General features: G+C 59.5%; 55 protein-coding genes and 1 pseudogene (1 of these 56 running past the window's edge). 17 read left to right on the plus strand and 39 right to left on the minus strand.

Translation table 11 applies throughout. From position 1 onward, the window contains the following. The 21 genes and pseudogenes from HYP802_RS0100005 to motA form a co-directional block, all read right to left on the minus strand. A pseudogene (locus HYP802_RS0100005) lies at positions 1-718 on the minus strand (hypothetical protein); the annotation flags it as partial. Beyond that, the gene (locus HYP802_RS0100010; protein WP_013949931.1) at positions 715-2,013 is read right to left on the minus strand and encodes a MotB family protein; all 1,299 of its coding nucleotides are present in this window, start codon (positions 2,011-2,013) and stop codon (positions 715-717) included. The pseudogene HYP802_RS0100005 and the gene HYP802_RS0100010, both read right to left, overlap by 4 nt. Further along, complete coding sequence (locus HYP802_RS0100015) at positions 2,010-2,600, minus strand: hypothetical protein (protein WP_013949932.1); 591 nt, start codon at positions 2,598-2,600, stop codon at positions 2,010-2,012. Before HYP802_RS0100015 ends, HYP802_RS0100010 begins: the two co-directional genes overlap by 4 nt. Continuing rightward, entirely contained in the window at positions 2,597-4,282 is a 1,686-nt protein-coding gene (gene fliF, locus HYP802_RS0100020) for a flagellar basal-body MS-ring/collar protein FliF (protein ID WP_024274900.1), read from the minus strand. The genes HYP802_RS0100015 and fliF overlap by 4 nt, the downstream gene beginning before the upstream one ends. A 174-nt stretch (positions 4,283-4,456) precedes the next feature. Continuing rightward, positions 4,457-5,410: a flagellin gene (locus HYP802_RS0100025; protein WP_013949934.1), complete on the minus strand. Its 954-nt coding sequence runs from the start codon at positions 5,408-5,410 to the stop codon at positions 4,457-4,459. 213 nt (positions 5,411-5,623) lie between these two features. Continuing rightward, on the minus strand, positions 5,624-6,364 hold the full coding sequence (gene fliP / locus HYP802_RS0100030; RefSeq protein ID WP_013949935.1) for a flagellar type III secretion system pore protein FliP: 741 nt from the start codon (positions 6,362-6,364) through the stop codon (positions 5,624-5,626). After that, positions 6,361-6,858, minus strand: a complete 498-nt coding sequence (locus tag HYP802_RS0100035; RefSeq protein WP_013949936.1) for a flagellar basal body-associated FliL family protein — start codon at positions 6,856-6,858, stop codon at positions 6,361-6,363. Before HYP802_RS0100035 ends, fliP begins: the two co-directional genes overlap by 4 nt. A gap of 25 nt (positions 6,859-6,883) precedes the next feature. Continuing rightward, complete coding sequence (gene flgH, locus HYP802_RS0100040) at positions 6,884-7,621, minus strand: flagellar basal body L-ring protein FlgH (protein WP_013949937.1); 738 nt, start codon at positions 7,619-7,621, stop codon at positions 6,884-6,886. Further along, positions 7,608-8,327: a hypothetical protein gene (locus tag HYP802_RS22705; protein WP_013949938.1), complete on the minus strand. Its 720-nt coding sequence runs from the start codon at positions 8,325-8,327 to the stop codon at positions 7,608-7,610. The genes flgH and HYP802_RS22705 overlap by 14 nt, the downstream gene beginning before the upstream one ends. After that, positions 8,324-9,430 carry a flagellar basal body P-ring protein FlgI gene (locus HYP802_RS0100050; RefSeq protein WP_013949939.1) on the minus strand — a complete coding sequence of 369 codons (1,107 nt, stop codon included), beginning with the start codon at positions 9,428-9,430 and terminating at the stop codon, positions 8,324-8,326. Before HYP802_RS0100050 ends, HYP802_RS22705 begins: the two co-directional genes overlap by 4 nt. Beyond that, positions 9,427-9,912, minus strand: a complete 486-nt coding sequence (flgA, locus tag HYP802_RS0100055; protein WP_013949940.1) for a flagellar basal body P-ring formation chaperone FlgA — start codon at positions 9,910-9,912, stop codon at positions 9,427-9,429. The genes HYP802_RS0100050 and flgA overlap by 4 nt, the downstream gene beginning before the upstream one ends. Beyond that, positions 9,912-10,694, minus strand: a complete 783-nt coding sequence (gene flgG, locus HYP802_RS0100060; protein ID WP_013949941.1) for a flagellar basal-body rod protein FlgG — start codon at positions 10,692-10,694, stop codon at positions 9,912-9,914. The genes flgA and flgG overlap by 1 nt, the downstream gene beginning before the upstream one ends. Positions 10,695-10,706: 12 nt before the next feature. Then, positions 10,707-11,027: a flagellar hook-basal body complex protein FliE gene (locus HYP802_RS0100065; protein ID WP_013949942.1), complete on the minus strand. Its 321-nt coding sequence runs from the start codon at positions 11,025-11,027 to the stop codon at positions 10,707-10,709. Continuing rightward, on the minus strand, positions 11,027-11,443 hold the full coding sequence (gene flgC / locus HYP802_RS0100070) for a flagellar basal body rod protein FlgC (protein WP_013949943.1): 417 nt from the start codon (positions 11,441-11,443) through the stop codon (positions 11,027-11,029). Before flgC ends, HYP802_RS0100065 begins: the two co-directional genes overlap by 1 nt. Positions 11,444-11,446: 3 nt before the next feature. Next, positions 11,447-11,824, minus strand: a complete 378-nt coding sequence (locus HYP802_RS0100075) for a flagellar basal body protein (RefSeq protein ID WP_013949944.1) — start codon at positions 11,822-11,824, stop codon at positions 11,447-11,449. A gap of 100 nt (positions 11,825-11,924) precedes the next feature. Next, complete coding sequence (locus HYP802_RS0100080; protein WP_013949945.1) at positions 11,925-12,344, minus strand: hypothetical protein; 420 nt, start codon at positions 12,342-12,344, stop codon at positions 11,925-11,927. 14 nt (positions 12,345-12,358) lie between these two features. Then, positions 12,359-13,444: a flagellar type III secretion system protein FlhB gene (locus tag HYP802_RS0100085; RefSeq protein WP_024274902.1), complete on the minus strand. Its 1,086-nt coding sequence runs from the start codon at positions 13,442-13,444 to the stop codon at positions 12,359-12,361. Positions 13,445-13,456: 12 nt separating this feature from the next. Continuing rightward, positions 13,457-14,455 carry a FliG C-terminal domain-containing protein gene (locus tag HYP802_RS0100090; protein WP_245261430.1) on the minus strand — a complete coding sequence of 333 codons (999 nt, stop codon included), beginning with the start codon at positions 14,453-14,455 and terminating at the stop codon, positions 13,457-13,459. 34 nt (positions 14,456-14,489) lie between these two features. Then, positions 14,490-14,912: a flagellar motor switch protein FliN gene (gene fliN, locus HYP802_RS0100095; RefSeq protein ID WP_013949948.1), complete on the minus strand. Its 423-nt coding sequence runs from the start codon at positions 14,910-14,912 to the stop codon at positions 14,490-14,492. Positions 14,913-14,993: 81 nt separating this feature from the next. Further along, positions 14,994-15,974 carry a FliM/FliN family flagellar motor switch protein gene (locus tag HYP802_RS0100100; RefSeq protein ID WP_024274904.1) on the minus strand — a complete coding sequence of 327 codons (981 nt, stop codon included), beginning with the start codon at positions 15,972-15,974 and terminating at the stop codon, positions 14,994-14,996. 75 nt (positions 15,975-16,049) lie between these two features. Next, positions 16,050-16,934: a flagellar motor stator protein MotA gene (gene motA / locus HYP802_RS0100105; RefSeq protein WP_013949950.1), complete on the minus strand. Its 885-nt coding sequence runs from the start codon at positions 16,932-16,934 to the stop codon at positions 16,050-16,052. Positions 16,935-17,101: 167 nt separating this feature from the next. On the opposite strand from motA, the gene flgF reads away from it, so the two are divergent. The 3 genes from flgF to HYP802_RS0100120 are packed head-to-tail and all read left to right on the plus strand — an operon-like array spanning position 17,102 to position 19,872. Continuing rightward, positions 17,102-17,824, plus strand: a complete 723-nt coding sequence (gene flgF, locus HYP802_RS0100110) for a flagellar basal-body rod protein FlgF (RefSeq protein ID WP_013949951.1) — start codon at positions 17,102-17,104, stop codon at positions 17,822-17,824. Positions 17,825-17,846: 22 nt separating this feature from the next. Further along, positions 17,847-19,214, plus strand: a complete 1,368-nt coding sequence (locus tag HYP802_RS0100115) for a FliI/YscN family ATPase (RefSeq protein ID WP_024274905.1) — start codon at positions 17,847-17,849, stop codon at positions 19,212-19,214. A 52-nt stretch (positions 19,215-19,266) separates the two neighbouring features. Continuing rightward, a complete protein-coding gene (locus tag HYP802_RS0100120; protein ID WP_013949953.1) occupies positions 19,267-19,872 on the plus strand; it encodes a hypothetical protein in 606 nt (201 codons plus the stop codon). Positions 19,873-19,892: 20 nt separating this feature from the next. Here the strand turns inward: HYP802_RS0100120 and HYP802_RS0100125 are convergent, their stop codons facing one another. From HYP802_RS0100125 to HYP802_RS0100135, 3 genes are all read right to left on the minus strand, one after another. Then, positions 19,893-20,627, minus strand: coding sequence for a glycoside hydrolase family protein (locus tag HYP802_RS0100125; RefSeq protein WP_013949954.1), 735 nt, complete (start codon positions 20,625-20,627; stop codon positions 19,893-19,895). Positions 20,628-20,698: 71 nt separating this feature from the next. Then, entirely contained in the window at positions 20,699-21,931 is a 1,233-nt protein-coding gene (locus HYP802_RS22710; protein ID WP_013949955.1) for a CBS domain-containing protein, read from the minus strand. Between the two features lie 156 nt (positions 21,932-22,087). Next, positions 22,088-23,056 carry a LysR family transcriptional regulator gene (locus HYP802_RS0100135; RefSeq protein WP_013949956.1) on the minus strand — a complete coding sequence of 323 codons (969 nt, stop codon included), beginning with the start codon at positions 23,054-23,056 and terminating at the stop codon, positions 22,088-22,090. Positions 23,057-23,177: 121 nt separating this feature from the next. Between HYP802_RS0100135 and HYP802_RS0100140 the strand changes: the two genes are divergently transcribed. The 11 genes from HYP802_RS0100140 to HYP802_RS0100190 all read left to right on the plus strand — a co-directional run bounded on the left by HYP802_RS0100140 (position 23,178) and on the right by HYP802_RS0100190 (position 36,256). Beyond that, the gene (locus HYP802_RS0100140; RefSeq protein ID WP_013949957.1) at positions 23,178-24,440 is read left to right on the plus strand and encodes a sarcosine oxidase subunit beta family protein; all 1,263 of its coding nucleotides are present in this window, start codon (positions 23,178-23,180) and stop codon (positions 24,438-24,440) included. Between the two features lie 12 nt (positions 24,441-24,452). Continuing rightward, positions 24,453-24,749 carry a sarcosine oxidase subunit delta gene (locus tag HYP802_RS0100145; RefSeq protein ID WP_013949958.1) on the plus strand — a complete coding sequence of 99 codons (297 nt, stop codon included), beginning with the start codon at positions 24,453-24,455 and terminating at the stop codon, positions 24,747-24,749. Next, complete coding sequence (locus HYP802_RS0100150; protein ID WP_024274907.1) at positions 24,746-27,730, plus strand: sarcosine oxidase subunit alpha family protein; 2,985 nt, start codon at positions 24,746-24,748, stop codon at positions 27,728-27,730. The genes HYP802_RS0100145 and HYP802_RS0100150 overlap by 4 nt, the downstream gene beginning before the upstream one ends. Beyond that, positions 27,723-28,253, plus strand: coding sequence for a sarcosine oxidase subunit gamma family protein (locus HYP802_RS0100155; protein ID WP_024274908.1), 531 nt, complete (start codon positions 27,723-27,725; stop codon positions 28,251-28,253). Before HYP802_RS0100150 ends, HYP802_RS0100155 begins: the two co-directional genes overlap by 8 nt. Positions 28,254-28,400: 147 nt before the next feature. Then, the gene (locus HYP802_RS0100160; protein ID WP_013949961.1) at positions 28,401-29,054 is read left to right on the plus strand and encodes an XRE family transcriptional regulator; all 654 of its coding nucleotides are present in this window, start codon (positions 28,401-28,403) and stop codon (positions 29,052-29,054) included. Between the two features lie 131 nt (positions 29,055-29,185). Then, positions 29,186-30,082 carry a glutamine amidotransferase family protein gene (locus HYP802_RS0100165; protein WP_013949962.1) on the plus strand — a complete coding sequence of 299 codons (897 nt, stop codon included), beginning with the start codon at positions 29,186-29,188 and terminating at the stop codon, positions 30,080-30,082. Positions 30,083-30,105: 23 nt separating this feature from the next. After that, positions 30,106-30,792, plus strand: coding sequence for a GXGXG domain-containing protein (locus tag HYP802_RS0100170; protein ID WP_013949963.1), 687 nt, complete (start codon positions 30,106-30,108; stop codon positions 30,790-30,792). After that, positions 30,792-32,129, plus strand: coding sequence for an FMN-binding glutamate synthase family protein (locus tag HYP802_RS0100175; protein ID WP_013949964.1), 1,338 nt, complete (start codon positions 30,792-30,794; stop codon positions 32,127-32,129). The genes HYP802_RS0100170 and HYP802_RS0100175 overlap by 1 nt, the downstream gene beginning before the upstream one ends. 68 nt (positions 32,130-32,197) lie before the next feature. Next, positions 32,198-33,505 (plus strand): type III glutamate--ammonia ligase, encoded by a 1,308-nt coding sequence (gene glnT / locus HYP802_RS0100180; RefSeq protein ID WP_013949965.1) that lies wholly within the window; start codon positions 32,198-32,200, stop codon positions 33,503-33,505. A gap of 214 nt (positions 33,506-33,719) precedes the next feature. Further along, positions 33,720-34,892 (plus strand): FIST N-terminal domain-containing protein, encoded by a 1,173-nt coding sequence (locus HYP802_RS0100185; RefSeq protein WP_013949966.1) that lies wholly within the window; start codon positions 33,720-33,722, stop codon positions 34,890-34,892. Continuing rightward, entirely contained in the window at positions 34,889-36,256 is a 1,368-nt protein-coding gene (locus HYP802_RS0100190; protein ID WP_013949967.1) for a hybrid sensor histidine kinase/response regulator, read from the plus strand. Before HYP802_RS0100185 ends, HYP802_RS0100190 begins: the two co-directional genes overlap by 4 nt. Before the next feature lie 23 nt (positions 36,257-36,279). On the opposite strand, the gene HYP802_RS0100195 is transcribed toward HYP802_RS0100190, so the two are convergent. The 11 genes from HYP802_RS0100195 to HYP802_RS0100245 all read right to left on the minus strand — a co-directional run bounded on the left by HYP802_RS0100195 (position 36,280) and on the right by HYP802_RS0100245 (position 49,716). Next, positions 36,280-36,951, minus strand: a complete 672-nt coding sequence (locus HYP802_RS0100195; protein WP_013949968.1) for a response regulator transcription factor — start codon at positions 36,949-36,951, stop codon at positions 36,280-36,282. Between the two features lie 242 nt (positions 36,952-37,193). Next, positions 37,194-39,662, minus strand: a complete 2,469-nt coding sequence (gene hrpB, locus HYP802_RS0100200; protein WP_013949969.1) for an ATP-dependent helicase HrpB — start codon at positions 39,660-39,662, stop codon at positions 37,194-37,196. Positions 39,663-39,713: 51 nt separating this feature from the next. Then, the gene (gene rpe / locus HYP802_RS0100205; protein ID WP_024274910.1) at positions 39,714-40,388 is read right to left on the minus strand and encodes a ribulose-phosphate 3-epimerase; all 675 of its coding nucleotides are present in this window, start codon (positions 40,386-40,388) and stop codon (positions 39,714-39,716) included. 24 nt (positions 40,389-40,412) lie between these two features. Then, positions 40,413-41,288, minus strand: coding sequence for a phosphoribulokinase (locus HYP802_RS0100210; protein WP_013949971.1), 876 nt, complete (start codon positions 41,286-41,288; stop codon positions 40,413-40,415). A gap of 32 nt (positions 41,289-41,320) precedes the next feature. After that, on the minus strand, positions 41,321-42,364 hold the full coding sequence (locus tag HYP802_RS0100215; protein WP_013949972.1) for a class 1 fructose-bisphosphatase: 1,044 nt from the start codon (positions 42,362-42,364) through the stop codon (positions 41,321-41,323). A 212-nt stretch (positions 42,365-42,576) separates the two neighbouring features. Then, positions 42,577-43,311 (minus strand): proteasome-type protease, encoded by a 735-nt coding sequence (locus HYP802_RS0100220; RefSeq protein WP_013949973.1) that lies wholly within the window; start codon positions 43,309-43,311, stop codon positions 42,577-42,579. A gap of 28 nt (positions 43,312-43,339) precedes the next feature. Further along, on the minus strand, positions 43,340-44,152 hold the full coding sequence (locus tag HYP802_RS0100225; protein ID WP_013949974.1) for a transglutaminase family protein: 813 nt from the start codon (positions 44,150-44,152) through the stop codon (positions 43,340-43,342). 10 nt (positions 44,153-44,162) lie between these two features. Next, on the minus strand, positions 44,163-45,110 hold the full coding sequence (locus tag HYP802_RS0100230) for an alpha-E domain-containing protein (RefSeq protein ID WP_013949975.1): 948 nt from the start codon (positions 45,108-45,110) through the stop codon (positions 44,163-44,165). Between the two features lie 7 nt (positions 45,111-45,117). Beyond that, positions 45,118-46,512 (minus strand): circularly permuted type 2 ATP-grasp protein, encoded by a 1,395-nt coding sequence (locus HYP802_RS0100235; protein ID WP_029670667.1) that lies wholly within the window; start codon positions 46,510-46,512, stop codon positions 45,118-45,120. 199 nt (positions 46,513-46,711) lie between these two features. Further along, positions 46,712-47,902 (minus strand): MFS transporter, encoded by a 1,191-nt coding sequence (locus tag HYP802_RS0100240; protein WP_013949977.1) that lies wholly within the window; start codon positions 47,900-47,902, stop codon positions 46,712-46,714. Positions 47,903-48,039: 137 nt separating this feature from the next. After that, complete coding sequence (locus tag HYP802_RS0100245; protein ID WP_013949978.1) at positions 48,040-49,716, minus strand: formate--tetrahydrofolate ligase; 1,677 nt, start codon at positions 49,714-49,716, stop codon at positions 48,040-48,042. 332 nt (positions 49,717-50,048) lie between these two features. Here HYP802_RS0100245 and HYP802_RS0100250 point away from each other — a divergent pair, with 332 nt between their 5' ends. After that, positions 50,049-51,203, plus strand: coding sequence for a cyclic nucleotide-gated ion channel (locus HYP802_RS0100250; RefSeq protein ID WP_035575609.1), 1,155 nt, complete (start codon positions 50,049-50,051; stop codon positions 51,201-51,203). A gap of 86 nt (positions 51,204-51,289) precedes the next feature. Here the strand turns inward: HYP802_RS0100250 and HYP802_RS23760 are convergent, their stop codons facing one another. The 4 genes from HYP802_RS23760 to HYP802_RS0100270 all read right to left on the minus strand — a co-directional run bounded on the left by HYP802_RS23760 (position 51,290) and on the right by HYP802_RS0100270 (position 54,027). Then, the gene (locus HYP802_RS23760) at positions 51,290-51,451 is read right to left on the minus strand and encodes a hypothetical protein (protein ID WP_013949980.1); all 162 of its coding nucleotides are present in this window, start codon (positions 51,449-51,451) and stop codon (positions 51,290-51,292) included. Between the two features lie 220 nt (positions 51,452-51,671). Next, positions 51,672-52,496, minus strand: coding sequence for a protein phosphatase 2C domain-containing protein (locus tag HYP802_RS0100260; protein ID WP_244420935.1), 825 nt, complete (start codon positions 52,494-52,496; stop codon positions 51,672-51,674). Then, on the minus strand, positions 52,468-53,286 hold the full coding sequence (locus HYP802_RS0100265) for an FHA domain-containing protein (protein ID WP_013949982.1): 819 nt from the start codon (positions 53,284-53,286) through the stop codon (positions 52,468-52,470). Before HYP802_RS0100265 ends, HYP802_RS0100260 begins: the two co-directional genes overlap by 29 nt. Before the next feature lie 111 nt (positions 53,287-53,397). Next, complete coding sequence (locus tag HYP802_RS0100270) at positions 53,398-54,027, minus strand: FHA domain-containing protein (protein ID WP_244420936.1); 630 nt, start codon at positions 54,025-54,027, stop codon at positions 53,398-53,400. A 297-nt stretch (positions 54,028-54,324) separates the two neighbouring features. Here HYP802_RS0100270 and HYP802_RS0100275 point away from each other — a divergent pair, with 297 nt between their 5' ends. Both HYP802_RS0100275 and HYP802_RS0100280 read left to right on the plus strand, forming a co-directional pair. Beyond that, positions 54,325-56,676 carry a serine/threonine-protein kinase gene (locus HYP802_RS0100275; RefSeq protein WP_013949984.1) on the plus strand — a complete coding sequence of 784 codons (2,352 nt, stop codon included), beginning with the start codon at positions 54,325-54,327 and terminating at the stop codon, positions 56,674-56,676. Positions 56,677-56,815: 139 nt separating this feature from the next. Further along, positions 56,816-57,671: the 5' portion of a thermonuclease family protein gene (locus tag HYP802_RS0100280; protein WP_013949985.1), read on the plus strand. Its footprint extends 308 nt past the window's final position; 856 of the gene's 1,164 nt are visible here — the first part of the coding sequence; its start codon is at positions 56,816-56,818; the stop codon falls past the right edge of the window.

A 57,671-nucleotide genomic window follows, 5' to 3' on the forward strand; every position in this document is an offset into this window, starting at 1 on the left:
CATAGCTTGTCGTCAGCATCAGCGCTCGGCTCGTGTCGCCAGCATCGAGTAATACAGGAATTTCGCGCCGCGCCGACGCCTCGTCGATCGCGGTATGGGGACACGCCAGACGCGCATCATCGAGCAGGCGGATCGCGGTTGCGTGATCATCCTCAAGATAGAGTGACGCCTTGGCCAGCGCGAAAGGCCCAACAAGGCTGACGTCGAGCGAACGGGGATCGATATCTTCGAACAGCTCACGCGCCTTTTTAGGCTGACCCTCGGCAAAGCTCATGATGCCCGCGGCCAAATTCTGATCGGCGACGCTCAAAGAATTCTGCTTGACCAGTGGTTGCAAGACGCGCGCGTCACCGCCACTCAGAACATAGAGCAGGCTCGTACGGACGTTGACGTAATCGTCCCATGCCTCCGGGCTGAAACTTTTCACTTCGCGCGCGATGTCGATCAGCAGACGCTGTTGCTCCGCAAGCGCTGCACGATCGCCGCGAATGATCTTGTCCTGAACCGCGCCCAATTCTTCCAGAAGACGCAGTGTATGGCGGCGCACCTGAGCTTTTTCGCTCGCATCCTCTGAATAGATCGGAACGCCGTGCTCGGCCGCGACAACCTCGTCGTTTTCGCCGAAAATAAATGCGGGCTTGAAATACGCCAACGAGCCCGCGGCGAGGCCCGCGAGCACAACGAACGACGCTGCAGCAATCAGCGCGATCCGCTTCATTTCTTATCCTCTTTAATGAGGATATCGATGCGGCGGTTGGCGGCCGCGAGAGTGTCGTCGGGCACTTTCGGATCGCGGTCCGCACGACCTTCGATGGCGACGACGCGAGATTCGTCGACGCCGCCACGCAGAAGCATGTAATAGGCCATTTGAGCGCGAGCAGCGGAAAGGCGCCAGTTGTCATAGACCCGGCTCTTGTATGGACGCGAATCCGTATGGCCGCGAAGGACGATATCGCCCTTCTTGCTGCTCAAGACACGACCGATTTGCTCCATGACAAGGACGAGTTCTGAGCGCGGCTTCGCCGAACCGACCTCAAACATGCCGAAATTGGCATCGTCCGTCAGACTGATGAGTAATCCTTCGGGCGTCGCTTTCACGTCGATCATCGGCAGTTCGCGTGAAATGTCCGCGACGGCTTTGCCGATCTGGTCCCGCAGGTCTTTTGCGTCCTGATCTTTGTCGTGATCCTTGTCGTGCGTCTTATCTTCTTTCTTTGCCTGATCCAAAGTTGCAGGGGTTTGCTTTGTGATGGTGTCCTGCTGCTTCGGCTTATCGCCGACATCATCCATTGATGCTCGCGCGGAGAGCTGCTGCTTTGGGTCCTGCGTAACCGGTTTTACGTTTTCTGCGGGCAGGGCGCGCGCCACGTTGGAGGGGTGCTCCGGCACGATCGGCGCTGCTTGGGGCGCAGGCTTCAACCTGACATCTGACTTTCCGGCCTTGCGATTGATGCGATCGAACGGATCGTCAATATTGCCGTCTGATGGGCTGGCTGCCGTCGTAGACTGACTTGCGCGTGCCTCGTCAGCGAGTTTTTCAAGCAAGTTACCAGGATTGTCGAAGAGCGCCATCTCGCGAAGCTCTTCTGAGCTCTTGCCCCCCGATCCGACACTCGATTCGTGCGAGGCGTCGTCTTTGGCGTCACCGCTGTTTTCTTTGCTGTCGCGATCGGCCTGCCGTTTCGAGGCGTCATCGACGACCTGCTTTTCGAATCCGCGCTTACTTTTCTCGTCAGAGTGTTTCGACTGCGTCTCGACGAGATCTTCAATGCCTTTCGGCGCCGCGTAACGATCGGTCAAACGCATCGGATTGAAGTAGGCGGCGACCTGCACGATGGTTTTTTTGTCGGCAGCATTGATCAGCCACATGACGAGAAAAAACGCCATCATGGCCGTCATAAAATCGGCATATGCGATCTTCCAGACGCCACCGTGATGCGGTTCTTCCGTATTGCGCCGGCGACGGACAATGACGAGAGGTTGCGATGATACGTCTTCGCGGCCGTCGCTCATGGTACTAGCGCCTCAAGCTCGGCGATCCACGCCGCAATGTTGACTTCGATTTCGGTGTTTTCTATGTGAGCGCGAACATCTGCACTCGGACTTTCCGAATATCCGATCTGAAATCCGGCGGTCGGCAGCCGTTCGTTGAGATGTTGGATAATTTCGGCCGGCGCTTCGATGTGAATCTTTGCGCCTTCCACCAAGCCACGTAAAATCGCCCTTTCGAGATCCTTCAACGCGCGATCCTGTAGACGCCCGATGAGCCAGGGGCGCAGCAGCGTCGCGGCCCGCTCAGCGACGTTTTTCTCAATCAGGCCCGACGCACTTTCCAAACGCGCAATAAGCTGCTCAGCGAAATCGCGCTGCCAGCAGTCTTTTTCCTGGGCGAGCTCGTTCGCGTGATGAATCTGCGCTTCGGCGAGGCGATGCTCTGCATCGGCCTCCGCTTCTGCACGGCCTTCGGCGTAGCCCTGCCGATGACCATCCTCGAACGCAGCTTTCAGCTGCGCTTCATGGTCCGGCTCTTCGACGTCAGGGGTGACGCGATCGAAGTCCCTGAGCAGGGAGAACGCCGAACTGTGAGGCCGAGCCGTCATCCGTTCTTAACCCAATGCTTCATGATCGCAGTCGCCTGCTCTTCATCGCGATCAATAATCGCGCTGAGCTTCTCGACGGGACCGAGTGCCAGCGAGCGTCCGAACGCCAGTCCGCTGCCAAAGTCTCCCGAGCCGCCGCCCATGCCGTCAAATGGGTTGGCGCCCGGTTCGAGCAACGGCGACGCCATTTCGGGCATGTCGATGGGAGCTGCGCCCGTTCCCGTAATCGATGCGAGCGGCGCCTCGATCGCGACGTTATCGGCGCTTTCAATCGCGGGCCTATCGCTTGAGAGCAGGGTCCGCATCACGGGCCGGAAGCCCGCCATCACGACAATTGCAGCAACCAGCAAGATCGTTAGTGAACGGATGCCGGTTCCCGCCAAGCTCATCAACAGCGAAGCCCATGCCGTTCCCGACGATCCGTCTCCTTCAAACGGGGACGGCGCGAAATCGACGGCGGCGACGCTGATACGATCACCGCGCTTGGTGTCTATGCCGGCCGCGGAAAGCGCGATCTTCTCGATTTCGGCGACCTGTTTGTCGACGTCTTCGGGCTTTGCATCTTTACCCATCGCATCCATCAGTCGCTTTTTGTTGACGACGACGGCAACCGAGATGTTCGCGATCTTGTAGCCTTCGCTTGTCGAGGAGGCCGTCGACGAACTGATCTCGTAGTTGGTCGTTTCTTCCTTGCGATCCTGATTGCGTTTGTTCTGGTCTTTGTGGCTCGTCTGTTCGTTCGGAATGTTTTCCTGAACGCTGACATTGTTCTTGCCGGCGCTGTCCTGCGAACTCTGAGCTTCCTTGATGTATCGCGTTGATCGCTCGACCTTGCTGTCGGGATCGAACTTCGTTTCGTTCGTCTGCAGTTTATCGATATTCAAGCGGGCAATAGCGCTGACTTCGAAGTTGTCCAGACCGAGATAGGGCGACAAGGTGCGGCGAACGCTATCCTGAATCTGTTTTGAGACCGTGTGCTCGAGTTCGAGCATCTGCACCGGCGCGTCGCCGCTGGCGAGGCCGTTGCCGGAGCCTCCAAGAATCGAACCATCGGTGCCGATAACCTGGACTTCGTTCGGCGTCATTTCCGGGATCGCCGAGGCAACCAGATGCTTGATGGCCGGCGCTGCAGTGGCATCTCCGGCAACATCCGTGCGAATGACGACAGACGCCGACGGCGCTTCTTTCTTGACCTGAAGCGCATTCTGGTTCGGCATGAAGATGTGAACACGCGCAGCTCTCACACCCTTCAGGTATTGGATTGTTCGCGACAGCTCGCCCTCAAGAGCGCGCACGCGCGTCACTTCTTGCATGAACGAGGTGAGCCCGAGCGCGCCGAGCTTATCGAACAGCTCATAACCCGCTGTTTGGCTGCCGGGCAGTCCCTTTTCCGCGAGCAAAGCGCGAGCTTGTGCCGTCTGCCCGACTGGAACGCTCAACTTCGTCCCGTCCATGCTGCTTTCAAATGGGATGCCGGCCTCGGTCAGCTCCGTGCCCATGCGGCTGATGTCAGGCGGCGTCAGGCCGACATAAAGCGTCTCATAGCTTGAGCGCGACGCGAAGTAACTGCCTATGGTAATCAGTCCGAAGACGAGCGCGCCGGCGATGCCAAGCGCCATAAGGCGCCTGCGGCCGAGACCCAGCAGACTGCGATAAAGGTTCTCTAATTGACGCCGATCCATCTCTCGACCTTGCCGGCAAAGTTTCCGGTCAACGGTAGGGACGGAACCTTGTGCAAAGGTGACGGGCCGCCTCCGTGGCCTGATCCGCGTTGGCGGAAGAGGTCAGGGGTGGCGGCCCGTCTAACAGATCGGATTGTATGGGGCCTGACGCCGAGCGGCGTCAGGCCCTAGTTATTAGCCGCGGAAGAGCGACAGGATGTTCTGGCTCGACTGGTTAGCGATGCTCAGTGCCTGAACACCGAGCTGCTGCTTGACCTGCAATGCCTGCAACTTTGTCGATTCCTGATTCATGTCAGCGTCCACCAACTGAGAGATGCCGGTGGTGATCGAGTCCATCAGCGACGATACGAAGTCGGTCTGCAGATCGATGCGCTTCTGCGCCGAGCCGAGGTTAGTAGCTGCCGTCGTCATGGACTGATAGGCAGCATCGACGCCGGCGATATAGCCGTTCAAGGTCGCCTGATCGGTCGGGCTGTCGGTCAGCGAGCTAATGTCGATGTTCATAATCGACGTGCCACCCGTCGTCACAACGGCGCCCGTAGACGAACGCTGCGAGTCGAGGATGCCGCCCGCGCCAGAAGCGGTGGAGCTATCGAACAGGATTGACGTCGACGTATCGACGCTGATCGTTCCGATAGAAACACTGCCGTCCGAGGCACGAGAGAACGACGAAACGATCGTCTTTGTCGCGCTGTAGCCAGAGGTCGATGAATCGACCGAAACCCAGTTCTCGCCCGAGAAGCTTGCTGAGGAAGCGATGCCCTTCAGCTGATCCTGGAGCTGGGTGATTTCCGATTGAATCTTCGTGCGGTCAACGCCCGGCGATGCGGCCGCAACCAGTTTGTCTTTGATCTGGCCGACGAGATCGATCGACTGGTTGATCGCGTTGTAGGCGACGTCAACGGTGCCCTTGCCAAGACCGAGTGCGTCCTGCACGGTCGAGAGCGCCGAGTTGTCCGACTTCATCGTGGTCGCAATCGACCAGTAAGCTGCGTTATCCGAAGCGCTCGCGACCTTCAGGCCGGTCGAAATCGCGTTCTGCGTCGTCAGCAAATCTTTGGAGGTCTGCCGCAGCGACTGCAATGCGGTCATTGCGGAAATGTTGGTATTGATACTGCTCATGCCCATGTCCCTTGTCCTTTTACTCAGCACAAAACGCTACTGGGACATACCGGATCTACCGGCTTGACAGATCGGCGTCATGCCTATGGCGCGTGTTCGCTGCCACCCTGTCATCGGCAAGATTGATAGACGAGAGTCGTTTCCTAATGGTTAATTTTGACGCTTAGAATGTTAATTATTTTGCTCGGAGGCGGATTCTTAATGCCGCACGTCATCGAGCTAAGTGAATGATTTCACAAGCGCTCCGACGAGCAAGCTCCAACCGTCGACCAGCACGAAGAACAGCACCTTCAGCGGCAACGCGACGACGGTCGGCGGCATCATCATCATACCCATTGCGGTCATGATCGTCGCCACTACCAGATCTATGACGAGAAACGGCAGCGTCACCAAAAAGCCAATCTCGAACCCTCGGCGCAACTCAGAGACCATGAACGCAGGTATGAGCACGCGCAGGTCATCGGGACCCGCCTTGTTCTGCTCCCCGAAGCGTTCCGCAGACATCTGTTCGAACAGCGCGAGATCCTTGTCGCGCACATTCGCCTTCATAAACGTCCGGAAGGGCGCGGTCGTCCGCACGTAGCCATCCTGCTGGCTGATCTTGTTTTCGACCATCGGCTTGACGCCATTATCCCAGGCGTCCTGGAAGGTCGGGGCCATGACGAACAGCGTCATGAAGAGTGCGAGGCTGACGAGGATCATATTGCTCGGCGTCGTTTGCAGTCCAAGACCGGCGCGAAGGAATGAGAAGGCGATCAGGAATCTCGCGAACGACGTCACCATCATCAGCAAGCCGGGCGCGACCGAAAGGACGGTCATCACGACAAGAAGCTGAACGATGCGGCCGGAAACGCTGGCGTCTCCCGCGGGGAAAAGCGTCTGGAGATCGATTGCCTGCGCGGCAGCCGCGCTCGAAGACGCTGCCAAAAGGATCAGCGCCCACAGAACTTTCTTGATCATTCGAGCACCAATCCACCTATCAGAAGGCCCAGAATGGCGCCTCGACCGCGGACACGCGCGCGATCGTCAAGTTGCTCTCGCAAGTTCTGGAAGCCACGCACGCCCTGGATGTCGGCTAGGGAGAGGCCCTTCAGGTAGGCAATCACGTCTTCGCGGACCTCGCCGAGCAACGTCGTCGTTTGGGGCGTGCCGTGGACGACGATAATAGAGACATCGAGCCTGGCGCGGACCGCAGGCTCGGAATTCAAATCCGTAATGACCGAGGGTATGGCCAGCTCTATGGCGTCGCCCGGGAACCGCCCAGCGGTTGGTCCGGCCGGCGGCGCTTTATCTGTTGGCACAGAATTCTGAGGCGCAACGTCGGGCATCAGAAAGTAGCCGTAAGCGCCGCCGCCGCCGGCGCCCAAAACGATCGCGATAAGCGCCGCTATCACGAAGCCGCCAACGCCACCACCCGCGTTCGAGTCGTCCTTTTTTCGCTTATCTTTTGCCACCTAGCTCTCTCCCCCAACCCGAGCCTTAGAAGGGCGAAAGATTATCGAGAATCTGCTGGCCGTAGGCGGGCTGCTGAATTTCCATGACACGGCCGCGGCCGCCATATGAAATTCGCGCTTCAGCAATTTTCTCGTAGGAGATCGTATTGTCGGTCGCGATGTCCCGTGGCCGAATGACGCCCTGTACATTCAGGACGCGTAACTCGTAGTTGACCCGCACTTCCTGCGAACCGCTGACGACGAGATTGCCGTTCGGCAACACCTGACTGACGACGGCGCCGACAAGAAGATTGATGTTTTCAGAGCGGTCGATGGAGCCTTTCGAGTCCGTCGCCGTGGTGCGATCGAGATTGCCATCAAGACTGCCCGATCCAGTCGGACCTGGCGCGCCGAAGCCAAAATTGAAATCTGCCGATGATTTCAGCCCAACGCTCGAATCACGTGAACGATTCAAATTGTTATCCAACGACGCCTTGTCGTTGATCTGGATTTTGACAGTGACGACGTCGCCGACCTTGAGGGCGCGTGCATCGCGAAAGAGGTCGGCGCCGGAATCCTGCCAGGTGGAGTTACCCGAGTGATAGGCGACAGGTGTCACGGGAAGATTGACGTGCGCCGCCTGACCGGGCGCCAAGCCGCTTCCCATCGGGGACATTGCAGGGGCCTGCGAGACTTCGTGCAATTGGTCTATGGCACACGCGCCTAGCAGCAACGACAGCGACGCAGTCGCTGGAGCCACCCATCGAAATCTATTGCTGGGCATTGGCCTTGTGCTCCGGCTGAATTGCGAGTTCGCCGGCACCGGCGATAACGGCGGAGAGACGCGCCGCCTTCGCGACTTCCATCTCAGCCAGAATGGGGCTCGAAACTTTCGGTGCCAGCTTCGAAATGATTGCTGCGGATGTCATCTCGTCCATCGCCGCGAGTTGTGCCGCAGCGGCGTCCGGTTTCATCCGGCTGTAGATTTCAACGAGCGCGTCAGTAGCGTGCGCGGCGAAATCCTCGCGTAGCTTCATCCAGCTTTTCAGCACCTCGGCCTTCGCATTGAGAAGCGCGATCCGGTCGTTAATTTCCTTCTGCGCCTTTTGAAGACCACGCGTCTGCTGTGCGATTTGGGCGGCCGACGTCGCATCGAGAATATTCGAGCAATACTGCTGCGCCGGGCTCAACTGCTGTTTGGTCGTCGGCGGGAGCGGCAGCGCGTCCACATCTGCGGCCTCGGATTTCTGAGCGCCTTCGGGCTTGGTGTCGTCGACCGCGATGCGGAACGAATAAGCGATCGGAGGCGTTTGCTCCGCCTTCTGCCGAAGCTCGTATGCGCGCTCGCTGCGATCGACGGGCGGGCCAACCAGTGGATTGTGGATGCTTTCGGCTACTACCGGCATTGCGGTGGCTATGACAAGCAAACCGCCCGCCAACCATGCCACGCTGCCGCGTTCAAGAAACTTGCGAGCGATCAGAAATCTCATTGCACCACCAGTTCAGCTTGCAATGCGCCTGCCGTCTTCATGGCCTGCAGAATTGCGATGATCCCGATGGGCTTCAGCCCCATCTTATTCAGTGCGCTTACCAGCTCACGCAGATTAGCCCCCTGAAGCGTTGCGACCGTGCCGCCCGCTTCATTGACGTCAACCTGCGTATTGGGAACGACGACGGTCTGGCCACCTTGCGAGAACGGTAGCGGCTGGGACACTTGCGGTGTTTCGGTGACGCGAACGGTTATATTTCCGTGCGCGACGGCGACGGTCGAAATCTTTACTTCGCTGCCGATCACGATAGTTCCGGTTCGTTCGTCGATTACGACGCGCGCGGTCTGATCGGGATCGACTTCAAGTTCACCGAGTTCGGCCACCAGACGCGACGACAGGATATTCCGCGGTTTGCGTATCATCACGCTCTGCCAGTCGCGGGCGCGTGCGATCGGCATGCCGAAACGTTCTTTTGCGAAATCGTTGATAACGTCCATGACGCGCACGGCAGTCGTGAAGTCCGGATTGCGCAACTCGAACTCGAGCGGCATGCTTTCATCAAATGTGCCGGGGGCGTCTTGCTCAACAATCGCGCCGTTGGGAATACGGCCGCGCGTCGGAATTCCGGATGTGATCGATTCCGCGGCGCCCTTCGCCAGATACCCCGAAATGGTGATCGGGCCTTGCGCAGCGGCGTAGATTTTTTGATCGGCGCCGGCAAGCGAGGTTAGAACCAGTGCGCCACCAGCCAGAGATTTGGCATCGCCAATCGACGAGACCGTCACGTCGAAGCGTGATCCCTTCGAGGCGAACGGCGGAAGCTCAGCTGTTACCATAACGGCCGCGACGTTCCGCGTCCGCGGTTCGTATTGCGAGCCGCGAATATTCACGCCCATGCGATCGAGCATGGCCTGCACGGATTGCTGCGTGAAGGGCGAGTTACGGAGCGTATCGCCGGTTCCATTCAGGCCGACGACCAGACCATATCCGACGAGCTGGTTGGCGCGGATGCCTTTGAGATCAGTAATATCCTTGATCCGCGTAGCACCGGCACAGGCCGTCGCGGCAAGAAAATAAACCAGCGCGACAATCACCAATTTCATTGGTCATTCACCGCCAAGGTCTGATCGGGTTCGATACGCGCCTTGATGATGACGCCCGACTCGGGATTGCGGACATTGATAATTTCGCCGGCCGCGCCCGACTGCAGCGGGACACCGACGCCGACGATCGAGACGTATTTCGAATTGTAGACGAGCTTGTAGGTGCGGCCTTGCTTCACGAGATCTTCGGCGCGGATCGCCATCTCGGGGATGAGTTCACCCGGCAGCAACGTGCGCCGTGCGATCCGGCCAAGCAGATCCTGTTCGCGCTCGCCAAAGACAGGCGGATTGCCCGGGTCGACGATCAGCTGACGCTCGATAAGGTTCGCATCCGTGATTCGGTCGCCGGGATAAATGACGGCGCGCGGCACAAATACGGTTCGGCCGGGATCCTCCGCGAGCGCGTTGGACGCAAATGCGCACGCGGCGAGCAGCGTAAGTCCGAGCTGAACAGTCTTTTGTGTTTTGCGCCAGACGGACATCACCGAATGTCCTTCGTTATCACGTTATACATATCGTCGGCGGCTGAAATGACTTTGGAATTCATTTCATAGGCGCGCTGCGCGGTGATCAGCTCGGTGATTTCTTTGACGGGATCGACGTTCGAGCTTTCGAGATAACCCTGCTGGATCGTACCGAAGCCCGTATCACCTGGGGTGCCGAGAACAGGGGCACCGGACGCTTCCGTTTCCTGAAAGAGATTGCCGCCGAGTGGCGCGAGGCCGGTTTCGTTCGCGAAATTGGCGATGGCGAATTGCCCGAGGAGCTGCTGAGTTCCGCCGACAGTCGCATACACCTGGCCAACCGCGTTGACGGTGATGTCGGTCGCATTTTGCGGCACGGTGATATTTGGAATGACCAGGTTACCGTCGAGCGTGATGAGCTGGCCGGTGTTGCTACGGTTGAACGCGCCGTCGCGCGTATACAGGATTTCGTTGTTCTCGCCTTGGACCTGGAAGTAGCCACGACCGCTCAACGCAAGATCGTAATGGTTGTTGGTCGACGCGAGCGGACCCTGCGCAGAGAGATTGCGAATGGCGACCGTGCGGACGCCCAGTCCGAGCGTGTTGCCTTCCGGGATAATGGTTTCGTCGTCACGGGCAAGCGTGCCTGCGGGACGATCGCTCTGGTAAAGCAAATCTGCAAATTCCGCACGCGAGCGTTTGAAGCCCGTCGTATTGATATTAGCGACGTTGTTGGCGATCACCTCAACGTTCGTCTGCTGGGCAGACATGCCCGTCGCTGCAATCGAAAGTGCCCGCATAGCTTATATCCCTCAGATCTGCATCCGGCTGATTTCTTGGTATGCCGCAACGACTTTGTCGCGAACTGCAACGACGGTCCGAAGCGCCTGGTCTGCCTGCATTACGGCTTGCACAACTTGCTGCAGCGGTGCCTTGCCCTGCATGCCCGCAATCGCGGTCGTCTCACCCGTCTTGACGGTAGAAATCGCATCAGCAGCCATCGACGCCATAGTCTGGGCGAAGTCATTTTCCGGGGCAGCCTGAGTCGCCGTTGTCGGCGTCGTTCCTGCTACTGGCTGCGAGCCCGTGACGCGGCTGATATCGGGTGACAGCATTGCAACGTTCAGGCTCATTAGGACCTCAGAAGATCAATGGTCATCGAGACGATTTCGCGAACCTGCTTGATGACTTGAGTGTTGGCGGTATAGGAGCGCGAGGCTTCGCGCATGTCGGCGAGCTCGGTCATCATGTCGACGTTGGGCATCTTTACGTAGCCCTTGGCGTCGGCTGCGGGATGGCCGGGCATATATTCGGTACGGAACGGAGCCTGATCGCGCGAAACATCTTCGACCTGTACGAGGTCGGTACCGCTCGCTTCGTCGGCGACCGATTCGAAGTTCACAGTCTTGCGCTGATAGGGATCGGCGCCAGCTGTCTTGCCGGTCGAGTCGGCGTTGGCGATGTTCTCCGACACGACACGCATGCGCGTCGATTGCGCGAAAAGACCGTTCGATGCGGCTCTCGTTGCGGCTATGAGCGGATCATTCATCGTTTAGCCTTTCGTCACCGATTGCAGCATTCGATCGAATGTTTTCATGATCTGGGTGTTGAGCGAGTAGCTGCGCATGACGTCGTTAGATTTCAGGAATTCCTGTTCCATATTGACGTCATTGCCGGAAACCAGAACCTCCGCCTGACCGTCGCCATTGTCCTGATTGCTGATGGCGTCGAATTCGGGCGAGGAGAAATGCTGCGGGCTCGTTGCGGCCATCGGCACGGAGGTGTGCATTGCGGCATCAAAGCTTTCGACGTCCTTCGCTTTGTAGCCGGGCGTGTTGGCATTGGCGATGTTCGACGAAATGACCGATTGGCGCTGCGCAAGCCACTCGTTCTGACGGAATGCGAGATTGAAGAGTTGCATCGGCTGCATGATCAAATCCTGGATAGCCCGTTATCTTTGTGCACTCGCTCGCTTGCGTAAGACTGGACAGAGGTCGAAATGGACAAATCCAACCTGCCAAACTCAGACGTCAATTGAGACGGGCTTCGCCCAGGGCCTCATGGAGCCTGATCGTATTTTGGCTCGGGCCGACCGTGTCACCTTCAAATGATATGTACGTAATTTCGACGGCGGCCTCTTTGGCCTCCAGCATCAGGCGAAAATAGACGTGAACGGACTGATGGTGGAATTCCATATCGAGACAGACGCGCGGCAGGACGCCCCATTCCAGATAGACGTCGCCAGCGTGGCCGAAGCTCAGCGTTTCAGGCTTGAACGATAACTCGATCGACGACTGAACGAGCGAACCCACGCTCGCGATCTGCCCAGTCTTCAAATAACTGACGAGATCCGGCAGGTCGATCAATCGTAGATCGGTCGCCACGCTCCGAATGCTGTCTCCGAGAATCTTCTCACGAACCTGCGAATGATCGATGCGTATTGGAATCATCGACTGCTTTTCCCTTAGGCGCGAATGGTGCCCGCTCCATTCTTCCCGGCCTGGAGGCGAAGAAGAATTTGTGCAACCGCTTTGTAGAATTCGACGGGGATCATTTGATCCACTTCCACTTTTGCATACAGGGACCTTGCGAGAGCCTTGTCTTCTATGACTGGAATGTCATTTTCTTCAGCGATCCGACGAATTGACAAGGCTATAAGATCTTGTCCCTTCGCAACGACTCGCGGCGCACCGCCTTCTGAACGCACGTAACGAAGCGCGACGGCGAAATGCGTGGGATTCGCGATGACAAGAGTTGCGCGCGGGACGGCCGACATCATTCGCTGGCGCAGGCGCGAACGCGCGATGGACAGGCGTTTTGCCTTGATATGTGGATCACCTTCGGCCTGTTTGCGCTCGTCCTTGACCTGTTGTGGCGCCATTCGCAGGGATCGCCGCCAAAGAATTTGAGCGACGGGATAATCGAAGATCAGGAGCGCAAACGACATCAGCGCAAGAGCGATCAGGAGGATAACGACGCTCTGTTGCGATAATTCCAATATGGCCGCCGGATCGTGCCAGATCGAATTCGTAAAATCGTGCCACAGATACATCAGGATGGCGCTGGTTATGATCGTCACGACCGACAATCGCAGCGTGAGCTTTAGAAACTCGACAAAACCGGAGGTGCTAAACAGGCGCTTGAAGCCTTTTGCCGGCGACAATCGGGAAATGTCCGGCATCACGCGTTTAAATATCAAAGCCGGCGTATTCTGAGCCACGGACGCGATCACGCCTGCCGCCGTGAATGTCAGAATGATCGGAGCGGTGATCGTCGCGGCTGTTTTTCCGACGACGTCGAAAAGCAAACTGAGATCGCCGCCGTTCTCGATGCGAATCGAGCCGGCATTGGCAAGCAGCCCGCGCAACAGATCAGTGAAGTGAATAATGAACGTCTGGCCTAGCACGGCGATGACGAGAAGCGCGCCAAGCAGGTAGGTAAAGTTCGTGGCTTCCCGCGACATGGGAACGTTGCCGTCGCCGCGCGCATCGTTCAGACGTTTGTCAGTCGCTTCTTCTGTGCGACTGTCTTTATCCTGTTCTTCGGCCACGGGCTCGTTCCCTCATTGGCCGATCGAGGCGGCCGCGCCGGAAATATCGATCAAACCGTCGGCGGCGAGACGCAGAACCGAATCGACAATCGTACGGCGCGCGTCGACGATATCGCGGGGAGGAACGTTTGCCGGGCTTTGCAATTCCGCTTCCGCCATGCGGCGCGCGCGCGGCGCCAGGGCGGAGAGAACTTTGGTCTGCAGCTCAGCGTCGGTTCCCTGTAGCGCAAGGACCGTCCGCTCGACCGGAATTCCGTCCATAAGAACGGTGAGGGCGCGTGCAGGAAGCCGTAGCAGATCTTCGAACTTGAAGAGCATCTTGCGGATGGCTTCCGCGTCCTTTGGCTTGACGCTTGCCAGATATTCAAGCGCTTGGACCGACTCCTCTTTATCCATATTGTTGAGGATGCCGGCCAGCGAGACGTATTTGTCCGACGAGCGGCGATCGACGTCGAACAGCTCGTCATGCAAGCCGCTCTCCAGCGCCTCGACGACTTGCGGCGAGATCTGGCCCATGCCCAGGATGCGGTTCAGCAAGTCATTGCGCTTGGCGACCGGGAACGATTTTAAAAGCGCAGACGCGCGTTCGCTGCCGAGACGATCGAGATAGTAGGCGGCAACTTGCAGAGATTGGTTCTGGAAGTGTCCAACGATGATGTCATCAGGGAGCGCCGCCAGCTGAGCCCAGACGTCTTGCCGTGCAATGAACTGGTCGTTTGCATCACCGGACGATCTGTTTTCGGAGATGACATCCGTGACTAGGCGTCGGACATCCTCGGCGCGTCCGAGAAACGGTGCACCCTGGCCGAACTGGTTCTCGAATTCCTCAACGATGCCTTCGAGTTCGGCAGCGGTAATGGTCGGCATGATTTCAGCCGAGCGGACGAGAATATTCAGCTCCTCGGGATTGAACTTCTTCAGCAGACCACTGGCGCGCTGCTTGCCGAGTGCAAGAAGAAGAACGCCGACCTTTTCAGGTCCCGACAGGGCTCGCGAGTTTCCGGTTTGCATTGATGACGGGTCTCGCATCGAGCATCAGCTACTATTATTTCGTAACGCCTGGAATCGCGCCGACCTGCGTCAGCACCACACCGAAGCGCGATGTTCCTTCGTTCAAAACAACCACCTCGCCACGCGCGATCAGACGGCCGTTGACCAGAATATCGACGGGGTCGCCGACCATCTTGTCGAGTTTGACGACGGAGCCTTTTGTGAGCTTCGCAAGGGTCGCTACCGGCATTTTGGCCGAACCGAGCACCACCTTCATCATGACCGGCAGGCCCATGATCATGGCGCTGTTATTGCCAAAATCCGACGCTGTCGATGGATCTGCCTCCGCCTGCGCGGGCTCGGCGATACCGGCGATTTGCCCGACACCGAATTCAGCAGCACCGGACATCGGCTGCTCGAAGGCGGCTTCTACCCCGTCGGGTGTATTGTCCGATTGGTCGATATCACTCGACATCATGGCAGATGATTTCCTTGCGCTAGCACTTCCGGAGCTGATTTTATGAGTTGAAACATGCCGGAGCCTTGAGGTGCCGACGGATCAGAGGCCATAGAATTCATCAACCGCCTCTCTTTCATGATCGAATTCTTGATCGACGCGGAGGATCAAGCCGTTATCGCGCTTGCCAAGCTCGCACCAGAACAGTGGACTTTCGTCGGCGTCGAGGCGGACGCGAGACATGGATGAGAGTTGAAGCTCGATGACGGAGCCGACTTTGAATTTCTCGACTTCTCCGAGCGCGATCGTGCGCTCTTCGAGCACGCCATTGAGCCCGATGAAGGCGCGGGCGATCTCTTCGGCAAGTTGCTTCGACCACATCGGATCGTCGTTGGCGTCCGGTCGGCCCGGCGCCGGGCTGGCGACTTCTCCGGGGACAGCCGTCACGAGCAAATCGCGAATGGTTTCGAGTGCGGCCTGCGGGATGACCACCGTCACCTGACCTTCGTGACCGTCATAGTCCAGCGCAAGCCGCGCCGCGATCACCGGCGATGACGGGCCGAGGTTGGGTTCGAGCTCAATCTTTTCGACGATGTCGCCGACATCGAAATCGACGTCAGCAAGAATGGAAAAGGCGTTCGTCAGCGCCCGCGAGACGCGCCGAAACAGAACGCGTAAAACGTTGGCGTCGGTGGGTGTCGGCTTGCGCTTCGGGAGGCCGGTGCGCGGGATGCTTTCGCTGCCCGTCGCGGCCTCGACGAAAAGCAGGCTGATGGCCGGATCGGCGATGAAATATAGCCAGCTTCGCCATCTCTCGGCCCGAACCACGCCCGCGAATGCGCCAGCCGGAAGCGTGCACGTATCATCGATCGTCGAAGCAAAAAGCTCGATGAGGCGAACGCGCAACGGAATGTGCGAAAGACTGCCGACTTCCTCAGCCATGATGCGGGGCAACTGGCCAAAAATCATTTGCAGGCCGGGAAGACGATCCGGCCGGTTTTGGCCGGCAGAAAGCGCCCGTTCCAGCGATTTTTCAGATTCCCGCAGCGATAGCGTCGCTTCCAACAGCGCGTCATCCGACATGATGGCCGCCCCAAATTTGCGTTTCGACGCAGACAGGCGACCGGCCGATCAGAGTGCGGAGCAGTCGCGTGTTCATTACGCCGCCTTTCTGTCCTGGCCTGAAGTTGCGCCACCGCCCATCGTCGCGGTCTCGACCTCGTTGATCGTCGGACGCTCATACGCGGAGATCGCCTTACGGCCGTGCTCGATCGCGACCTGCGGCATGGCTCCGTTCATGAACGCTAGGAGCGATTGCTTGACGATGACGTAAGACCGCAACTTCTTATCGCGAATGATCTTCACCTTCGTCGCCAGCGGTCCGACGACCGCATAAGAAAAGAAGATGCCAGCGAACGTGCCGACCAGAGCGGACGCAATGAGGTGTCCGAGAATTTCCGGAGACTGGTCGATTGCGCCCATCGCCTTCACGACACCCAGGACGGCTGCGACGATGCCGAGCGCCGGCAAGCCGTCGCCGACTGCGACGAGCGCGTGATAGGCCTTCATCTTGTCGTGACGTACCGTCTCGATCTCTTCATCCATCAGGGCTTCTATTTCGTGCGTACGCGCGTTGCCCATGATGATGAGACGAAAATAATCGCAGATGAAAGTCGTCAGTTCTTCGTTGGCAAGCACCGTCGGCGCACGTTTGAAGACTTCCGACTCGTTCGGTGCGTCGATAATCATTTCCATTTCGGCGCGCGATTTATCGCGCAGCTCGCGCATCATGAAGAAGAGCAGGGCGAGAACCTCAATGTTCTCGTCTTTGGTCGGCGTGCTGCTCTTGAAGGCCTCAATCGTCGCCTTCCCGGCATCCTTGATGACTTTCATAGGATTGGCGACCACGAACGTGCCTAGCGCCGCGCCCATGATGATGACGTATTCCCAGGGCTGCCAGATGACCAGCACGTGGCCGCCCATGGCCGCGAAGCCGCCTAGCATACAGGCGAGAGTGATAATCAGGCCGACGATAATGGTCACGTGAGCTTCCCGGAGCGAATTCTAACCGTAGCCATAAGGGGCGCTTTGGCTTGCGTGGGACTTGTCCCTCCGTATTGGCGCGCGCACGCGTCCTTTGAGTCAGCCCGCCACAAGTTCTTGAGGCTAGCCTTCCCCTAAAGCTGGTCCTGACAGAATCGATTCACGGCATGCAATCCAATATCTACGTCGCTCTTTCTGCCCAGTTGTCGCTGCAGCGGCGCCTCGACACGCTGGCAAATAATGTCGCCAACGTGAACACCGTAGGCTATCGCGGCGAGGAGGTCTCTTTCGAGGAGCTTGTCTCGCAGCCAGGCAAGGACTCTGTGAGCTTCGTCTCGAAAGGCGAAAATCACATATCGACCAAGACAGGCGAAATCACGCAGACCGGCAATCCCCTTGACGTCGCCATCCGTGGCAACTCGTGGCTTGCCATCCAGACACCAAGCGGAGTTGTCTATACGCGCGACGGCCGTATGCAGATGGATAAGGAAGGCGTTTTGACAACACTTGAGGGCTATCCAGTCCTCGATGCTGGTGGCGTTCCGGTTCAGCTCAACCCTAATGATCCGCCGCCGACGATCAACAAGGCCGGCACGATTGAGCAGGCTGGCAACAATCTTGGGGCGCTTGGCCTTTATACGATGCCGCCAGGCGCCCGGCTGACGCGCGCCGAAGGTGTCGCCGTTACGTCCGACATCCAGCCGGTTGCTGAACTCGATTTCCTGCATAACGGCGTGCTGCAAGGCTACGTCGAGAAATCAAACGTCAATCCTATTCTCGAGATGACACACCTCATCACCCTGCAGCGGAATTTTCAGGGCGTCAGCACCATGCTGAGCGATACCGAAACGTCGCTGACGGATGCCCTGAAGGCGATCGCGGGTTCGTGATGAAGCGCCAGGAGCATCATCGGTGAGCGCGGGCGCTGCAACGGCATTCGATCGCCTGGACCTTCTGATGGCAACCGCTGCCGCGCGGTCGCCTGCGCATCGCGTTTCCGGCCGCGTAGTTCGTATCAGCACGACGTATCTCGTCGTTGCGGGCCTTTCGAAATTCGTGTCGCTCGGAGATTGCGTGTCGATTTCCGGCATCGGCGGCACAATCCTCGCCGAAGTTGCGACGATCGAAAGCCAGACAATCAACGTCACGCCGTTTATCGCCGACCATCGAATCGAACTCGGCGCACGCGTTACGACGATGTCCGGGCAACTGTCGCTGTCACCGGACGAATCCTGGCTTGGCCGCACGGTCAACGCGTTGGGCGAGCCTATCGATGATGCCGGTCCGCTCGTTCGCGGAGAGCGTGCTTATGCGGTTCAAGGTTCGCCGCCATCGCCGTTGCGTCGGAATAGGTTAGGAACGCCGCTGACGACGGGCGTCAAAGCCATCGACCTTTTCACGCCCATCTGCGCCGGGCAGCGCATCGGCATCTTTGCGGGCTCAGGCGTCGGTAAGTCGACACTGCTTGCGATGTTGAGCCGCGCACCTTCGAGCGACGTCACAGTCCTAGCGCTCGTAGGCGAACGAAGCCGCGAAGTCCGCGATTTCCTTGACGATACCCTCGGCGCGACGCGCTCACAGGTGGTCTCAGTCGTCGCGACGTCCGACGAAAGCCCGATGATGCGTCGCCTCGCGCCCAGCGCCGCCATGTGCATCGCCGAATACTACCGCGACCGCGGCAAGACTGTGCTGCTCATCATCGACTCGCTGACGCGATACGCGCATGCCATGCGTGAACTGGCGCTGGCCGCCGATGAGCCGCCCGTTGCGCGCGGTTACCCGCCGAGCGTCTTCAGCAATCTGCCGAGGTTACTCGAACGGGCCGGACCGGGCGAAGCCGGCGCCGGAACGATCACAGGCATTTTGTCCGTTCTCGTGGACGGCGATGACCATAACGATCCGATCGCCGACGCGACGCGCGGCATCCTAGACGGGCACATCGTCCTCGATCGCAGCATCGCGAGCCAGGGCAGGCTGCCCGCGCTCGATCCGCTCGCCTCACTTTCGCGCCTCGCGCCGAAGATCAGGACAAAGAACCAGACGCAGTTTGTGACGCAATTGATCGAAGTGATTTCGCGCTACGAAGACACCAGAGATCTTCGCGCGATCGGCGGCTATAAGGCCGGTAGCGATTTGACTCTCGACAAAGCCATGGAAATCGTGCCGCGCGTTTACGATGCTATGAAACAATCTCTCGACGAAGATCCCGTCGATGACGTCTATACGTATCTTTCTCAGGTTCTCCAGGGCGGGCAACGGCAGCACACCGCATCGCGCTAAAGTTTTGTTCGCTGCCGGCCAAACAACGTTCTGACCTCGGAGCGCAGCGACAATGGTAAGTTCAACTGAAAATATCGGTCGCCTGGTCGCGAACGAAGTCCTTCTGCAGGCAGAGAGGCAGCTGCTTCAAAATCGCGACAAGTCCGGACAGCAGCCGACGGACAAGCAGCCAACCGCTACTCCCGCGCCAATTTCGCATAACGAGAAGGCGGTGTCGTCCGTCCTGCTGACGTTACTCGACGAACAGCTCGACGCCCGGCTGGCGGTCTCAGCGGACGGGTTCCGAAATCAGGCGCCGACACAGCAGCCTGCCGGCGATACGGCAGCGGGAGCGAGCCGGGTCGCGGCGCAATATGCCGAAGCTGACGCCGTATTCAGGCCGGACATGCCGACCGAGCAACGCCTCCTCCCGACTGATGCGACCAATCAGCAGGTGCTACTGGCTGCGGCTTCGCCTGAATTGCGAATGGCGATGCAAAGCGCGTTCTTTTCCGCGGCCGTACGCGCGCAAACCGAAACCGAAGAGACCACTGGTCGCAAGGGGCGGCGGAGTAGGCCTGAGACAGGCATAAATGGCACCGTTCTTATTCGGATCGGATTGGCAGGCGTCGCTGGTCTCGCCGTGGCAATTCTGCTTGCGGCCGGTTTGGCGCGGTAGCCGCCTCAGCTTTCAAGGTCTCAGCCTGTGCGCAACTGGGGTTCAGGCTCGACAAATTTGCGGTCCGAATTGTTCGACCGCTTGTCGTTATCATCGTGATTGCGGCCGGACGGCGGATCGGCCATGTGGGACAGAAGCGATAACATCACCTGATCGCTACCGATGGCCGACAGCGGCGGTACGCTGACATCGGTCGAAGCCATGCGCAAGATGGACCGCGAGGGGTTGCTTGCCGTCACTGATCCCGACGATCGGACGGCGGCTGATGAACTTGCAATCGCTGAAGCGCTTGCGGCCGCGGCCATGGCGGCAATCCCGGCGCTCGCCCCTTGGGCGGCCGGATTTCCCTGGCCAAACCATGCGACCTCCTGGAGGCGCCGCTGCACCAGACCATCGACGACGTTGCCGCCTGCCTTGTTGTATTGCAGGAAGAGTGAGCGCGCTTTATCGAGATCGCCGCTGGCAACGGCTTCTCCAAGTCCGCTCTTCGACCAAGCCGTTCCGGCGTTGTATGTCAGCGATGTCAGAGCAGCCTTGCTGCCCTCGTCGAGATTGGGCGCGAACTTATCGACGAATTCCGCGGCTTTCTGCACTTCAGACGAGAAGCGGCGATCGGCTTCCGCCTTGTCGATGACTTCGCCGGCAAAGCGTGCGCGTGTGCCGTAGCCATTCGAATTCTGCGCGTAATCCCACCGGGCTTCCGCGGTGTAGCCTTCGAACTGCTTTATGGCATCAAGATAGCTGGGATCGACCATACGGGGATGCTTGTCACGCCGAGCTTGCGGCAAGCTGGTGTCACGACGCGAGCGAGCAAAACAAGCGGTCGCTAGCGGCGCGAACGCGCAACGTCTCGCAGTACGCTGGCTTCGAGTTGTACTTCGTCCAGACGATGCTTCAGCACGTCACCGATGCTGATCAGGCCGACGACCTTGCCATCAACAACGACGGGCAAATGCCGAATGCGCCGTTGCGTCATGACATTGGCAACGGCAGCAACGCGATCGTCGGGCGCGCAGGTTACGACCGAACGGGTCATCAAATTGGCGACGCGCATTTGCGGCAGGTCGATGCCGAACTCGTCGATGCCGCGAGCGAGATCTCGTTCCGAGATGATGCCCTGCAAGCCGCCCTTGTCGTCCAGGACCAGCATCGCACCGACTTGCTCTTTCCTGAAACTGTGGGCGAGCGCGCGCATCGTGGCGTTTGCCTCGATCGTCTTGATCGCCGATCCCTTCGATTTCAGAATGTCCGAGACCTTCATCTCGTCGCTCCAATCCAATCCTGTAAGGCCGCTGCAATTGCTTGCGTGCAACCGATATATAGCCTCGAGAAGGTCCGCCCGATCCTCAGACGTCAGCGGATCGTGAGGGCTGCGATCGCGCCCGGTCAGCAGGCTCGTCAGATTGTCAATGAGAACCGAGTCCTCGCTGAAGGCCGGGCTCTCACGGCAAAACGCGCTTCGCGTCGTGATGACCGGAAAGTCCGAGGCCTTTGCAGCCTGAGCGCCGCGACGACCGCCCTCGATCACGAGACTGTGCTTGGGATCGCAGCCGAGACTGGAGCGGACCTCGGCGTAAAGCCGGGCGCATTCGCCCTTGCCGCTCTTGTCCCCTGAGACAACAACGTCGAACAGCTGTCGGCCACGATCACCGAACAGAGTCTTCAATAGCTGCTCGGTATCGCGAGGCTCGAGAAGAGAGACGAGAACCAAGCGCAGACCGTCGCCGCGCGCAGCAATGATCAGATCGCGGATCCCTGGGCGCGGCTCGACGACCATCGACGACAGCATTTCTCCAAAGACCTTGGAGGCGCGCCGATGCATCGCCTGAATGAGGAGGGTGAAATCCTCGGTCTCAGGCTTTCCGCGGAGGAAAGCGCGCACGTAATGGGCCATGCGGGCCTCTCCGCTGCCGAGTTTTGCGGTCAGCGCGAACCCTTCACGATCGCACGACCAATCAAATCCGGCCTCGGAAAAGACCTGTGCAAATGCCTTCCTGCGGACGTCTTCCGTTTCAGCGAGAGCACCGTCTGCTCGGATGATGATCGCCTGCAGCGTCATCGTTCAACTATGATCCAATCTCGATTCAAATATGCGTTTCTAGGTAGCCCGACTCACGATGCCCGCCAACGCGACGTAAGGTCTGAGATACAGCCTTGAGCTTGGCGCAATTGCGCTGCGGCATGGGCGGTCGGCTGACATTGCAGCGCAACAGCGTTATGTCAGAAGCTCACTGGAAAGCCACGGCAGCGAGCGTCGCAGAGCCGACAGCGTCGATGTTTCAAGCGACGATTTACAGGCCTTTGTCAGATCGCGCGGCAAGGTGCCGAGCTCTAGCCGGCGACTGACCAGCGTTAATGTTCTCTTAAGCTGGGGGCCTGGCAGGGCGGCAGCTCGAATATCGCGATTTTCAAGGGCCGCTTCGGCGATGCAGATCGGCGTCGAAATCGCGAAGCCCTTGCCGCGGGCTACCATATCGCTCACACCGAAGGGCGTATCGAATTCCAGCCCCTGCGGAAAATCAATATTGAGACGGCGGAGATAGCGCTCGATGTCGATGCCGGTCTTGGACCGAGCGCTATAACGGATAAAGGGGAGCTTGCCGGCGAGCGCCGCCAAATCCGTGACCGTCCGCGGGATTTTATGCCGCGCCGGCAGCACCAATATATAGGGCTCGGTCACAAGTTCGTGACGATCGAAGCCCTCGATGTCGCTCATGTCATCGACGCCAATGAAAAGGTCGAGATTGCGTGTCAGCAGCGCACCGGCATGCGTGGCGGTGAGGCCAGACTGCACAGAGACCTGATCCGCGTGGTTGACCAGAAACGAGGCGATCGGGCCGGTCAGCGCCCGCGACAGACTATCCACGAGGCCGGCGCGAATGAGAGCCAGCCGGCCCTTCGCCGTGTGGCGAATAACGGTTGCGAGCTGACGTGCTTCCGACACCAGCGCCGACGCCCGCTGTCGCATGACCTCACCCGCCGGCGTCAGCGCTAAGGGCCGGACGCTGCGGTCGAAGAGCTTCACGCCCATGCGCGCTTCAAGGTCGGCGACCGCCTGAGATACGGCCGGCTGCGTCAGCGAAAGCTTCTTTGCGGCAAGCGCCATCGAGCGGGCATCGCAAACGCCCAGAAATGCTTCAAGAGCGTGGAGATCAAAGGGCAGTCTGTTCGAGCGTGTAGCCATGATCTGACAGAATAAGATTTTCTTATATTAACGTCAATCGGCGACTGATTTATAAGAAAACAAGTTGATACGGCGCATCTTCCTGGCGCCGGGATCGCCGAGACAAACCGCAGATACGGCCATGTTCAGCTCAGATCGATACTCGATTTTTTCCGTCCTTACGGAGGCGCTGCGCGGCCAGACCGGCTGGAAGCCGGCATGGCGCAAGGCCGCCCCGAAGCCCTCCTATGACATCGTCATCGTCGGCGGCGGTGGCCATGGCCTTGCCACTGCATATTATCTCGCGAAGAGGTATGGCAACGCCAACGTCGCCGTCATCGAAAAGGGCTGGATCGGCGGCGGCAATGTCGGCCGCAATACGACGATCGTCCGCTCGAACTATCTGCTGCCAGGCAACATTCCCTTCTACGAGACCAGCATGAAGCTCTGGGAAGGGCTCGAGCAGGATCTCAATTATAACGCCATGGTTTCGCAGCGTGGCGTCCTCAACCTCTACCATTCGGACGCCCAGCGCGATGCTTATGCGCGGCGCGGCAATGCCATGCGCCTGCACGGCGTCGACTCCGAACTTTTGGATCTCGATGCCGTGCGCGCGATGTATCCTTGGCTCAACTACGACAACGCACGCTTTCCGATCAAAGGCGGCCTCATTCAGCGGCGCGGCGGCACGGTGCGTCATGATGCGGTCGCGTGGGGATACGCTCGCGGCGCGGACCGTCTCGGCGTCGACATCATCGAAAATGCGGAAGTCACGGGATTTCGGATCGAGAACGGTAAGATCGGCGGCGTCGAGACGACGCGCGGATTTATCGGCGCGAACAAGGTCGGCTTAGCGGTGGCCGGCAATTCATCGCGCGTAGCTGGTCTTGCGGGAATGATGCTGCCGATCGAAAGCCACGTGCTGCAAGCCTTCGTCTCGGAAGGCATCAAGCCGTTCATTGACGGCGTCGTTACGTTCGGCGCGGGGCATTTCTATATCAGCCAATCGGACAAGGGCGGCTTGGTCTTCGGCGGCGATATCGACGGTTATAATTCTTATGCGCAGCGGGGTAACCTTCCGGTCGTCGAGGATGTTCTTGAAGGCGGGATGGCGCTGATGCCGCGGATCGGACGCGTACGCCTCCTGCGTTCGTGGGGCGGCATCATGGACATGAGCATGGACGGCTCGCCGATCATCGACCGGACGCCCATCGAAGGCCTCTATTTCAATGGCGGCTGGTGCTACGGCGGCTTCAAGGCGACGCCGGCATCGGGATTGTGCTTCGCGCATCTCTTAGCACGCGACGAACCGCATGAGGTGGCGAAAGCCTACCGCCTCGATCGCTTCCGCACCGGCCACATGATCGACGAGAAGGGCATGGGCAATCAGCCCAACCTGCACTGAAGGCGAGCCACCATGCGCATCAAATGTCCCTTTTGCGGCGAACGCGGCAACGATGAATTCTCCTATCTCGGAGACGCGAGCGTCGTCCGTCCAGATCCGACAGCGCCGGATGCTGCCGACGCTTTTTATGCTTTCGCTTATGAGCGCCGGAACGTTGCCGGACCGACGCAAGAGCTCTGGTATCACGCAGCCGGATGCCATGCGTGGCTGGTCGTCACGCGCGACACGCGCACACACGAAATTTCCGATGTAAAGCCGGCTCAGGACGTCGCTCTCGAACGTCAGAATTCTGCGAGCACCACACCATGACGCAATCGCAAACATTCCGTGTGTCGGGGCTAGGCCTCGTCGACCGGACCAAGGCGCTCGACTTCACCTTCGACGGCGTTCCCTACACGGGATATGCTGGCGACACGCTGGCGTCAGCGTTGCTCGCCAATGGCATTCGACTGGTCGGACGGTCGTTTAAATATCATCGCCCGCGCGGCATCCTGACTGCGGGCTCCGAAGAACCCAATGCACTTGTCGAGCTACGCTCCGGTGCGCGTCGCGAGCCGAACACACGCGCGACCGTTGCCGAGCTTTACGATGGTCTCGAAGCGAAAAGCCAGAACCGCTTTCCGTCACTGTCGTTCGACTTGCTTTCGGTCAATGGGCTCCTGTCGCCCGTTTTCTCGGCGGGCTTCTACTATAAGACCTTCATGTGGCCGGCGGCGTTCTGGGAGAAGCTCTATGAGCCAATCATCCGGCGCGCGGCGGGTCTGGGATCCGCCGCAAATGAGCCCGATCCCGACCTCTACGACAAGGCGAACGCGTTCTGCGACGTGCTCGTCATCGGCTCGGGTCCAGCGGGATTGATGGCCGCGCTTTCTGCGGCGCGCGCTGGAGCGAAGGTCATCGTCGTCGACGAAAGCTTTGCCTTGGGCGGCCGCCTTCTCTCTGATGTGCGAAGCATCGATGGCAAAAGCGGTGTCGAATGGGTGAATGCCATCGTCGCCGAGCTTGCGGCTTCGTCCAGAGTTCGCTTGATGCCGAGAACGACGATTTTCGGTGCTTACGATTCCGGTACGTTTGGTGCTGTCGAGCGGGTGGCGGATCATGTCGCCGTTCCAGCAACGGGTGAGCCGAGGCAGCGCCTTTGGCATATCGTCGCCAAGCAGACGATCGTCGCGCAAGGCTCGACCGAGCGGCCGATCGTGTTCGGCAACAACGATCGGCCGGGCGTGATGCTCGCAAGCGCGGTGCGAAGCTACATCAATCGCTTCGGCGTGGCGCCGGGCCAGACGGCCGTCGTATTCTCGAACAACGACGATGCGGCCAACACAATCGACGATCTCATTCGCGCCGGCATCACCGTTGCAGCACTTGTCGACACGCGCCCCATATTACCGCCTGAAATCAAGTCGAAGGCGCGCAAGCATGGTATCCGCGTCTTCGAAGGCGCCGCGGTCGCTGACGCTACCGGCGGACAGCGCGTCACCGGCGCACGGATCGTTGCAGCTTACGGGACGTCCCAGACGATCCCTTGCGATCTGATTGCGGCGTCGGGCGGATTCAATCCCAACGTTCAGGTGACGACACACCTTGGCGGACGCTCGCAATGGCAGGAGAATTTAGCGGCCTTCGTTCCGGGAGCGCTGCCGAAATGGATGACCGTAGCCGGCGCGGCCAATGGTTCTTTCTCGACATCTTCGTGCCTTAACGACGGTGCCCGGGCAGGCGCAGACGCTGCCGCTGCGTGCGGCTTCGCGGCTACTGTCGCTCTCGTTCCCAGCATGGACGATGAACTGACGGAAGTCTCGGCCTTCTGGCATGTCGAAGCGGCCAAGCAAAAGGCATTCGTCGATCAGCAGAATGACGTGACGGCTGCGGATATCCGCCTTGCTGAGCGCGAAGGCTTCCGCTCGGTTGAGCACCTCAAGCGCTACACGACGCTTGGCATGGCGACCGACCAGGGCAAGACGTCGAATGTTAACGGCCTCGCCATGATGGCGGAGCTGACGAACAAATCGATCCCGGCAACGGGAGCGACGTCTGCCCGTCCACCGTATTCGCCCGTCTCACTCGGTGTCTTTGCCGGCGAGCATCGTGGCAAGCATTTCAAGCCGACGCGGCTCACGCCGTCGCACGACTGGGCGAAAGAGCGTGGTGCGGCTTTCGTCGAAACCGGCATGTGGCTTCGCGCGCAATATTTTCCCAAACCCGGCGAACGCGATTGGCTTGAAACGGTCAATCGCGAAGTGAAAACGGTCCGGGGCGGCGTCGGCGTGTGCGATGTGTCGACGCTCGGTAAAATCGAGGTTCACGGCACCGACGCCGGAAAATTTCTGGACCGCGTCTATATCAACATGATGAGCACGCTGGCCGTCGGCAAAGCGCGCTATGGCATGATGCTGCGCGAAGACGGCGTGGCAATGGATGATGGCACGGCTGCACGCTTTGCCGATGATCGCTATTTCATCACGACAACGACGGCCAACGCCATCAAGGTTCTGCAGCATCTCGAACTTTGCCGGCAGTGGCACTGGCCGGACCTTGACGTGCAGCTGTTCCCAGTCAGCGATCAATGGGCGCAATATTCTGTGGCGGGACCACGGGCCCGTGACCTGCTCGCCAAGATCGTCGATGCACCGTTCGACATTTCGAACGCCGCCTTCCCGTATATGGCGTGCGCCGAAATCACCGCGCTCGGGGGCATCAAGGCGCGCATCTATCGTCTCTCGTTCTCAGGCGAGCTTGCCTACGAAATCGCAGTTCCGGCGCGGTATGGCGATCTTCTCATGCGCAAGCTCATGTCGGAAGGCGAGGAATTCGGCGCCATTCCATACGGCACGGAAGCGCTTGGCGTCATGCGCATCGAAAAGGGCCACGTCGGCGGCTCGGAACTCAACGGCACAACGACGGCTGCGGATCTCGGCCTCGGCAAGATGGCATCGACCAAGAAAGATTTTATCGGCCGCGTCTTGGCACAGCGGCCGGGATTGATCGATCCGGATCGCCCGCGCCTGATCGGGTTCAAGCCTGTAGACACTGCCGTGCGATTGCGGGGTGGCGCGCATTTCATCGGCAAAGACGATCAGCCGACTGCGCAAAACGACCAGGGTTATATGACCTCTGTCGCATATTCGCCGATGCTCGGGCATTGGGTGGGGTTGGGGCTTCTTGCGCGCGCCGAAGCTCGCATGGGCGAAATTCTCAAGGCTGTCGATCCGGTGCGGGGTGAAAGCACCCTCGTCCAGGTGGTTCCGGCCGCATTCTACGATGTAGAAGGAGCACGTTTGCGTGTCTGATCTTGCGAACGGCCTTATGGCGAAACAGCATTCTTCGATCGTTGAACGTTCGGACCTTGCCGTCACGCACATTGCCGCCAGACGCGGCATGCTGGCGGGGCTGAACGATGCTGCCCGCGCCGCTTTTGGCATCGAGTTTCCGTCAACGCCCCGAGCGCTCGAAGCGCGTGGTATGACGATTGTCTGGGCCGGTCCCGAGCAATGGCTGCTGATTGAGCAATTGTCGGGAAGTGGCGATCCGACGGCCCAACATGCGAAAACATTCAATGGGTTTGCGTCGGTCGTTGATGTCAGCGATAGCCGAACGATCTTCGGGATGGACAGTGCCCGTCCATCCGACGCGCTCGTTCAGAGCATGGGCATCGACTTCGAAGATACTTCGTTTAAACCAGGAGACGTTGCGATCACCCACGTCTCGCACCTCGGCGTGACCGTGTGGCGATTGCCGGACGGCAGGGGATATGAATTCGCCTGCGCGCGGACCTACGCAAAGGATTTCCGCAACTGGCTTGGCCGGATTTGATCTGACATAGATTTTCCAGAACTCTGTGGCCTGCGTCCTTCAGGCATTGGACATTTTTTTTTCCCGTGGTGGAATAATCTTTCGCGACGTGCGAACCTGTTTCGATATTAAGTCATTTTCAGCCGCCGTCGCCGGCGGAAAGCCTTCATGTCAGAAAAGCCACGCAAAAACTCTGTCGAACTCGCCGAAGCCGAGCCTTTGGCAACGGGTTCGAATGCACCAGGCGCTGCCGAACATACGCTTGAGCAGGCCATCGGGCATCAGGTTCGCCACCATCGGAAGCACGCAGGGCTGACCGTTGCCGAGCTCGCCGCAGCATCGCAAATCTCGCCGGGAATGCTTTCCAAAATCGAGAACGGCCAGATCTCGCCGTCACTCAGCACGTTGCAGATGCTTGCCTCAGCGCTGAACGTGCCGCTGACGGTCCTGTTTGCCTCGTTCGAACAGCGCCGCGACTGTTCCTACGTCAAATCAGGTGAAGGCGTCGTCATTCGACGTCGCGGCACAAAGGTGGGCCATCAGTACCAGCTTCTTGGCCATTCGCTTGACGGCCCGGTCGTCATCGAACCCTATCTGATCACGCTTTCGGACGATGCGGCCGCCTATACCGGCTTCCAGCATGAGGGTGTCGAGTTCATTTTCATGCTCTCCGGCGAAGTCGAATACGCGCATGCCGATCGCAGCTATCACCTGGCTCCCGGAGATGCCATTCTGTTCGACAGCGCGGCACCCCATGGTCCGGCGCGCCTAATTGCGACGCCAATGACCTACCTGTCGATCATCATCTATCCACGACCCTAAAACGGGCGGCTCCCTCGTGCTCCACACCACAACATTCCTTTAAAGAAATCTTCTTTCTCCTGAGTTGACAGATTAACGGCGTACGCTTATTGTCTGAGCCTATTCCTTCGCGGCCCAGTCAGGAGGCAGCCATGTGCGGCATCGTCGGATTATTTTTAAAAAAACCAGAAATGGAGCCGCAGCTCGGAGAGCTTCTCTCGAAGATGCTCTCGACGATGTGCGAGCGCGGTCCGGATTCGGCAGGTTTTGCAGTTTACGGGGCGGCTGAAGACGGTCGCACGAAGATCACCTTGCAATCGGCAAATGCCAAGAGCGACTTCGCAAAGCTCCAGGCCGCTTTGGCGAAAGACAAGAAGGCAGACGCCAAACTCACGGTGAAGGACACCCACGCTGTCCTGAGCATTCCGTCGGACAAGCTCGACGACATCAAAGCCCTGCTCGCCGCCGAGTTCCCGTCGATCCGGACCATGGCGACTGGTGAAAACATCGAGATCTACAAGGAAGTCGGCTATCCGACCGAGGTCGCGAAGCGTTTCGATCTCGCGCATATGTCCGGCACGCACGCCATCGGCCACACGCGTATGGCGACGGAGTCGGCGGTGACGACGCTTGGCGCGCATCCGTTCTCGACGGGTGCCGACGAATGCCTCGTGCACAACGGTTCGCTGTCGAACCATGCGAGCCTGCGTCGCGAACTCGTCCGCGACGGCATGACGTTCAACACTGAAAACGACACCGAAGTTGCTGCGTCGTATCTTACGTGGCGCATGAAGCAGGGCATGAACCTCGGCGAGGCTTTGGAAAAGAGCCTCGATGATCTCGACGGGTTCTTCAATTTCGTTGTCGGCACCAAGGAAGGCTTCGGCGTCGTTCGCGATCCGATCGCCTGCAAGCCGGCAGTCATGGCTGAAACCGACGACTATGTCGCGTTCGGCTCGGAATATCGCGCGCTCGCTGGTCTGCCTGGAATCGATAAGGCGAAGGTCTGGGAGCCTGAACCCGCAACCGTTTATTTCTGGCAACGCTGATGCAGCAGTTAATTGGGGAACTCATGCGTACGTTCGATCTCGCCAAGAGTCCGTTGCGCGAACTTAACGAAGAGCTGCACCGGCAAAAGGACGGCTCCAACGAAGCCCAGTGGGAAGTGCTCAATCCACGCGGCGGTCACGCGATCGCCGTCGGCCTCGACGCGCCGATCAAAGTCGATGTGCTTGGTAGCGTCGGTTATTACTGCGCCGGCATGAACAAGAAAGCGACCGTCACGGTGCACGGCTCTGCCGGGCCTGGCGTCGCTGAAAATATGATGTCGGGCAAGGTCGTCATTAAAGGCGATGCCAGCCAGTACGCCGGCGCGACGGGCCATGGCGGCCTGCTCGTCATCGAAGGCAATGCATCGTCACGGTGCGGCATTTCGATGAAAGGCATCGATATCGTCGTCAAAGGCAATATCGGCCATATGTCGGCATTCATGGCGCAGTCTGGGCATCTGGTCGTGCTCGGCGACGCGGGCGACGCGCTCGGCGATTCGATCTACGAGGCGAAGCTGTTCGTGCGCGGCAAAGTGAAGAGCCTCGGCGCAGACTGCATCGAAAAGGAAATGCGGCCCGAGCATCACGAAGCGCTCTCGAAGCTTCTCGAAGGGGCCGGGATCACGGACGCGAAGACCAGCGAGTTTCGGCGGTACGGTTCCGCACGCAAGCTCTATAACTTCAACATCGACAACGCGGATGCTTACTGATGTCGCCGAAGATCCCGCTTACAACGCCGCGCCCATCGGCGACCTTTGACGATTACACGCTGTCGGAAATCCGACGCGCTTCAGCTACGGGTATTTACGATATCCGTGGTGGTGGTGCGAAACGCCGTGTCCCGCACTTCGACGATCTCCTGTTTCTCGGAGCTTCGATGTCGCGATATCCGCTTGAGGGCTATCGTGAAAAGTGCACCACGACGGTAACGCTCGGCACGCGGTTCGCCAAAAAGCCGATCGAGCTTAAGATCCCGATCACGATTGCAGGCATGAGTTTCGGCGCGCTGTCGGCGAATGCGAAAGAAGCGCTCGGACGCGGTGCTTCGATTGCCGGCACTTCGACGACGACCGGCGACGGCGGCATGACGCCGGAAGAACGCGGCCAGTCAAAAACGCTCGTTTATCAGTATTTGCCGTCACGTTACGGCATGAATCCGGATGATCTGCGCAAAGCAGACGCGATCGAGATCGTTGTCGGCCAGGGCGCGAAGCCCGGCGGCGGCGGCATGCTGCTCGGTCAGAAAATCTCGGATCGCGTCGCAGAAATGCGCAATCTACCGAAGGGCATCGACCAGCGCTCGGCCTGCCGTCATCCCGACTGGACAGGTCCCGACGATCTCGAAATCAAGATCCTTGAGCTGCGCGAGATCACGAACTGGGAAAAGCCAATTTACGTGAAGGTCGGCGGCACACGTCCCTACTATGACGTGGCCCTCGCGGTCAAAGCAGGCGCCGACGTTATCGTTCTTGACGGCATGCAGGGCGGCACGGCGGCCACGCAGGAAGTGTTCATCGAACATGTCGGCCTCCCGACGCTGGCTTGCATACGTCCGGCGGTGCAGTCGCTGCAGGATCTCGGCATGCATCGCAAAGTGCAGCTCATCGTTTCCGGCGGCATTCGCAACGGCGCCGACGTCGCCAAAGCTCTTGCGTTGGGTGCCGACGCAGTTTCGATCGGTATCGCGGCGTTGGCCGCTCTCGGCGACAACGATCCGGCGCTCGAAGCGGAATACGAAAAACTCGGCACGCGCGCCGGCTGCTATGACGACTGGCATGAAGGCCGTGACCCTGCCGGCATCACGACGCAGGATCCGGAACTGTCGAAGCGTCTCGATCCGGTTCGTGCCGGCCGTCGCCTCGCGAACTATCTGAAGGTCATGACGCTCGAAGTGCAAACCATCGCACGCGCCGCCGGCCACAACAACATTCACAATCTCGAGCCAGAAGATCTCTGCGCCTTGACGATCGAAGCTGCGGCGATGGCACGTGTGCCCCTTGCCGGAACATCGTGGATCCCCGGGGTGACCGGAGCGGGCGGCTTTTAAGCCGCCCCTTTTTTCGCCGGTCGGGAAGCACTCATAAAAATGAAACGCAAGCGTTGAGGACAGACAGTATGGCTCAGGATCTTGCCCAGCTCGCCAAAGAGCGTGGCATCCGCTACTTCATGATTTCGTACACGGACCTTTTTGGAGCCCAGCGCGCTAAGCTGGTTCCGGCTGCGGCGATCGCCGATATGCAAAAGGACGGCGCGGGCTTCGCGGGCTTTGCGACCTGGCTGGATATGACGCCGGCTCATCCCGATCTGTTCGGCATGCCGGATGCATCGTCGGTCATCCAGCTGCCTTGGCGCAAAGACGTAGCCTGGGTTGCGGCAGACTGCGTGATGGAAGACAAGCACGTTCCTCAAGCGCCGCGCGTCGTACTGAAGAAGCTGATGGCAGAGGCGGCTGAGCTTGGGCTTTACGTCAAGACCGGCGTCGAATGCGAATTCTTCCTGATCTCGCCTGAAGGCACTGAGATTTCCGACGACAAGGATAATGCTTCGAAGCCCTGCTACGATCAGCAGGCCCTGATGCGCCGCTACGATATCATCGCAGAGATCTGCGATAGCATGCTCGAACTCGGCTGGGGTCCCTATCAGAACGACCACGAAGACGCCAACGGCCAATTCGAAATGAACTGGAACTTCGACGATGCGCTGGTGACGGCCGATCGCCACTCGTTCTTCAAGTTCATGACGCGCTCGATCGCTGAAAAGCACGGCCTGCGCGCAACCTTCATGCCGAAGCCTTTTGCCGGCCTAACCGGCAATGGCTGCCACGCTCACATCTCGGTGTGGGACAAGGATGGCAAGACGAACATGTTCTACGACGCGTCCGACGAAATGGGGCTCTCGCAGCAGGGCTACCACTTCCTCGGCGGTATCATGAAACACGCCGAAGCGCTCGCAGCGATCACGAACCCGACCGTCAACTCGTATAAGCGTATCAACGCGCCGCGGACGCTTTCGGGCGCAACGTGGTCGCCGAACTCGGTGACCTGGACGGGCAACAACCGCACGCACATGGTTCGCGTTCCGGGTAAGGGTCGTTTCGAGTTGCGTCTGCCTGACGGCGCGGCAAACCCCTATCTGCTTCAGGCCGTCATCATCGCTGCCGGTCTCGATGGCATCCGCAGCAAGGCCGATCCGGGCAAACGCCTCGACATCGACATGTACCAGCTTGGCCATACGGTAACGGATGCACCGCGTCTGCCGTTGAACCTGCTCGATGCCATCCGCGCTTTCGACAAGGACACGTCCCTCAAGAGCGCTCTCGGCGACGAGTTTGCTGCGGCCTACATCAAGCTTAAGACCGACAATTGGAATTCCTATGCCTCCCACTTCACGGATTGGGAACGCGCACATACGCTGGACTGCTAAAACAGCGTTTCTTAAGTCTTGCCGCACACGCGAAGCCCCGGCTATTTCCGCCGGGGCTTTTTTTCGGCGTAAGCCATGCTTCACGAAAGTGGCGTTACCCATGGCGGCGTTGCCCAGACGGACATTGTCCGACCCGCGCGGCTGTGGCAAATTCCAGCCCATATTCATTGGTTAAGCGGCTCGCGTCGCGATGCGACCGAGGAAGCCGAGTCAAATGTCGACAAAAACCACTCGTGCCGCATGTGGCGTTCGCGTGGTGGCGAGCACACTTTCCACCGAGGAAGCCGTTTCAGCCGCACGCGCCGAACTTGCAGATGGTGTCTTTCAACACATCATCGTTTTCTTTTCGATCAAGCATGACCCAGAGGTTCTCCTCAAGGCGCTGCAGCAGAATTTTCCGGACGTCACCGTTTCGGGTTGCAGCACCGCCGGTGAAGTCGGCCCGCTCGGCATGACGCAAGGCGGGATCGTCTTCATCGCGTTCCCTGAGAAGGGCTTCCGAGTGATGAGTGAAGTTATCCCGGACATCGACAAAGGCGGCGTGGAACGCGCTTCTGAAATTGCGCGGCGCTTACGGGTGCAAATGATCACCGGCGTTTCGCGCGCGGCGAAAGAAAACATCTTTGCGCTCGTACTCGTCGACGGATTGTCCGATCGAGAAGAACCGCTGACGGCGGCGCTGCATTGGTCGCTCGAGGACATGGAACTCTTGGGCGGCTCTGCCGGCGACGGATTGGCGTTTCAGCGTACCGCCCTCATTCATCGCGGCAAGCTCATCCGGCGCGGCGCCATTCTATTCGTGATCGAAACATCCACACCATTTCGCGTTTTCAAGACGCAGAACTTCGAACCGACTCCGATCAAGCTTGTCGTTACGGCCGCGGACAGTGAACACCGCATTGTCTACGATCTCAATGCCGAACCTGCGGCCAGTGAGTATGCATCTGCCATTGGCGTATCACTTGACGATCTCGGTCCGTTGAGTTTCGCGACTTATCCGCTCGTCGTAAAAGTGGGGGGAGAGTATTACGGCCGCGCAATTCGCAACATGAACCCGGATGGGAGCTTATCGTTCCTTTGTGCAATCGACGAAGGTCTGGTTTTCACCGTCGGACGGCCGCGTGATATGGTTCAATCCACGTTGGAAACGCTCAAACAAGTTGATGCCGCGTTAGGCGGCATCGATTTCGTTCTCGGGTTCGACTGCTTCTTGAGACGGATCGATGCCGAAACCGGGCAACTCCGCCACAAAGTCGAGGAAATTTATGACCGATATGGACTTGCTGGCTTCCAGACTTATGGCGAGCAGTTCAATGCCATGCACCTCAATCAGACTTTGACGGGCATAGCGTTCTCAAAGCCGCACGGTAGAATTGAACCGCCATGAACGACGAAGAGGATCCGGCAGAGAAGTTGCCGACGCGGCAATCCGACCTTCGTCGCGCCGTAGACAAGCTTCGTAAGATTAATGCGGCGCTGATGAAGCGTGTTGAGCATTCGATGGATCAGCAGGCGAGTTCATTTTCGCTGTTTCAGACGGCGATCAATCAGGAAGCGCAGATCAGACGCCGGACGGAAGAACTCAACCTTGCACTGACGAAGCTGGCGCATACCAACATCGAGCTGAGCCAAGCGCGAGACGAGGCCGAGCGCGCCAATACCTTCAAGACCCGCTTTTTCACAGCCGTCGGGCACGACTTGCTTCAACCGCTGCACGCGGCACGCTTGACGCTCTCTGAGCTGACCGATGCGCAGCACGAGGCCGACAACAAGCGCCTCGCTCACAACATCTCGCACGCGCTCGTCAGCATCGAGGAGCTTTTGACCAGCATCCTCGATATCTCGAAACTCGAGGCTGGCGTCTTCGTTCCGAATATTCAGACCGTCGTTCTGGAAGCGATCTTCGAACAGGTCGCCAACAGCCTTGAGCCCGTGACGCGGCGCAAGGGTCTGCGTTTCCGCTGGCGGCCGACGGATCTGGCCGTCCGCTCCGATCCTCTCATGCTTCGCCGGATCGTGCAGAACCTTCTCGCGAACGCCGCACACTACACCGAACATGGCAGTGTTCTTCTGGCGGCCCGTCCGCGCGGCAAGGAGGTCGTGATCGAAGTGTGGGATACGGGTCCCGGCATACCACAGCAGGAGCAGTATCGTATCTTCGAAGAATTCCAGCGCGGCACCGCATCGGAGCGTTCGGGCGGCACGGGCTTCGGGCTGGGGCTCGCGATCGTACGGCGCATGGTCGATGCCCTTGGGCACCGCCTGGAATTACAATCGCGCGTCGGTCATGGCTCTCGATTCTCGGTCTACGCGCCATCCGCATCGACCCCGAAGAGACCGCTGCCGCTCACCGATGCCGTCAAGGACGAAACCGATTCCTTGGTCTCGCGGCAGGTCATCATCGTCGACGACGATCTCGACGTGCTGACGGCCATGCAGTCGCTGCTGACGCGTTGGGGGGCCGATGTGCGCCCGGCGAGAGATCTTGAGGATGTCAGCGAAATTCTTTCCGACCCGGAATTTTCGCCGGCCATCGTGCTGGCGGACTATCACCTGAAGGAAGGCCATTTCGGCATCGATATCGTGCGCAGCATTCGCAACCGTCTCGAGGTGGACATTCCCGCCATTTTGATCACAGCGGATCGCACGCAGGACGCAGCGGAGGCGGCGTTACGCTCGCACTGCGAATTGCTTCTAAAGCCTGTTCGTCCGGGCGAATTGCGGGCGTTGATGAAGCACCTGCTCGGCTAGACGATTGGCCGGGATGCGTTAGGCTATCCGCCGTTCGCATCGCCAAGAATGATGCTGAAATCGATTTTCTGGGCTTCGATCACGGCCTGCGTGCGCGAGGATACATTGAGCTTGCGCAAGATTTCCGAGACGTGAGCCTTTACTGTCGTTTCTTCGATTTGAAGCTCGTGGGCGATCTGCTTGTTCAGCAAACCCTGGCGCAGCATCTTGAGAACGCTCAGCTGCTTCGGGGTGAGCGTTCGCAACCGCCGCACGACATCGTCGCGCGTTTCGGACGTCGGTATCTCCGGCGGCCGATAGCCTTTTGGCAGCGTCAGCGAGCCCTCAAGGACGTCTTTGATGGCTGCTGCGATCTCCCCACGGTCTGCCGACTTCGAAATGAAGCCTGCCGCGCCGTAGCGCATCACGTCTTGAACGATGCGAGGATCTTCAAGGGCAGAAACGACAACGATCGGAAGACGGGGATACAGCGTCCTGAGTTCAAGCAGGCCATCGAAGCCACGAATGCCGGGTAGGGCGAGATCAAGCAGCACGACGTCGAACGGGATGCCGCTGTCGAGCTGAATTTTCGCCGCCTCAATCGAGATTGCAGAATTGGTGGTGGTATCGGGAAATGCGCTCGTGATCGCTCTTTGCAGGGCTTCGACAAAGAGGGGGTGATCATCAACGATCAATATGTGCGCCGGCACAGACAAGTTTTACCTCCAGAATGCCATCGAAGCCTTCTTGCGAAGGTTCAATGTTGGGGTCCGAGAGCCGCTATCCTGCGGCAAACGAACGCAGAATTGTCTTTAACTCCTGAAGGTATTGAGCAACAAACAGGACTTTGGTCGTACACGTCTTCGACATGACACGAGCAATAGTTAGGACGCAGATTAACTACGCTCTAATCACGGCGCCAGCACCTGTCGTTTTCAACGAAGGTAAACTTGTAGTGTCATCCCTTACGCGGCTTGGCGCGCGCCGTCGGCAGAGCCGTTGCGGGGTCCTCGGGCCAGACGTGCTTGGGATATTGCCCGCGCATATCCGCCCTGACCGCACGCCATGAGCCCGCCCAGAAGCCCGGAAGGTCGCGTGTAATCTGAATCGGACGGTGTGCCGGCGACAGCAAATGAAGCGTAAGCGGCAAACGGCCACGCGCGATCGCAGGATGCTCCTTGAGGCCGAAAAGCTCCTGCACGCGAATGTGCAGCGCCGGGGCATCATCCGATTCGTAGTCGAGCGGATGGCGGTTGCCGGTGGGCGCGGTGAAATGCGTCGGCGCTTCATCATCGAGGCGGACGCGCATTTGCCGCGGCAGCAGCGCATTGAGCGCGGTCTCCAGCGTCTCGGCGTCAACGTCCGTCGTTCGCGTTTTGCCGAGCAGGAACGGCGACAGCCAATCGTCGATGGTCGACGCGAGAGCGGCATCAGACAAGTCCGGCCAGGTTTCATCGTTGCGGCGGAGAAACGAGACGCGATTGCGGAGCTGAAGCTGCGCTTTCGTCCACGGAAGTGCTGCGACACCGATATCGGCAAGGCCGCGAGCAAGCACGGCCATAACGTCATCGCCGTCTTTGACCGGACGCGTTTCGCTTTTCAGAACGATAGCGCCAAGGCGGCGGGCGCGCCGGGCTCGAACCGCGCGGGCATCCTTATCAAAATAGATCTCGTCGCGAGATTCGATCGCATCGGAAGCGATCGCTTCGATCTCGGCCTCGTCGGTCGCGAGCGCCAGCATGATGCGTGTCGCGGCTGCACGGCCCTGCAGCTCGGCGACGACAACATATTGCGCTGACGCCAAGTGCTGGTGCTCGTCGATCTGACCGGCTCGGCCGTTTGCAAGCAGAAAGCTACCGCGTTTGCCGCGGCTCTTGGCGATACGTTCAGGATAAGCAAGCGCCAGTAGAGCGGCCGGCGACTGCGCGCGACTTTCACGTAGGTCCGTCGAAGCCGTGCGCGCCCACTGACGCGCGAGTGCACGCATGTTTTCTGCTCGCTGCGAACGGTCGCGGCGGAAATTTTCGAGGCGCTGTGCAAGGTCGATGTCGTTGCCGCCGATGCCGCGCTCGACAAGGATTGCGGCGATCTCGGCAGCGAGGCTCGCGTTGCCAAGCTCACCGGCTTTCATGATCATACGCGCCAAGCGCGGCGGTAACGGAAGCATGCGCAGCCGCCGGCCTTCGCTGCTGATGCGTCCATCGGGATCAAGCGCCCCGATGGCTTCCAGACCGGCGCGGGCCGCAGCGAGCGGGCCCTCGGCCGGAGGATCAAGCCAAGAGAGCGTACGCGGGTCGTTCGCACCCCATTCGGCGCAATCGAGCAGTAAACTCGAAAGATCGGCGGCGCGAATTTCCGGATCGGCAAAGGGCACAAGACCTTGCGTCTCAGGTTCGTCCCACAGCCGATAGCACACGCCCGGTTCCGTTCGTCCAGCCCGCCCGCGACGCTGATCGGCTGAGGCGCGTGAGACGCGAACGGTCTCAAGCCGCGTTATGCCGACGTCCGGCTCATAGCGGGGAACGCGGGCGACACCGCTGTCGATGACGACGCGGACACCGTCGATCGTTATCGACGTTTCGGCGATCGACGTCGCCAACACGATCTTGCGACGACCAGGCTTCGCCGGAGAAATAGCGCGGTCCTGCGTCGCCGGGTCCAAGCCGCCATAGAGCGGAACGACATCAACGTTCGACGGCAACGCCTGATCCGCCAAACGCTCCGCGACGCGTGCGATTTCGCCTTGTCCAGGAAGAAATACCAATATCGACCCCTGCTCGCTCGAAACCGCGCGGCGCACTGCTCCAACGACGTCGTCCTCTAGTCGTGCGGGGCTTCGACCGAGGTATCGCGTCTCGACAGGGAACGCACGCCCTTCGCTTTCGATGATGGGCGCTTCGCCCAGCAGCTTAGCGACAGATCGCGTTTCAAGCGTCGCCGACATCACGACGATCTTGAGATCGGGCCTGAGCGCCGCACGCGCGTCTAGTGCCAGCGCCAGCCCGAGGTCGGCGTCGAGTGAGCGCTCGTGAAACTCATCGAACAAGACGGCGGCTACGCCCTTCAGCTCTGGATCATCGAGGATCATGCGCGTAAAGACGCCTTCCGTGATCACTTCAACAGCGACACGCGGGCCTGTCCTGGAATTGAGGCGGGCACGCAGCCCGACATCTTCACCGAGACGGCTGCCGACTGTCGCCGCCATGCGCTCGGCGGCAGCCCGCGCGGCGATCCGCCGAGGTTCGAGCACCAGGACCTTTCCGCCCGCGCGCCATGGCTCATCAAGCAACGCGAGCGGGACGCGCGTGGTCTTACCTGCGCCGGGTGCGGCAACGAGCACGGCTGCGCCATGCGTGCGAAGCGCCGCGCGCACGTCACCGAGCGCGGCATCAATCGGCAGGGTTTCGGCGAAAGAGCGATCAGTCATAGGCGGTGGACATACGCCAGCGCGGCGACAAATCAAGCCGGTTAGCAGTCGCTAAACCGCCGACGCAGCAGCTTTTCGGATCACCTCGATGTTGGTGCGATAGCTGGCTTCGGTGCCGCCCTTGAACACAGCCGAGCCAGCGACGAGCACATTGGCACCGGCTTTGGCGACGAGCGGCGCGGTTTCCGGCGTAACGCCACCGTCAACCTCGATATCAATCGGACGATCGCCGATGAGGGCTTTCACCCGGCGGATCTTCTCGACAACGGCAGGAATGAACGACTGACCACCGAAGCCCGGATTGACACTCATCAGCAAAATCAGATCGAGGCGATCGAGGACGTATTCGATGACGCTTTCGGGCGTCGACGGATTAAGCGAAACACCGGCCTTCTTGCCGAGCGCGCGAATGGCCTGGAGAGACCGGTCGAGATGCGGACCGGCTTCGGCGTGAACGGTGATGATGTCGGCGCCAGCGGCTGCGAAATCAGCCAGATACGGATCGACCGGCGCGATCATCAGATGGACATCGAAAACCTTTTTCGATGTTCCGCGCACCGCTTTGATGACAGGCGCGCCGTACGTGATGTTCGGCACGAAATGACCGTCCATCACATCGCAGTGAATCCAATCGGCGCCGGCGGCATCAACCGTCCGAATCTCGTCGCCGAGCTTGCTGAAATCGGCCGACAGAATGGACGGGGCAATCAGGAGAGGGCGTGACACAAGCTACCTTTCGAAGGAGTTCGTTCAAATGACGCGACGGCGCCGCTCGACGAGCTGAAGAATGAGTGGCGTCAAGATCAACTGCATCGCGAGATCAAGCTTGCTGCCGGGGATCACGATGGAATTGGCGCGCGACATGAAGCTATCGTGGATCATGGACAGCAGGTACGCGAAATCGATACCACGCGGTTCCTTGAAACGAATAACGACCATCGATTCATCGTTGGTCGGAATCCAGCGCGCGACGAAGGGATTTGACGTATCGACGGTCGGTATGCGCTGGAAGTTGATATCCGTCTCTGCGAACTGGGGGCAAATGTACTGAACGTAGTCGGGCATCCGCCGCAAAATGGATTGCGTCACTTCTTCAGTCGTGTATCCGCGCTCAGTCCGATCGCGTCGAATTTTTTGAATCCATTCAAGGTTTATGACCGGGACAACACCAATCTTGAGATCCGCGTGTCGCGCAACATCATGTTCGGGCGTAACGACGGCACCATGTAGCCCTTCATACAAAAGGAGATCGGTGCCAGGCTCGATATCTTCCCACCGCGTGAACGAGCCAATCGGTGTCCCATACGTGTTCGCCTCGTCTTCGTCGTGGACGTAGTGGCGATAAAGCCCCTTTCCGCTTTCCGCATAAGTGCGAAACAACTTCTCGAGGTCTTCGATAAGGTTTGCCTCGATGCCGAAGTGGCTGAAATTATGATTGCCGCGCTTTGCTGCGGCCTTCATCGCTTTTTCCATGCCGCAACGGTCGTAGCGATGAAAGGCGTCCCCCTGGACGAACGCCGCCTTTACCTTCTCACGATGAAAAATGTAGTCGAAGGTTTGCTTAACCGATGTCGTCCCGGCCCCGGAGGAACCGGTGACGGATATGATCGGATGCTTAATGGACATGGATGGGACTCGATGCGCCTCTGTTCATGGAATTAGGGTGAAGCTCTGAACAGGCCTCGGCGGCCGAAGAGCGGCGAATGATCTCCCTTGAACTCCTGACCACTATAGATGCGCATCACTCGGTCTACCTCATCTCGTGAACCGCAGATCAGCGGCGTCTTTTGATGCAGAGCCACCGGAATAACGTCAAGGACGCGTTCTCGTCCCGTCGTCGCGCGCCCACCCGCCTGCTCCACGATCCATGCCAGCGGATTGGCTTCATACATCAGGCGAATGCGGCCCTGATGGAAGCCTTTTCGGCGATCTCCCGGATAGAGGTAAATGCCGCCGCGCGTCAGGATGCGGAAAACGTCCGCAACTGGCGAGCCCGTCCAGCGCATGTTGAAATCGCGGCCGCGCGGACCATTGGCGCCATTTTCACAGTCGTGGATGTAAATGCGGATTGGATCGTCCCAGTGGCGCGCGTTGGAAGCATTGATCGCATATTCCTGCGCCTCGGAAGGAATAGAAACGTTGCGCGTCGTCAGATGGTAAACCTGTGTCGCCCGATCGAGCGCGAAGATCTGCGTGCCGTGCCCGACCGTGAGCGCCAACACCGTCTGGGGACCATACACGAAGAACCCGGCGGCCAGCTGGTGCGAGCCGGGGCGCAAGAACGCCGCCTCACCCTCCGCCGACGGATGACGCGGCAGGATCGAGAAGATCGTACCGACCGAAACGTTGGCTTCGACGTTCGATGAGCCGTCGAGAGGATCGGTCGCGACGAGCAACGGCGCATTTCTTTGCAGCGTGATCGGAAGTTCTGCTTCTTCGGAGGCCAAAGCCGCGACAGGAACCGCGCCCAAGGCTTGAACCATCAGATCATTGGCGAGGATATCTATTTCTTTCTGCTCGTCGCGCTCGCCAGCGCGCGCGACGACCCGACCCAACCGATGATCGAGCGCGCCGCGGCCAATCAGTTCCGAAAGACGGATGCTGGCATCGGCGATGGCAAGCACGGTTTCCGAAACTTGGCCGCGCGTACGGCCTTCCAGCGTCCAGTTCGAAAGATATTCACTAAGCGTCGGGAGACCCATTATGCCCTTCCAGCGCCCGCCTGCCCTGATGACCCGCGCTTAATCTAACCGTAAGTGGCAGTGAGAATCGAGACAGCACTTTCTTCAAACCCGTGCATAGGCGCGCACTGCCGCACTTTTGCTGGGGTGCAGCATAGATTTCTCGGCGCGCAGAGTTGTAGGCGCGGAGGGCGCATTCAACTGTTAATCAAAAGCGCAAATTATCCGTTGGTTCAGACGTCGAACTCTTCGATCTTGGAAAAGGCTTGCCGCAACGCGTCCGACCAGGCGTTCGAGAGATTGCGGAAATATTCGTCGTCGGCGCTGATGCGTTTTTCGCGTGTCACGTCGAAGGTATCTCGTTCGTAGATGACAAGGTCGATCGGCATGCCGACCGACAAGTTGGAGCGTAAGGTCGAGTCAAACGACAGCAGCATCAGCTTGGCTGCCTCACCGAGGCGCATGTCGGAGCGCGCGACGCGGTCGAGGATTGGCTTGCCGTACTTATGCTCACCTATCTGGAAGAATGGCGTGTCATCGGTCGCCTCGATGAAGTTGCCTTCCGGATAAATCTGGAACAGGCGCGGGCGCTCGCCCTTGATCTGGCCGCCGAAAATGAAATTGGTGTTGAAGCCAAGCTTGCTGGCCTCAAGCGCAGCTCCGTCGATACTGCGCGCCTCGCGCACAGCGTCTCCGACCACGCGGGCGGCGCGGTACATGTTCGGCGCCGTGAAGAGAGTCGTCACCTCATCGTCGGTCTCTTGCGAGAGATGTTCGTTGATCAAGCTGACAACCGCCTGGGTCGCCGCGAGATTGCCGGCGCTCAGAAGCACGAACACGCGCTCGCCCGGCTGCCGCCAGAGCTGAAGCTTTTTGTACTGCGCGATGTTGTCGACGCCGGCGTTGGTCCGCGTGTCGGCTGCAAACACGAGGCCGCGCTCCAGGCGGAATGCTACGGCGTATGTCATGCAATCGTCTCCGAAGTCGGCAGGGCCGCTATTGTTGCTGGCTGCTCTGCTGCTGAACTTCGACGATGACGTCAAGCTCTTCGTTTGCAACCCCTCGGCGAGAACCACGAATTGGAGCCGCAAAAGTCGCATCAAGGCCGGTTGCCAGGCGTACATATTTTTCGGTCGGGCAGACGCCATTCGCCGGGTCGAAGCCGACCCAGCCTAAGCCCTCAAGCCAGACTTCCGCCCAGGCGTGGTTAGCATCGGCGGGTTCATCGCCCCCCGTCAGCAGGTAACCGCTGACATAGCGGGCCGGAATGCCGATTGACCGCGCCGCGGCGATGAAGACATGGGCGTGGTCCTGGCAAACGCCTTTGCCTTCCGCCAGCGCTTCGGCAGCGGTCGTATGCGCACCGGTGGAACCGATCTTGTAGTCGATGGCGTCGCGGACGCCATGCATCAGGTTGTGCATGCCGCGAATGTCGGCCTTGGCTCCGGCATCCTGCTGGAGCGCTATAATATCCTCGGTCGCCATCGTCTTGGGGGTGAAGCGGCGGTAGACGCGTAGCGGGGCCGGGTCCATCAGTCCGCGCACGATTCCGGCGCGATCTTCGGTATCCACGACGCCCTTGGCGATAATCAGCGACTCGGAATGCTCTTCGGTGCAACTCGCGAGATGCACCATATTGCCGAAGCCATCGCGGAACGGCTTCACCGCATCGACGCCGGGGGCGCTGATGCGCCATTCGATGACACGCTGGCCTTGAAACGACGGCGGCGTGAGACGGAGCGCGAGAATGGAATACTTCGTCGGCTCGCTGTAGACGTAACGCGAAACATGCCCAATCGAAATACGCATCGTCGGAGCCTCAATCGCTGAAGTGATAGGCGGCGGAGATCTCGTTACCGAGCTTATTGTTGCGGGCAATGAAGTCCTGCACGAACTCGTGCAGGCCCGATTGGAAGATATTGCGAATGTCGGCCTCCAGCAGAAGGTCGCGGGTGGATTCCGCCGTCGTCTGACAATCGTGACGAGCGCCATAGAACACCGCGAGATCGCGGAGCGCCAACGTCAACTCATCGTAGCACGAGCGCAACGACCGCGGCATCTGCCGATTGAGGATCATGAAATCGGCGATCTTGAGCGGCCGATAGTGATCCTTGAAAACCCAGCGATAGCTACGATGCGCCGAGACGGAGCGAAGAAGCGCCGCCCACTGATAGTTGTCCTTTTCGCTGCCGACCATCTCGCTCGACGGCAGGAGATGATAGTACTTCACGTCGAGAATGCGCGCGGTGCTGTCGGCGCGCTCGATGAAGGTGCCGACCTGACTGAAATAGAATGTGTCGTTGCGCAAAATCGTGTTCAACATGGCGCCGCGGTAGAGCGCCGAGCGTGAACGCACCCAATCGAGAAGTTCAGGAAGCGAATTCGATGTGATCGCCACCGGGCGAATGGCGGAAAACTCCAGCCACGCACTGTTCAGGCTTTCCCACATTTCCCGCGTCAGGGCAGTGCGTTGGGCACGGCCGTTGCGGCGCGCTGCAGCGAGACACGATGCAATGCTCGACGGATTCGACGTGTCGAAGAGCATGTAGTCAATGACGTTCTGCGAGATCAGCTCGCCGTGACGCTGCACATAGCCTTGCAGGCACCCGGCGCTCTCGAGCGTCGATCGCCATTCCTCGTGAAAGCCTTCGCCCTCGCGCGGTAGCAGCACAATGCGGTAGCCAACCTCAAGGAGGCGCGCCATGTTTTCTGCGCGCTCGATATAGCGCGACAGCCAATAAAGGTCGTTTGCGGTACGTCCAAGCATTCCGAAGCTATTCCTGCAGCACCCAAGTGTCCTTCGTGCCGCCACCCTGACTTGAATTGACGACGAGCGAGCCTTTCTTCATGGCTACGCGCGTCAGTCCTCCGGGCATCAAGCGCACCTGATCGCCGATGAGCACAAAGGGGCGCAGATCGAGATGCCGAGGCGCCACGCTGGTATCGGCGAGTGTCGGGCAAGTCGATAGCGAAAGCGTCGGCTGGGCGATATAGTTTTTGGGATTGGCAATCAGCTTGGCGCGAAATTCCTCGATCTGCTCGGTCGTCGATTTCGGACCGACGAGCATGCCGTATCCGCCAGAGCCGTGGACTTCTTTGACGACGAGTTCAGCGAGGTGATCCAGAACGTATTTCAGGCTGTCGGGCTCGCGGCAGCTATACGTCTCGACGTTGGGCAGGATCGGCGCCTTGCCCGTATAAAACTCGATGATCGCCGGAATGTAGCTGTAGATCGCCTTATCATCGGCAATACCGGCGCCCGGTGCGTTGACAATCGTCACCCGGCCCGACCGGTAGACATCGAAGATGCCCGGCACGCCCAGAAGCGACGTCGGTTCGAAAACGAGCGGATCGAGGAAGTCATCGTCGACACGGCGATAGAGCACGTCTACGCGCTTCAATCCCTCGGTCGTTTTCATGCGCAATAGGCCGTCAATCACAACGAGATCGGAGCTTTCGACCAGCTCGACGCCCATCTGATCGGCGAGGAACGAGTGCTCGAAATAGGCGCTGTTGTAGACGCCCGGCGTCAACAGAGCGATCGTCGGCTCGGCATCGAGATTGCCTGGCGCAACGCTTTCGAGCGTCTTCAAGAGTGCGTCGGCATAATTATCGACGGGGCGCACGCGGTTGCGGCTGAAGAGGTCGGGAAAGAGATGCATCATCGTCTCGCGGTTCTCGAGCATGTACGAGACGCCGGACGGGGTGCGCGTATTGTCTTCGAGAACCATGAACTCGTTTTCGCCGGTGCGGACGAGATCGACGCCGATGATGTGGCTATAGATTCCGCGCGGCGGGTCGACGCCGATCATCTCCGGCAGGAAGGCGGAATTCTGGACGACGAGTTCCTCGGGGATCTTACCGGCCTTCAGGATCTCCTGGCGGTGATAAATATCGTACAGGAAGGCGTTGAGCGCGCGAACGCGCTGTTCGATCCCAAGTTCGAGGCGCCGCCACTCGTCGGCGGAAATGATGCGCGGCAGAATATCGAAGGGGATCAGACGCTCGCCGGCTTCTTCTGCACCGTAGACCGCGAACGTAATACCCGAGCGTCGGAATAAAACCTCGGCTTCAGCAGATTTCTGTCGGAGCGTATCGAGGTGTTGGACACCGAGCCATTCAGCGAATGCTTTATACGGTGGCCGCACCTCGCCGCCAAAGCCGTTCATTTCGTCGAATGGCGCGCCCAAGTCCACCCTCCCGTTTAACGAGTCTTTTCGGATCGGCATCGCAAAGCCCAGGCCAATTTACGCGAAGCCCGGAATTGCTGCATCTGTCTATTCACATCAGCATCTATTTGCTTCCGAAATATGCACCTTCGGCCAAGTCCCGCATAAAATTGCGGCAGCGCAGTCCGGTGTAGGGCAATCAGGTTCCTGCCTGACCAGCGACCTCGGGAATGGTGACCGCCGAGCGGGCCTTCAATCCCCACGCGGTGGCGACGCCAAGAAGCCCCATCGATGCGCCAGCCATCAGCAAAACCCACGTTGATCCCAATCCCGCCAAGCCGATGCCATAGACGACCGGTCCGAAGGCTTGCCCCAAAAACATGAAGAATGCATGCATGGCGACGGCCGATCCCCTGTTATGGGGAGCTAGTTCCGTCGCCTGCGTCTGCAGCGAGTTATGGATCATGTAGAAGCCGACACCAACGATGAGGAACGTCGCCATCTCGCGTGGCCACGACGTTCCCAAAGACAGAAGCGCTAGACCAATCCCCGAGACGATGCCGCCCGCGAGGATAAGCTTGTAAAATCCAAGCCGGCCGAGCATCAGGCGGACGAGGGCGGTGTAGACGAAGCCGCCAAAACCGAAGCCAGCAAGCACGAAGCCGGCTTCTTTCAAGCCGCCTGCGCCGCGCTCTTCGAGAAGAATTGCGACGTAGGGAAACAGTCCGAAAATCACGATACCCTCGGCGAAGACTGCAGCGAAGCAGACAACCGAGCGTGGATTTGCAAAGACAGCGCGATAGCCGTCGATAAATTCCTTGAGGCTCGGGGCCTGGCGCTGAACGCCGGGAGCCGGGCGCAATTGCCAAAGCGTGACGACGAATGCAATCAGCGCCAGCGACGTCGCGCCGGCGGTGGCGACACGCCATCCAAACATCGAAGCGATGAGGCCCGAGCCGATCGAGCCCGTTAACTGTCCCGCTATGATCGCCGTCAGAACACGCGAGAGCGCAATTTGGCGTTCGGACATCGGAAAGCGATCGCCGACGATGGCAAACGCTAAAGGTATAATGCCGCCAGCAGCCGCGCCGCCGACGAGCCGGGCCACGGAAAGCGACGCGAATGTCGGAGCGAGCGCCGAGGCCGCAAGGCACAAGGCGAGCACGGCAAGCGCGATCTTAATAATGCGAGCCTTGCCAAAGGCATCCCCAAAAGCGCCGAGGACCGGCTGGGCTAGAGCATAGGGAAAGGCATAGAGAGACGCCAGCATCGCCACCGAGGCTGTGTCAATGGCGAGATCGCGGGCAATATCGGGCACGACGGGATCAACGATCCGCATCGACATCGAGCTGACGAAACAACTGGTGGCCAGGATGGCGAGAAGGCGCATTCGGGATCGATTGTATGGATCGAAAAGTGCGGACTTCCTAACAGAAGCGGGACAGATCGCGGTACGACCTGCCCCGTATGGCTGATATGTATCAGAATGGGCAACTCCGCTACGCGGAACCTGCCGAATTTCTTGGACTAGAACAGACCCTGGATCTGGCCCTTGTCGTCGAGGCGGATCGAGTCGGCCGCCGGCACCTTCGGCAGACCCGGCATTGTCATGATCTCGCCGGTGACGACGACGACGAATTCCGCGCCAGCCGAGAGGCGAAGCTCACGGACCGGGACAATGTGACCGGTCGGCGCGCCGCGCTTCGAGGGGTCGGTTGAGAAGGAGTACTGGGTCTTTGCCATACAGACCGGCAGATGGCCGAAGCCCGCGGCCTCCAGGTCCTTGAACTGGTTCTCGACGCTGGTGTCGCAGGAAATGTCGGCCGCGCGATAAATTTCGGTTGCGATCGTCTTGACCTTGTCGCGCAGCTTCATGTTGTCGGGATAAAGCGGCTTGAAGTTCGCCTTGCCCTCATCAATCACCTTAACGACGTGGTTGGCCAGCGCTTCGGTGCCCTTGCCGCCTTCGGCCCAATGGGTGCACAGGAATGCCTTCGTACCCATGCTCTCGGCGGCCTTCTGCACTTCAGCGATTTCCGCGTCGGTGTCGGTGATGAATTTATTGACCGCGACGACGGCCGGAACGCCGAACTTGTTGACGTTCTCGATGTGACGCTTGAGGTTTTCGCAGCCCTTGGCGACGGCAGCGGCATTTTCGGCCTTGAGGTCGTCCTTGGCGACGCCGCCGTGCATCTTCAGCGCCCGCACCGTTGCAACGATAACGACGACCGATGGCGCGATACCGGCTTTACGGCATTTGATGTCGAAGAACTTTTCGGCGCCGAGATCAGCGCCGAAACCGGCTTCGGTCACGACGTAATCAGCGAGCTTCATTGCGGTCTTTGTCGCAAGCACGGAGTTGCAGCCGTGGGCGATGTTGGCGAACGGGCCGCCGTGGATGAAGACCGGATTGTTTTCGAGCGTCTGCACGAGGTTCGGCTGTAGCGCGTCTTTCAGCAGCACCGTCATGGCGCCGTCAGCTTTCAAGTCGCGCGCGCGAATGGGCTTCTTGTCGCGGGTGTAGGCGACGATGATGTTACCGAGGCGTGTTTCGAGATCCTTGATGTCGCGCGACAGGCAGAGGATCGCCATGACTTCCGACGCCACCGTGATGTCGAAGCCATCTTCGCGCGGGAAACCATTCGAGACGCCACCCAGCGAATTGACGATCGAGCGCAACGCGCGGTCGTTCATGTCGAGGACGCGCTTCCAGCCGATACGGCGCTGGTCGATTCCGAGCGCGTTGCCCCAATAGATGTGGTTGTCGATCAGCGCCGACAGCAGGTTGTGCGCGCTGGTGATGGCGTGGAAGTCGCCCGTGAAGTGCAGGTTGATGTCTTCCATCGGCACGACCTGGGCGTAGCCGCCGCCCGCCGCGCCGCCCTTCACGCCGAAGCACGGTCCGAGCGAAGGCTCGCGCAGTGCAGCGATGGCCTTCTTGCCGATATAGTTAAGACCGTCGCTCAGGCCGACGGTCGTCGTCGTCTTGCCTTCGCCGGCAGGCGTCGGGCTGATGGCCGTCACGAGGATGACCTTGCCGTCCTTGTTGCCTTCGATCTGCTTGATGTACTCGGAAGAGACCTTGGCCTTGGTCCAGCCATAGGGAACCAACGCCTCGGCGGGCACACCGACCTTTGCCGCGACTTCGGCGATCGGTTTCAGCTTCGCTTCGCGCGCAATCTCTATGTCGGACTTCACGGTCACGGATTTTTCCTCCTAGAAATCTTTTTTTATTGGGTGAAAAACTTATGTGCTTGGAGCGGATGACGACGTTCAGTTGTGGTCGTGAAATTGCCAAGCGCCTATGCACGAATCTCGGATAGGTGATCAGCAATATCTATGCGCTGATGCCTCAGTTGGCGCGATGACGCAAGGTCTACTCAACGTCGCGGGGGTTGTGAATTCTTCGCAAGCGCGATGCCGGATCATGATGCACTGCGATGACGCGGAGCCTGGGGAAACGCTCTCTATACGTACGAAGAGGGGAATTCGTGTTGCAGGAACGAACAGACCGAATTGCGGACGCGTCCCATGCCGTGCGGCATAAGACTCTCCGGAAACGAATTTACGAAATTATCGAAACCGGACAGGGCGACGACAAGGCGAGCAAGCTCTTCGATAGCTTCATTGTCGTTCTTATTCTGCTGAACGTCGCCGCATTCGTCGCCGAAACGGTGCCATCGCTTGAGGCTGCTTGGCGGCCCTGGTTTCATTGGTTCGAAGTGTTTTCCGTAGCGATCTTTACTATCGAATACGGGCTCCGACTTTGGACTGCTACCGAAGTGCCGTATCTCAACCGAAAGCACCCGTGGAAGGCGCGGCTCAATTTGGCGTGTCATCCCGCGCTGATCATCGATCTGTTGGCATTCCTTCCATTCTATTTGAGCGCGATCGTGTTGATCGATCTGCGTATCCTCAGAACGCTGCGGCTGTTGCGGTTCTTGAAACTGTCGCGCTACTCGCCGGCGATGTACACGCTGATCCGCGTGCTTTCGAACGAGCGCAAGGCGCTAGCGGGCGCTGGCCTGCTTCTGGCAATGGCTCTGCTCTTCTCTGCGACGTTGATGTACTACATTGAAGGAAACGCTCAGCCGGATAAATTCGGGACCATTCCAGAAGCAGCCTGGTGGTCGATCGCTACGCTTACGACGGTTGGCTACGGCGACGTGACGCCCATTACTGCCCTGGGCAAACTCGTTGGTAGCGTCACAATGGTAATGGGTCTTTGTATCCTCGCATTGCCTGTCGCCATCATCTCGACCGGCTTTGCCCAAGAACTGCAAAGGCGGGACTTCGTGATTTCCTGGTCTTTGATGTCGCGTGTGCCTCTACTGGCGCGTCTCGACGCCAAAGAAGCTTCTGAAATTATGCCGTTGTTGGAAGCGCACAACCTGCCGCCGAACGTCGAAGTCGTGAAAAAGGGTTCTCCGGGCGACGCTATGTATTTCATCGCGTCGGGACGGCTTGAAAAGCTCGAGGACGGTCAACGCCACGTCTATTCCGTCGGCGATGTTTTCGGTGTGGAGACGATGTTTGAAAACAGCGCGCATGGAGAGGCTATCATAACGTCGTCACGGTGCCGCCTGCTGAAGTTGCAGCGCGAGGATTTTCATCGGTTGGCATCGAAGCAGCCGCGTGTTGCCTCGCACATCCGCAGGCTTGCGACCGGCGATCTCCGTGAGGCCTCCTAGACGGCGGGCGATCCAACGCGTCTCGACATAAAAAAACAGTGGGCTTGCGGCCCACTGTTTCCATGAAACTCGAAATGCTTCGAGACTTACTTCACGGTGCAGGACTTCGTCTTTTTGTCCCACGTGCCCTTCGCCTTTTTGCAGGCAGCCTTCGTCTTCGGGGCGTCGGCGGCGTTGGCCACAACCGGAGCCGCAACCGACAACAGAAGACCGGCCATCACAGCAGCGCTCAAAATCTTGGAAATCATAAAGTCTCTCCTTCGCATCTCAGCCGGCCATTGCGGCCGGTCAGCCAAGGCTGAATACGGAAGGTTCTTTGCCGGTTTCTGGCGGCCAGAATACATTTGCGTAAGGTTGCAACGCGCGCTGATCAAATTCGCGGAAACAGAATGAATTATTGCTTGTGCTCAAGCAGATAATTCTCGCCGAAATTTCAATGGGCGACGACAGCGCAGCAGGCTGAAATAATCAGCCCACGGCTCTTACGACCAGGACGGTCGCATTATCCTGATATGGCTCACGGATCGCTTCGATCGAGCGAATGATGGCCCTGGCGACCGCCGCCGCGCCGTCTTTCGCGTAACCCTGGATCAGGCGGGCGATCTCATTCGTTTCGAGAGTCGCTATGCCGTCGCTCGCCAGCACGACATAATCGCCGGGTTCGAGTTTCAACGGCTGGCGGGAAACGTCCAACAGGTCAATTTCCTCGCCCGTTACGGCTGAGCGCAGCATATGCCGCCGCGGGTCGTGACGTGCCTCTTCGGCCGTCAGCTTGCCTTCGGCAACCATGCGATCGAGTTCGGGCGCGAGCGAGTGATCCTCGTTCAGAAGCGCGACCTCGCCGCGGCGGAAGAGGAACAGCGGACTGTCCCCGACGCTCACCCATTCCACACCGAGCGGACTGAAGGCGGCGCCGATCAGCGTCGAGCCCATCCCGGCGAGCAGCGGGTTCTCTGCAATCTTCGTTGCGAGGGCGGCGTTGGCGGCCCCCAGCCCGGCAATGAGCCTCTCGCTCACCTCGCCTTTCGCAGCGGAGGCGGATTGCAGGAAATGATCGCACACCATCTGGCTTGCGAGCGCACCTCCGGTATGGCCACCCATGCCGTCGGCAAGAACGGCCAAACCGGCGCGGTCGTAGCCCGGCCCTTCGCTCGACAATACGACGGGCTCACCGCCGTCCGATAGAAACGCGGCTGTATCTTCCTGATAGTCGCGAGCTCCGCGCGTTGCGGCGACTGCATGCTCGAACGGCGGCATTCGATCCTTAAGCTTCGGAAATCTCTGACCAGTCAAAATCGCTCCCGCAGAACGGCAGGAAAGCGACTTGCGTGCGCCCGAGCGTTATGACGTCCATCGGCTGCAGCGGCACAGGGCCTGCCGGTCGCTTGTCGTTCACAGAAACGACATTCGTCTTAGCAAGATTTGGCACGAAGAGGAAAGTCCGATCCGTCGAATCATAGCGCAGGTAGGCTTGCGCCTCGTTCGAGATGGCATCATCGCCGAAATCCAGCGGAATCCGGTTGTCGCGCGAGCGGCCAAGCGTGTTGTTGCCCTCGAAAATCGGGCGAAAAGAGCCAAGGCCGGGGCCGCCGACAACGATCAGAAAGCCGACGACGGGGTCGCGCTCGAAAACGCCGTGCTCGATTTTCTGCTTGCCCCGCACCAAAACCGTGCGGGCCGGAGCCTCGGTATCAAGCTCCGCCTCGACTTTCCGGGGTTTCGAAGGTTCGGCACGGAGGACGCGCGTGGTCGGCGGCGAGTCGGCTTCTTTTTCTTTCGGCAGCCCGAAGCGTTCCGGAATTTTGGGTTCGGGACCGATCCGGGCAAGGCGGGCGGCCTCTTCGGCGCTCAGACTGTCAGATGCCGCTGCCACGGGAACGGGTTTTGACTCATCGCTCCGAGCGGCCGGAACCGGAGGCAGCGCAACCGGCTGAACCTGAGCGGGGGCCGCGACCGCCGCGGCTGGAGCTGTTTCGTCGCGACCGGCAGCCATCAGTGCATCCCTCAATGAGCCCAGAAATTTATGAGGCTTACCGCCCTTCGCTTCGTTGCCTGCGGTGGTCTCGCCCCGTTCGATTGCCATCGACACATCTCCCTCTGATTTCGACAGGCGCAGATTTCCGCCGAATCGCGCCGCAGCGTTGAGATACGCATGAACTGGAACCTGGACAGAACCTTGGCGACAACGCGAGTATTACCTGGCGCCGGCACGAAAACGCAGCTTTCCCGGGCCAAGCTGGATGAGGTCGCCATCGTGGAGGCGGGCTTCGCAGCAGCGGCGGCCGTTGACGATCAAGCCGTTGCTCTCGACGCCCGTTAAATCGGTGATGAGCCAATCATCGTGATCTTCGCGATGAATGGCAGCGTGATAGCGGTGCACATAGCGGCTCGGAATGCGAATGTCGTTATCATCCTCGCGGCCAATTCTCAGCATATCGCGCGGAATTGCGCATCGCATGCCGCGACCGTTCTCGATTTCGATAAACGGCATGCGGCGCGGAATGGCCGGCCCGTGCCCGACGTCGGCATCGAAAGCATCGGCGCGGCCGGGCTTTGGCTTGTAGATGCGCGTGGCGTCTTTTGAACGGGTGAGCGGTTTCGATAGCCGGAGCAAGCCAGCGACGATCGGCAGGGCGATGGCGAGCATCAGGCCAACGGTCAAAGCGGGCGCAACGCGATAGCTGTCATGAAAAAGAGCGTTGAGGCGCGTCGCGATCGGGCCGGATGAACCAAGCAAATCGTTTGCTGCGCCGTGCGACGACAGCAATGTCAAGACTGCCGCCGGAACGAGAATCGCCGTACCGGCTATAGCGACTCGTTTCAAACGTGACCGCGCGTGCATCATGATGATTCGGGTTCCCATCGCGCCAGGCAGATTTGGTGAGGAGATGTCGGCGGCAACATGGCTGGAAAGCGACACCGTGAGGATTTATTCATCAGTGGTTCATCACCCGTCGATACGCCACATTCTTGCGCAATGGGTTCAAAACAGAGACAACAGGGTGCTGGCTCGTTGAGAGGCCAGGACAAAACGCGCAGCTAGCTCCGTAGATCGTTCTGCAGCGAGGTGCAGAACACAGGACAGATCATCACCAGCGCGGACGGCCCGCGCACGAGGACAATGACGCAGCTTGTCGCTTTACCGGACGGCACAGAACTCGCGGGCGATTACAAAATCGTCCGGGTTCTCGGTGCGGGCGGTTTTGGCGTCACGTACCTCGCCGACGAACCGGAGCTGACGCGCAAAGTCAGCATCAAGGAATATTTCCCGAGCGATTTTGCGCTGCGCACCGAAAACCTCGAAGCGACGCCGCGGTCAGAAAGTTGCACCGGCGATTACAATTGGGGTCTCGACCGCTTCATCGAAGAAGCGCAGACGCTGGCGAAGTTCGATCACCACAACATCGTCAAGGTGCATCGCATCTTCCGCGCCAACAACACCGCCTATATGGTGCTGCGGTTCGAGGAAGGCAAAAGCCTTAAGAATTGGCTGAAGGATCTGGGCCGCGCGCCGCGCCAGAAGGAACTCGACCAGATCGTAGCGCCGCTACTCGATGCGCTTGAGGTCATTCACAAAGCGGACTTTCTGCACCGCGATATCGCGCCCGATAACATCATCATTCGCAACACCGGCGATCCGGTGCTGATCGACTTCGGCGCGGCGCGTAGCGACATTGCTGCGCATTCAAAGACGAAGACGGTGTCGGCGCTCGTGAAGCCCGGCTACAGCCCGTATGAGCAGTATGCCGAGACGAGCCGCCAACAAGGGCCGTGGTCGGATATCTATGCCTTCGCCGCGACGCTCTATCATGCGGTGACCGGTAAGCGGCCGCCCGACTCGCCGTCGCGCATGCTGAAGGACGAGATGGTGCCGGTGCGCGACGCGGCGCTGGCGAGCTATCGGCAATCATTCCTGACGGCCATCCAGCAGGCCCTGGCACTTTCCGTCGACGCGCGGCCGCGTTCGGTTGCCGAATGGCGTGGGGCATTGCTTTCGCCGGATCCGGAGAAGCCCGGGCTTTTCCAACGCCTGCGAGAGAAGACCGAAGTCCGCCGCAAGCAGGAAGACGAGAAGCGCGCAACCGAAGCCATCATCAATACCGCAGTTCCGCCGCCTCCCGATGCGCCCGGTCCGAAGGGCGGCATGCTCGATTTCGTCGAGTCGCTGAAAGAGCCTTCCGCCGCGAAGAACAAGGGCAAGAGCAAGGCTGCTCCGCCGCCCGCGCCGTCTGCTGCCGCGAAGAAGTCAGCTGCCGCCGAAAAGGCGAAGGCGCGAGCTGAGAAAGCCAAAGCGGACAGGGCCAAAGCCGCGGAGAAGCTGCCACCATTACCGCCGCCAGCGCGTCCGCAACCTGAGAAAGCCAAATCGAAGCCGAAGGTGCGCCCCAACCCGGACGTCGGGCGCAAGCCGTTCCTGCGCCGGCTGACGACGCGCGCCATCATTGCGGCAGCGCTCGCGGGCGTCGTGTTTGCATTCCACGATCGGATTCCGCAGCTTCTATCGACGCATGTAAGCGCCATCACGACGGGAACGATTTCGAAACCGGTTGCCGTCAATCCCGATCCCGCGCTGACAGAAACGGCCGAGATCAAGGCTTACGATGCGCCAGTCGAACGGCTGGCGCTGAGCGGCGATGGCCGTCTGATCGTGACAGCCGCGCACGAGGCGCAGCTTAAAGTCTGGTCCTACGATACGCGCTATCAGCTCGGCACGATCCAGCTGGAAGATGGTCCGGCCGTATCGCTTGCCGTGCGCAACAATCGCGTCGTGACCGGCCATGCCAACGGCGCCGTCGACATCTATGACCTCGACAGCAAGCGCCGTCTCTTCCGCTTCAAGCGCAACGACGCAACCATCTGGGCCGTCGATTTCATCGCTTCGGAGGATCGCATCGCAACCGCCAGTCACGACTGGATGGTGACGCTGTGGGAAACAGCCTTCCAGAACGCTCCTACTGCGGTGCTCGAAGGGCATGAGAATGCGGTGCAGGCGCTCGCGGTCGATCCATCGGGTCGTTGGATTGCATCGGGCGGCGCGGACCGGACCGTGAGGATCTGGAGCGTCGAGACGAAAGACTCGCGGCGGCTCTATCGCAACAATTCCGATTTCATTTCGGCGCTTGATTTCTCGCCGGATGGGTCGTTACTCGCGACCGGCAGCCTCGACGGTACTGTGAAGCTGCTCTCGATGAATTCCTATCGCATGCAGCGGACGCTCGGCGGGCACAATGCGCGCATCACCTCGCTCGCGTTTTCCGGTGTGGGCGATCTGCTGGCGTCCGCGTCCGAAGATGGTGTCGTGCGCGTCAGGAGCCTGAAGCGCCCCCGCAACTATCTGCCGTTGACGGGACTGGGATCCGGCGCAAAGACTGTCGTGTTCTCAAACGATGGGCGCACACTGCTGACCGGCGGACAAGACGGCGTCATCCGGCTCTGGTCATTGCCGGGAGCGCAACTCGCCCAGCGCAACTGAAGCGCACCTTTGCTTGCGGGTGTCAGACGGCTTCGCTAGATCACATGCAAATGCTTGTGGGCTGCACGATGGAGCCAAAGGGCTGCCATCATTCGTCCCAAAATGCTTAAATCGATTCATGCTCGGGGAGGTGCGCTCGATGTTCGGGTGGCGCAGGCGCAGTGAAGGCTTTGAATGGAAGGAATACGTGCGGACGACCATTCTCGTTCGCCGGGCCGACCGTCAGCGCCGGATTGAAGATGCGCGCGTTGCCGCCATCGAGAAGGTCAAGAACGTCGCCGACGCGGGTGTCGATGCCGGGCGAGCCGGGGCGTTCGCTGCCAAAAGCGGCGTCATGCGCGTGCTGGCGTTCATCGGACATGCCATCGCCGACGTCGCAATTGCGATCTTCTGGGGCATTGTTCGCTGGGTCTCATTCGGCTGGAGCGTTTTGAAGGATGCAACGCGCGCACTTTTGACGCCACTGCGTAGCGCGATCCGCATTCCTGCTGATGCAGCGCGCGACAAGCTCAAACTGATGCCGGACATCGCACGAAAATCGCCGATCAAGGCGCATCACCTCATCAGCGCGGGGCTGTTTCTTCTGCTCATCTATGTCGGCGGCCCGATGCTGAGAAGCGCCGACGGTATCGGCACGTCGGATCTCAATATCTCGACCGGCTCGATCGATGCTTCGCACCAAGTCACCATTTCGAATGAAATCTCAGGTTCGGCAGCCGCGCTGACGGGCGACACGATGCGGGTCGATGGGACCCTCGTGCGCCTCGCTGGCATTGAAGCGCCGGCGGCAGCGCAGCCCTGCCATCGGGCGAACGGCCGACGCTGGAATTGCGCTTCCGCCGCCCGTTTAGGCCTCAACAAGATCGTCCGCGGCCATAAGGTGACATGCACGTCGTCCGGCCAGGACGATAGCGGACGAACGCTTGCAAGCTGCGTGATCGACGGTTCGCAGGACGTCGCGAGGATGCTCGTACGGGACGGCTACGTTTTCGCGA

It is taken from the genome of Hyphomicrobium sp. 802 (genome assembly GCF_000526135.1).
In the GTDB taxonomy this organism is placed as follows: Bacteria; Pseudomonadota; Alphaproteobacteria; order Rhizobiales; family Hyphomicrobiaceae; genus Hyphomicrobium_B.

Bases quoted from the DNA above. Each gene is read 5' to 3' on its own strand.
- HYP802_RS0100050 (WP_013949939.1), bottom strand. From the start codon at position 9,430: ATGAAATTGGTGATTGTCGCGCTGGTTTATTTTCTTGCCGCGACGGCC.
- HYP802_RS0100170 (WP_013949963.1), top strand. From the start codon at position 30,106: ATGCGTACGTTCGATCTCGCCAAGAGTCCGTTGCGCGAACTTAACGAA.
- HYP802_RS0100135 (WP_013949956.1), bottom strand. From the start codon at position 23,056: ATGGCTACACGCTCGAACAGACTGCCCTTTGATCTCCACGCTCTTGAA.
- HYP802_RS0100010 (WP_013949931.1), bottom strand. From the start codon at position 2,013: ATGAGCGACGGCCGCGAAGACGTATCATCGCAACCTCTCGTCATTGTC.
- flgG (WP_013949941.1), bottom strand. From the start codon at position 10,694: ATGCGGGCACTTTCGATTGCAGCGACGGGCATGTCTGCCCAGCAGACG.
- HYP802_RS0100090 (WP_245261430.1), bottom strand. From the start codon at position 14,455: ATGCAAACCGGAAACTCGCGAGCCCTGTCGGGACCTGAAAAGGTCGGC.
- HYP802_RS0100160 (WP_013949961.1), top strand. From the start codon at position 28,401: ATGTCAGAAAAGCCACGCAAAAACTCTGTCGAACTCGCCGAAGCCGAG.
- flgF (WP_013949951.1), top strand. From the start codon at position 17,102: ATGCAATCCAATATCTACGTCGCTCTTTCTGCCCAGTTGTCGCTGCAG.
- HYP802_RS0100075 (WP_013949944.1), bottom strand. From the start codon at position 11,824: ATGCAGCCGATGCAACTCTTCAATCTCGCATTCCGTCAGAACGAGTGG.
- HYP802_RS0100165 (WP_013949962.1), top strand. From the start codon at position 29,186: ATGTGCGGCATCGTCGGATTATTTTTAAAAAAACCAGAAATGGAGCCG.
- flgC (WP_013949943.1), bottom strand. From the start codon at position 11,443: ATGAATGATCCGCTCATAGCCGCAACGAGAGCCGCATCGAACGGTCTT.
- flgA (WP_013949940.1), bottom strand. From the start codon at position 9,912: ATGTCCGTCTGGCGCAAAACACAAAAGACTGTTCAGCTCGGACTTACG.
- fliN (WP_013949948.1), bottom strand. From the start codon at position 14,912: ATGATGTCGAGTGATATCGACCAATCGGACAATACACCCGACGGGGTA.
- HYP802_RS0100240 (WP_013949977.1), bottom strand. From the start codon at position 47,902: ATGCGCCTTCTCGCCATCCTGGCCACCAGTTGTTTCGTCAGCTCGATG.
- HYP802_RS23760 (WP_013949980.1), bottom strand. From the start codon at position 51,451: ATGATTTCCAAGATTTTGAGCGCTGCTGTGATGGCCGGTCTTCTGTTG.
- HYP802_RS0100080 (WP_013949945.1), bottom strand. From the start codon at position 12,344: ATGATTCCAATACGCATCGATCATTCGCAGGTTCGTGAGAAGATTCTC.
- HYP802_RS0100230 (WP_013949975.1), bottom strand. From the start codon at position 45,110: ATGCTTGGACGTACCGCAAACGACCTTTATTGGCTGTCGCGCTATATC.
- HYP802_RS0100065 (WP_013949942.1), bottom strand. From the start codon at position 11,027: ATGAGCCTGAACGTTGCAATGCTGTCACCCGATATCAGCCGCGTCACG.
- HYP802_RS0100015 (WP_013949932.1), bottom strand. From the start codon at position 2,600: ATGACGGCTCGGCCTCACAGTTCGGCGTTCTCCCTGCTCAGGGACTTC.
- HYP802_RS0100210 (WP_013949971.1), bottom strand. From the start codon at position 41,288: ATGTCCATTAAGCATCCGATCATATCCGTCACCGGTTCCTCCGGGGCC.
- fliF (WP_024274900.1), bottom strand. From the start codon at position 4,282: ATGGATCGGCGTCAATTAGAGAACCTTTATCGCAGTCTGCTGGGTCTC.
- HYP802_RS0100215 (WP_013949972.1), bottom strand. From the start codon at position 42,364: ATGGGTCTCCCGACGCTTAGTGAATATCTTTCGAACTGGACGCTGGAA.
- HYP802_RS0100175 (WP_013949964.1), top strand. From the start codon at position 30,792: ATGTCGCCGAAGATCCCGCTTACAACGCCGCGCCCATCGGCGACCTTT.
- HYP802_RS0100235 (WP_029670667.1), bottom strand. From the start codon at position 46,512: ATGAACGGCTTTGGCGGCGAGGTGCGGCCACCGTATAAAGCATTCGCT.
- HYP802_RS0100275 (WP_013949984.1), top strand. From the start codon at position 54,325: ATGACGCAGCTTGTCGCTTTACCGGACGGCACAGAACTCGCGGGCGAT.
- HYP802_RS0100120 (WP_013949953.1), top strand. From the start codon at position 19,267: ATGGTAAGTTCAACTGAAAATATCGGTCGCCTGGTCGCGAACGAAGTC.
- HYP802_RS22710 (WP_013949955.1), bottom strand. From the start codon at position 21,931: ATGACGCTGCAGGCGATCATCATCCGAGCAGACGGTGCTCTCGCTGAA.
- HYP802_RS0100145 (WP_013949958.1), top strand. From the start codon at position 24,453: ATGCGCATCAAATGTCCCTTTTGCGGCGAACGCGGCAACGATGAATTC.
- HYP802_RS0100185 (WP_013949966.1), top strand. From the start codon at position 33,720: ATGTCGACAAAAACCACTCGTGCCGCATGTGGCGTTCGCGTGGTGGCG.
- HYP802_RS0100265 (WP_013949982.1), bottom strand. From the start codon at position 53,286: ATGGCAATCGAACGGGGCGAGACCACCGCAGGCAACGAAGCGAAGGGC.
- HYP802_RS0100225 (WP_013949974.1), bottom strand. From the start codon at position 44,152: ATGCGTATTTCGATTGGGCATGTTTCGCGTTACGTCTACAGCGAGCCG.
- HYP802_RS0100125 (WP_013949954.1), bottom strand. From the start codon at position 20,627: ATGGTCGATCCCAGCTATCTTGATGCCATAAAGCAGTTCGAAGGCTAC.
- HYP802_RS0100025 (WP_013949934.1), bottom strand. From the start codon at position 5,410: ATGGGCATGAGCAGTATCAATACCAACATTTCCGCAATGACCGCATTG.
- HYP802_RS0100150 (WP_024274907.1), top strand. From the start codon at position 24,746: ATGACGCAATCGCAAACATTCCGTGTGTCGGGGCTAGGCCTCGTCGAC.
- HYP802_RS0100190 (WP_013949967.1), top strand. From the start codon at position 34,889: ATGAACGACGAAGAGGATCCGGCAGAGAAGTTGCCGACGCGGCAATCC.
- hrpB (WP_013949969.1), bottom strand. From the start codon at position 39,662: ATGACTGATCGCTCTTTCGCCGAAACCCTGCCGATTGATGCCGCGCTC.
- HYP802_RS0100220 (WP_013949973.1), bottom strand. From the start codon at position 43,311: ATGACATACGCCGTAGCATTCCGCCTGGAGCGCGGCCTCGTGTTTGCA.
- HYP802_RS22705 (WP_013949938.1), bottom strand. From the start codon at position 8,327: ATGAGATTTCTGATCGCTCGCAAGTTTCTTGAACGCGGCAGCGTGGCA.
- HYP802_RS0100140 (WP_013949957.1), top strand. From the start codon at position 23,178: ATGTTCAGCTCAGATCGATACTCGATTTTTTCCGTCCTTACGGAGGCG.
- HYP802_RS0100100 (WP_024274904.1), bottom strand. From the start codon at position 15,974: ATGTCGGATGACGCGCTGTTGGAAGCGACGCTATCGCTGCGGGAATCT.
- flgH (WP_013949937.1), bottom strand. From the start codon at position 7,621: ATGCCCAGCAATAGATTTCGATGGGTGGCTCCAGCGACTGCGTCGCTG.
- fliP (WP_013949935.1), bottom strand. From the start codon at position 6,364: ATGATCAAGAAAGTTCTGTGGGCGCTGATCCTTTTGGCAGCGTCTTCG.
- glnT (WP_013949965.1), top strand. From the start codon at position 32,198: ATGGCTCAGGATCTTGCCCAGCTCGCCAAAGAGCGTGGCATCCGCTAC.